This is a genomic window from Candidatus Marimicrobium litorale, from assembly GCF_026262645.1.
GTDB classification, from domain to species: Bacteria; Pseudomonadota; Gammaproteobacteria; order Pseudomonadales; family Halieaceae; genus Marimicrobium; species Marimicrobium litorale.
Window position 1 is genome coordinate 3626963 of sequence record NZ_SHNO01000001.1, and the last position, 57671, is coordinate 3684633.

Genomic DNA, 57671 nt, shown 5'->3' on the forward strand with positions numbered 1-57671 from the left:
TAACTTGAAAGAACATTTCATATGCAAGGTCTTTTGTCTTTGTATCGAGCTGAGCATGACATAGCAAGGCTGCCATGGCGATGCTGCCGGGGAAAGCTGTTTTTTCGAACAGTGTGCTCCAGAAGTGGAGCAATTTAGAATGTGGATACTGACAAGTTAACGGGCCCAAACTGATAGCATCGGTGGCTGCACACCTATGAGTGCCACCGATTCGGGCTCGCCGCCCCACCCGATATCATTGCCTGCACCGTCTGGCTCCACTATGGATTTAATCCCAGCCACCGGGATGTCGAAGGTCTCCTGGCCAAACGCGGGATTACAGTGAGAAGGTTTACCGAAACTCTGCCCGCTCTGCGCAGGCCTATCAAGATTCAAGATCATGAACCCCAAGGGGGTGCGGCGGGTTAATGTGGCCTTTGTATCCCAGAGGCCCGGTATAGGGTCGGTATTGTAAGAGTGTGGAAACATCCATTTCATCAGTCCTTGCAGTTGCTCTGTCTTTGGCAACGGCAAGGGTTCGACTAACCGATAAAAAGTCGGACGCTGTCTTCTATAGAAAGCCTAAAAGAATCAATAAGGTGGTGAGTCCAGAAGGACTCGAACGGCAGCGGCCGCCGAGTCGTCGGACCGCCGTCTTCGACCTGCCGATTATGAGTAGAGGGTACAGTCAGAACGTACGCCATTAAGCCGAAGACAAGTAACGAATTTTTTTGTGGGACAGGGCATCACTGCTGAAACCGAGCCTATGCCGAACCTGGAGTGGGCCGGCTGGCGGGATTGATTGAAGTAAGCTGAAGAGGGTTAAGCAATTTTCAAGACCGAACTTCCGAACCGGAGCCGACGGCTAACCCGTTGATCTAGCGAGTGAAATAGTAATTCGCCATCCACACCTAGAGATGCAAATTTCTTGGCTCTAGGAACGTTAACTTGCCAGAATCAAGACGAGAGTTATATTTTGACATAAATAGTGTCATAATATGACAGCAGCGCAAATTGACAGTGGGAAAACTGATCCAGAGGATGCCAATGTGAAGAAGTGGGTGTTACGAATTGCAATGACATTCGTCGTTCTGGTTATAGCCGGTTTTTGGCAGTTATTTTTTTCCTCGAGACCAGAGCTGATGACCGATCCGGCAGTTCTGGCCGGCGATGGCAGTTCCATCGACTACTGTGAATTGCCTGTGCTGGATGGTAGCCGCAAGACCGCGGTTGAAATTCCAAAGGCTAATACCCCGGGTTGTGCTTATGATCATTTCCCGCTCCCCATTTTGGCTCAATGTAGCGAGCCTCTGGCGGAGGGTGCGGTGGATATTCGAGGGCTCTGGAGGGCGATTGAAGGCAAGGGCGTCAACCCTAAGATTGGCCATGTAGAGCGCATTGAACAGTGTGGCGCCCGTACGGTAGTAACCAGTTCTGGTATTATTCATGACAAAGGGCCCAATAGTACGGCTGGTGTAAACTCTAACGATACCGAGGGAGCCGTGCTTTTTACCATTGGCGACAAGGAGTATTGCCCTCGTACTTCTGCGAATGTGTATTGGAATAACGGTGTACTGGATTTTCGCGTCTTTGGCTGGGGGCCAGTGGTTGTGAAACGCTACCTCCACGCGGGGCCGGACGGTGAGCAGTTGGTGTGGGAGTACGCCAATGGAAGTGTGACGTATATGGATCGCATTTGTACGCTTCCCGAGGAGAAGAAAATCCCTGAAAAGCGCGGCCTCCGCCTCAAACTTTTTTAGGGCCATCACGGGAGTTTTAAATGACCGGTTTGATTTTGGCGATAGCGTCGCTACTGTTTGTCCTGGCGACATGGAAAAGATGGCTGAAAACCGCGCTTCGCCAGGCGGTACCTGATCGTCTGGTGGGCTTTGCCCTGTCTATGACGGCTGGGCTAGGGTTGGCAATCGCTGCATTTTTTAGTGAGCCTGGTGTAATAGGCGGCTCACTCGCTGCTGTTGCAGCGTTCATGAGTCTGTTCTGGTTGTTGGCCACGGCAGCGGGGAAGCAAAAAACCGGGGCACCAAAAATTGTTGTAGGTCAGCCGTTGCCCGCCTATACCGCACTGAATGAAGATGGCTCCTCGTTCGATAGCCAGTCACTGGCCGGCGCTCCCTATTTACTCAAATTTTTTCGCGGCCACTGGTGACCCTACTGTGTAGCCGAGCTTAAACGCTGGCAAGAGCTTCGGTCGGAGCTCAAAACCCCACTACAAATGGTGACAGTTTGTGCTGACTCACCCGAAGAGCTACGCAAGGGTAAAAGCAAGCACGGGCTTGAAGCGATCATGCTGTCCGATAAGGCGTTGATTGCCACCGACGCCCTGGGTCTCCGTAACATTGGCGCAAAAAGCGCGCCCCGTCCGGTACCGGTGCCCACTTCAGTGCTCGTTGATGCGCTGGGGGTCGTGCTGTGGATTGATCAGTCAGAGCATTACACCGATCGCAGTGATCGAGAGTTTGTTCTGTCCGCGCTTAAGGAACACTTTGGCATCTAGAAGAAAGGCCCTGCGGGGTACTGACAAGTTAACTTAGATTCGCTCCAAATGTGGCAACCACACACCAAAATCTCGGGAAATTACAGGCCAATTTGGGGGCCAATGACATATTTCTGGTCAGTCTAGGCCCGATTGTGTAGCGCCAGCCCGTGACCTCGAGTTAACTTGTCAGTACCCTTTGCAGCTCACCGTGACGCAAACCCTGGTCAATAAAATTCGTCCCGAGAAATTTCAGGTTTCCTGGGAGCGTGCCTGGAGCTTTTACCCTTTCCGGGTTCACGCACAAGGAATCGCTGCCAACGGTCAGACCCGCAGCCAGCAGTGGGAGGTCCACGCGGAATCAGGATCAGGCTCGATCGCTCTGCTGCCTCTTGTACTGAAGCATGTTTACCTGTCAGACATCGAAGTCGAAAACGTCGACTATCGACAGCGCCCCCGACTCAAAGCCGAGCGCGACTACAGCAAACAGATTGCCTATTTCCCCCCCATCACAGGGCGAGACATTGTTCCGGTTGACACACAGCCCCTGAAAAAAAGCGCCCCTGGAAAATTCACCTCGCCAGTGAGTCTTTCACTCAATGAGGCCAAAGCAGACGACAGTCGTCGTGTGGCACGACGTACCGCGCGCAGAACCTCCAGGCGAAACTGATCCCGCTAGTATGTCCGGCTCTGTCGAGCGGGGCAGCTCTCATACGTTTTTCGGGTACTGCCAAGGTGGTACTGACAACTTAACTCGCCGAAATAGTCGATACCGTTAGTTCGTCAGTACCCTAATTTTATCTTCAGAGAGTGCGCTCACTGGGTAGTGGACGATATCTGGCAGAGCGCACAGACGCAGAGTTTCTGCAGCAATATTCTCCCCGCACAACGTCACTCAAATCTAGTGAATCGTTTATGCTGAGTCGGTACCCCGACCGTATTTTCGTCTATACTCAATGTTACCCTCTACAAAAAGAGAGACAACAGATGTTCCGATTGATCTGGCAAATTTACACGACCGGAATTGTGATATTTTTCTTGGTATTCTTGCTAGCTGAAGAGCAGCCCTTCGGCCCAGCCTTAATCAACGCGATTTTTTGGCCCGCCGGCGTCTACAATACCTATATTTCCGTCGGCTGAATCCTTTTTTGGGTGCTGACAAGTTAACTCGCCGGAATTGGTAGAATCTGGCGATTAATATCTACAAACGCCACCGATTCCGGCTAGGCGCCCCTACCTGATATCATCTTCTACGCCGTCTGGCTCTGCTACCGATTCAACCTAAGCCATCGTGACATCGAAGATCTCCTAGCTGAGCGTGGCATCATCGTCACGCGAGAAGCAGTCTGTCTCTGGTGCATCAAGTTCGGAGCCATTTATACACGTCCTTTGAAATGAAAGCACCGAGGCTACGGAGATACCTTTTATATTGATGAAGTCTTCGTCAAGTGCCTGATTACCCCGAACCCCGATCCGATGTATATCGATGATGATGGAGTGGGTGATCACTATGCGGCGATTGGCTGCTAGACGATTTGACCGGTACTGACCAGTTGACTCGCTGACTGAGTAGAAAATCGAGCGCGGGCTATCAGACCGCTGACCTGCTTCACGCATCAGGCGCTCTCACTTTCAGATTCCGCTTGTGTTGCGCACTGATCAAGTGGCGGCCCGAACTGAAAAGATAGCAGACCCACAGGGAACAGGAAGCCCTATCGGGCGCGAGCCGCTAGCGGCTGTATGTATTGATCCTTGCATTCGATCAACTTGCCCAGCTCAACTTATCAGTATCCGGTTTCTTGCCAAGCCTCCCATTTACATCGCTTAGACCTGCTATGTGCAATGTGTTCTGCGTCAAGATAATGGTGGGATCTGCTCGTTTTCGTTTCGCCGAGTCCGAATTCCAGCTTCTGGTACCGGCCTGATGCCAGCCACGTTCCGCACAATCTGTCCCATACTGACAGGCAGCTACCGAGGTTCTTGCCATGGTGTTGCGATAAAGCGCTGTGGTGGATCTGATGTTGTGCGGGGCTAATGAAAAGGCGCTCAAGGGTGCCAAAGCCCAGCCAGATCGGAGTGTGGCGCAGGTTTGCACCGAAAAAATTGAAAAGAAAACCGAGGCAATCGACGCCTAGAATATCGATACCGTTGAGGCGGCTCTTGAAGAGATAGAGGAAAACACCACTGACCAGGCTGAACACCAAAAAGCCACGAAAAAAATAGGCGCAGGATTCCAGCGGGTGAACCCGGTGCACTGTGAGTGGCGTCAGATTCGTTGCGCTGTGGTGTGTGCGATGAAAACGCCACAGAAAGGGAATACGATGAAAAGCAGCATGCAACGAGAAACGACTCAAGTCTTCCATCAAAAAGAAAATCACTGTGTACGCAATACCCACCACGAGGGTTGACCCCGGCAAAACGGGGGCATCACCCAATTGTGTTTGCAGCACCGAGCCAACAACAACGGCACCTGCCAGATGGCTGCCCAACAGTGGAACCAGTAGCAAAACATGCAAGGTGTGGTTGATCAGCAACAAGCTGACGTCGGTCGTATTGGAGCGATGTAACCAATAACGCCGAGAGAACAGTGAAGAGAGTTGTCGGCGCAACTCGAACTGCCCGCGGCGCCAGGTCACGGCGAGCGAGGCCATAAGAAGAGAGCTAAACAGGAACATCCAGAACAGGCGCTTGCTTGGATCAGTGGGCGCCTGCAGTGGTGTGAGTATCAGGTCTGTCAGCTCGAGCATAGCGGCGGGGCCAATGCCCTAGAAAGTGTACCTGATCCGGGCCCTGTAGACCCGCGGACTGGTGGGTCGCGCGCCAAAGGGTCGCCAGGAAACAATGGCTTTTTCGTCTGTGGCGTTATCAACGTTCAATTGCACTAGCCAGGTGTCGTTGGGCCGCCATAAAAGCGATAAATCCAGCGTTGTGTATTCATCTGTATGAACTGCGTCGTCAATGCTGCCCCGGCCCGCCCGATCTCGCATTTTGTCCTGATAGTTGACCGCCGCAAAAGCTTCCCATTGCGCAGCTTGAGCACCTACCTGCAGTCGTCCTACGTTTTCGGGCAGATAAGGCAGTTCGTCACCTTGTCTGACATTACCCCATTGGGAAAAACTGGATTCGAAGGAATTCTGAAAGGAGGATTCCGTGTAGGTATAGGTGAGATTGACAGGGAACTGAATTGCGCCTCCTGCGTTCGCAACGTATTGTCCATAAACCTCAACGCCGGCAACTTGTACCTCGCCACCGTTAAATTCCTCACCCACCTCGCAGCCACTTTCACTGGCCCGACAACGACCGATCAGGTTTTTGTAGTCACTGAAAAAACCAATCACCTCGACATTAATTTCCTCCTTGTTGAAGCGGAGACCGTATTCGTAGTTGATGGCCTCCTCGGGATCGACGTTACTATCGGCGGATGCTCCGGCCGGAGAGTAACCCTTGTTTACGCCCACGAGGAAGCCGAGGTGGTCGGTGTACTGCCAAAACGCACCAGCTCCGGGGGCAAAGTAATCTTGAGACTTGCTGGATTTACTCCCTGCAAGATCATCCTTGAAATCGCTGTCTATGAATTCGTACCGCAGCCCGGCGTTAAACTTCCAGTTCTTCCAGCTGACCGTATCGTGGATATACGTGGCTACAGCGTCGGTCTCGGCCTTGTTGAGAACCTTATTGCCGCGGTCGATTCCATCGCTAACTAATTCGACATCTTGCATTAAATAGCTGCGAGTAAAGTGGTCCCTGTTAATGGAGTCACGATGCAACCGCAAGCCCGCTTCCAGTTGGTGTTGTATCGCTCCCTGATCTATCAAGGAGTCAACAGAAAACTGAATACCCTCCGAGTCATAGTCCCGGTCATTATCGGTGACATCGAGAGTCTCGCTATCAGATGTATTAGAGTCGATCTCTCCCCGGATAATGCCTAATTGACGGGGGAACAACTGCGGCTGGGTGAGTATGTTTGATAACCCTGCACCAGCGATAAAACCATTCAATTTATTCCAGGAGCGCTCGTAGTGATTCCAGTAAATCTGAGTGCCTACCGTCAGTGCCTCCGACAAATAGAGCGTATGGTCAAAGTGTGCCTGAATATGCTCAGAGTCGAAATTGTCCAGCTGACTGGACGCATATCGCCGCAACGGATCTCTATCGAAGTCTTCATCAGTGAGGCCTAGGTAGGTCTCATCGGAATTTTCATCAGCGTAACCCAGTTTGAGTGTAAACCGCTGGTCAAACCCCAGCAGGTCCTGGGGAGCCCATTGCAGCTTCGCGTTGATGTCGTTGCGGGTAAAACCGGTATCACCGCCACCATCCAGATCCTTGAAACCGTCACTTCCGTAACGTAGTCCCTCGACCCAGTAACCGAAGTCACCGAGCCTGTCCCCAAAGAATGCATGATATTTCTCATAGCCGTCCGTGCCCACACCGAGATCGACAAAGCCAGTCCGCTCCTCTGGCACCGGTGGTGTCACCAGGTTGATGGCACCACCCACGTTATTTGGGCCAATCTTGATCGTTGCCGGACCCTTGACCACCTCGACTGCACGCATACGGCTGATGTTGGGTATGTAGTAGGCGGCGGGGGCAGAATAAGGCGCGGGGGTAATCAATACGCCGTCCTCCAGTAGCGTGATTTTCTGGCTGCGCTCACTGGTGACGCCACGCAAGCCAATGTTAGGGCGTAAACCGAAGCCATCCTCCTGACGGATATAAACCCCCGGTAGCGTTGAAAGCACCTTGTTGAGATCGGGGTAGTCGAATTCTTCTAGTTGGGCCTCGTCCAGTAGGTACGCGGACCCGGAAAGGGTGCGGATCGCGTCTTTACCGCCAGTGACCAACACCTCTTCCATAGGGGGAGAGGTGCTGTTTGCCGGGTTATCGGCTGCGGTGCTTGTCATACTGAGCAGGCTCAAAAGCCCACACACGGCAGGGTTTGCTAATTGTCTTTTCACGAGAAAATATCCCTTTAATCGTTATCGGTCTGTGCCCGGTCTGGCAGGTCAACATTGATCGCTGCAACAAAGCCCACCTTGAGGTCGTCAGTCAGCGCCTTTATGTGGCCTAAAAGGTTGCAGGCTGGAAATTCACCGACGAAGTCCGGGTTAGCAAACGCGTTGATACACTCTGTCTCCTGCGCTGAGGTATCCAATGCGGCTGCCTGGGTGACCAGCGAATCGTTGCTGTTATCGATGACGGCGACTGCGATTGCCGTATGGTCTGTGAATCGGCGGTTTAATTCAGGCATGCCCGCCGCGTCAATCAGATCGTCAAAACCAAGTCCGTCGGCACCAGTCATCAAAGTGCCGAATGCCAACAGGTTGGCTCGAATGCCCGCTAAAGAGTATTCCCGATAAGGCGACTCCACTGCATCAGGACACGAAATGCCAGGACAGCCATCGTTGATGCCTATGGGTACGCCAAGTTTCCGATCCTTTACGTCCAGATCAAGATAAAAGAGTGCGTCTGATAGCGCGGTCAGGCTATCACTTACGTTAGCCGGATCAACAAAACGGCTTCTGTAATCGCCGCTGGTGCTTGACCAGGCGTCATGAAGTGTCTCTGCGGCGTCGGCAATATCCTGTGCAATAGTGATCGCATAGTCGCAACGCAAACGTTTCTTTTCATCATCTGGCCGGGCATCCCAATCAGCTGTTTCAGCAATCTGGCTGGGGCAGTGATGATTGAGATCCTCGCTGAACAGCAGGTATTCAACAGCGCCAATACCCCGTTGCACGACGGTTTTGCTGCTAATACTGAACGATGAATCCTCGCTTGCCTGAACGAGCGCTTGGTCCACACCGCACAAACTGAGCTCGCCTGCCGCGCTTGAATTGAGTCGGTAGGTCAGTGAGCTGTTATTGTCCAGTGCCGGGCCAAAGAGGTGCATCTCTGTTGCTTGAACAGCATCCATAAGATTCTCCCATTGTGACCCCGCAGACTCCCGCGCAGCAGATTCCTCTGTGCTTGCGATACTTTCGCAGTAGCTCGCTATCGATCCGGATGAAGTGCCTAGCGGAGCGGCAAGTTCTGCGACGGCAGCATAATTTGGAAGAATAATATTGTCTGCGTAATTGACAAACATCGAAGTGAAATCGAAGTTATCTCCAGTTGCAGGTTGGCTATCCGACCCGCCGGTTCCGCTATCTACGCAGGCAGCGAGAGTAAGCGACAAGGCCAGTGGGATCACCGGTAGTCTCAGGTATTCAGGCATATCTCGTTTTTCACCTCTAGTAATGCAAAAAAGGCGCTGATGCGCCTTGCTGTTCGCTCTCTGTAAACTGTAATTACCAAACAAGAGCCGCCCTGTTTGAGCGGCCCTTGGAAAGTCAGTTACCAGTTAGCGACATTCTCACTGTCGAATGCATATGCTCTCTCGAGAATATCTCTGGCGGCGAGAAGGTCTGCTCGATAGGCGTCCTTCGCTTCGGAGGCTGACAAGGCGCCGCCGAAGAGGCTGCCGTTTTGTGTGCCATCGGCAAGCACGGGGGCTTCGCCCATTAAGCTCAGTACTTCCTTAAGGTCGTTCACGTTCGCGCCAACATCGGTGCCGTTTACCGCACCGGTGCGGAACGGCGAATAGGGGCTAAACTGTAAGCCCAGAGCAAATCCTTTCATTTCCGCCCAGTGCTTGGCCAGAGTGAGAAAATTGTCGAGATCGGAAAAATCCTCATTCACGAAATTGTCCATATCGCCCAATGTGTCATTGATGTAGTGCACGACGGTCGCAGCGATACACTTTTCCCAGGTCTGCGCCGCGATAACGATTTGTGCGTTCAAAGCTGCGGAAGCCTCGGCGCTGAGGCTGCCGGGAGATGACTCGGTAGCGCCGTTAGCGGCGTTTTGCAGGATTTCGCGGCCCAGGACGAACGCATTGAACACCTCTGTTGTATAGTCGGTGGGGTTACTATTTTCTGCTGTCCCCAAGTCGCGTTTCGCGCAGTTGGTTGAATTAGCGAAGTTGAATTCGCTGCGCAGGTCGATGGCCCCATCAGACACAACGCTGTCTTGATAGGCGGGGTCTTTGATAACAGCATCGCCCTGCTCGGTATAGTTTCGTGCAGCACCGAAGTAACCGAAGGCCTCGTCAAAGTCGTGAGCGCCCTCCGTGTAGCTCTTACCCTCTGCAAGGGTCAAGTTAGCGTCGGAGCCATAATCAATGCTCATATAGTCAGCGGTACCCTGCGAAAAAGTGAGTGCACCCAGGGTAAACTTCTGGATAAGCTGACGGAGGTCTAGCCCCTCTTCCGTGACGGTGGGCGTGCCAATATTGGCGGTGCCACCGGCAATCGCGATGGAATCAGTGGTGTCAGCCGTTTCCTCCGCTAAGATTCGTAAATATTCGTTCAACAGGTCTGCGGGCGTGGAAAAGCCTGTCCAGCCGAAAAACTCTCCCCCGAGTATGTGGTCTTCCTTATCGTTACCCGCAAACTTGCTAATGATGTCTTTTCCACTGGAGATCGCGCCGGGCACAATAGTCTCGCTAGGGGCATCGTCATCATTAACAATGATCGACTCACCGCCGGATAAAGCGAAATTAGGCGGATAGCTTGCATCGCGAATATCCGGGTCGAGCGAGATGTAAAAGTTCAGGTCTGTGACAACATCACTGGGCACTGTCGCAGCGTTGCGTTCAAGCCCAAGCATGGCACTCACCAGGTCGCTGACCAAAACCTGACGGGCACTTTGTCCGGTATAGGAGACGGTGCTTGCACCGCTGTCGTCTTCAAACGCGTATGTTGCAGGCAGGGCATCACAGGCGTCCCCCACACCGTCGACATCAGCATCGGCCTGGTCTTCATTGCTATCGTCAACGCAGTTATCGTTTTCATCCGCCACGCCATCACCATCGGTATCCGGCGCAGTAATATTGCTGCCAAGACCGCCGCCACCACCACCACCACCACCGCAGGCAGCCAGTGTCAGAGTGCCCAGTATTACTGTGAGAGCTAATAAGTATCTGAATAACATAATAAAATCCTGATATAGAATGTGTTAAGCGGGCTTCATCGGCACTTATCCGGGAATGGCACCGCACTAAGTAGCAATTACTGCAATCATAATCGTAATGATAATGATTATTATTCTAATTGTAGATTGTCGGAAAAGTCAACTGCATTCCGCCAAGTCGCGATCGGTGAGCTGGTGGTGCCCTTTGGCGTGATACCAGCTGAAGATAAAAACCCAGAGATAGGGGTGTCGGGGGGACGATACGCTCCCTATCGTCCCTTCTTCAGGGGCGAGAACCATTGATCGGGAGAGAGTTCCATGGCCTGTGAACTAGCGGGAAAAATCAGATTCATTCAGGAATCCAGCACCTTAGCGTTGAACTAGCCACTCGTGCCAGCGGCCTTTAGGGGGTCTGTTCCGCGAGACGCCCCTTATTGGCGTCGTCGGTACAACGGGGTACTGCAATGTATTTGGCGATAGCTGTCAGATCGAAACAAAGACCACACCACTCATACAAAGTGTTACCTTCAAGATTCCCTAGCCATCGAGGGAATGTCCGGGCTCAACCCCTTCCGGCAGCGACTGTTCCCCCGGTATTGTGCGGCAAATCCTGAAGCGACCTGTACTGTGATACCCAGTTACGCCTGCTGCGACCGGAGTGCGTGCAGCATACCGTGAGCCGAGCGGAATGGGATGGGGTTTGAGAAGGAACAGCATAAGCTGCTAATCGCCTCAGCCCTTTTATATTACGGTGCTATTACCGTCAGCGAGCGTCCATAGAAACGCAGTAAAAATGAGTAAAACAGTGTGCCCAGAAGGGCTCGAACGGCAGCAGTCGACCGTCAGTTTATTTTTCAATATCCGATTTAACAGTGATTTCGCGCAACGCACTATCAAGGTTAGGAATAAATGGCTGTTGAGTGTAACCCCTACTGCGAACGCTACGAATTACTCCGGATAGCGGATAAAAGCGCTTACTAAGAAGCGTTGAATAGAAGGTCAATCGCATGCAAAAACCACGCCTTTCTTATACACGCCTCCTGGCATATATCTTACTACTGGTCTTCGCCTTAAACGCGAACGTCGGTTTAGCCTCAGACCTACCCGAAACAGTAGCGCCAGCTCATGACTTCAAGTTAACTTATCAGTACCAACTCACCTGTTGCTGATCGGCCTGTCATGCGCCATGCTCACGTTTGAGATGATGGCGGTTGAGAGGAATGTAAAGTGCAGAAGCGCTCACTATGCCGGGTCTGTGTAGCCCTCTGTCCGGTCAAGGTCGAAATTGACGCCGCGGGGGTGCCCGTATCGGCCAAGGGAGATAAGGACAACAGTCATTCTGAGGGATTCTTCTGCGCCAAGGGGAAGTACTATCCCGCGATGCACCGTAGTGACACACGTTTCCTGCATTCTCAGAAACGCATGCCTGACGGTGAACTGGCCGCCATCTCCTCACAAGCTGCGATAGAGGAGGTCGCGGAAAAAATACAGGCCATCATCGATCAGCACGGTCCCCGGGCGGTGGCGATTTATTCGGGGACGTTACATTACCAGGCGTCATCGACAGCCGCGATGGCTTCGGCCTGGTGTAACGCGCTGGGCCTCAAGATGCTCTTCAGCAGCGGAACGATTGACCAACCTGGCAAGCAGGTGGCCGCCGCTGCGCACGGCCATTGGCTGGGTGGTTACTTCCCCTTCGATGAATGCGATGCCTGGCTGATGTTGGGCAGTAACCCGCTGGTGGCTATCTCCGGCGGGATTCCTCACGCCAATCCCGGACGACGCCTGAAACGTGCCCAGAAACACGGTTTGAAACTTGTCGTCGTCGATCCCCGGCGCACCGAGACTGCCAGGCAGGCTGCGCTGCATATCCAGCCACGGCCCGGGACAGACCCGGCCATTCTCGCTGGGATAATTCGCGAGATTGTTGACCGGGACCTGTGTGACCGTGAGTTCCTGGACCGACATGTCGATGGCTTTGAGCGCCTATGCGCATACGTGAAGCCCTATACCCCGGAGCGGGTAGCTGCAATTGCGGATATCCCGCCGCAGCAGGTAACCGAGGCGGCCCAGTTGTTCGCCGCTGCGGACAAGGCTGTTTGCACTGCAGCAACCGGCGCGAATATGTCCGGCTGGAGTAATATCAACGAGTACCTTGTGCTTTGTCTAAATACTGTTTGCGGCGTCTATCGGCAAGAGGGCGACAAGGTGAGCAACCATGGTGTACTGACGACTCGCAGGGAGTTCAAGGCCCAGGCAATACCCCCTTACCCCATCGCCGGTTACGGTAAGCCGCTGCGGATCCGGGATTACTCGCCGGCGGTTTGCGGCCTGCCCACCTCTGCGTTGGCGGACGAGATCCTGCTGCAAGGCGAAGGCCAGGTGAAGGCGCTGATTACTATTGGCGGTAATCCAATGACGGCCTGGCCGGACCAGGAAAAGACGTTTGCAGCATTGAGTTCGCTGGAGTTGCTGGTTGCTGTGGAACCGCGCCAGACACCCACAACCCAACTGGCGGATTATGTTCTCGCCCCCAAGCTGGCCTTCGAAAAACCGGAGACGACACTGTCCACGGAAAACTTACTCAGCGTTGGACCTGCATTCGGCTATACCGAACCCTACGGACAATATGTTCCTGCAATAGTTGATCCGCCCAAAGGATCAGACCTGTTGGAGGACTGGGAGTTTTTCTATGGTATGGCACAACAGATGGTTCTTCAGCTCACCGTGCGTGCCGGAATCTTTCCTATCGTGGGTGTACAAACGCCGGAGACGGAAGTGGACATGGTGAATAAGCCCGATAGCGAACAGGTCCTTGACTTGGTGACCAAGGGTTCCTGGGTGCCTTTGCAGGCGCTGCGCGACGATCCCGAAAAAATACTCTTCCCCGAAGACGTCACGGTAACGGCCGCAGATGCAGGATGGCAGGCACGGCTGGATGTCGGTAACGAGGAACTGCTTGAAGATCTTGAGTCGTTCGGGCGGGGCGACAAGTATGCCCGCGAAGGCTTTGACTACCGCTTAATCAGTCGACGTATACCCAATTCGTTCAATTCCTGCGGCACAGATACAGATGGCTTACGCGATCGTTACATGGGAAACCCCGCATTTATGCACCCGCAGGATATGTTAGATAAAGGCCTGGAGCGGGGCGATGTCGTAATCATTCAGTCGCCGCACAATGAGGTGGAAGCGGTCGCATGGCCCGATAAGGACCTCCGCCGGGGATTGGTGTCACTGAGCCATGGCTGGGGAGAAAACCCGGATGGCCAGGGAGACGTAAGGCGAGTAGGCGCTAATTCGGGACGGCTGATGAGCGTTGAGGTTGATTGCGACCGCTTCTCGGGCATCCCACTAATGAGTGCGCTGCCTGTGAAGATATTGCCCCGATAGAGAGGATCGCGCATAAGGCCGCGAGAGGCAGTACGCCCCCTTGAGGTTCAATAGTGATACGTAAGCAGGGAACAATAAAATCCTGGAATGACCAGAAGGCCTTTGGCTTCATTCGGCCGACTGATAGCGAAAAAGGCTACTGACAAGCTAACTTATTTTTTCTCGAAAAGTGGAGTTTTAGAATTCATTGCACGCAATATATAACCTTAAAGTGGCAGCTGGCGACTCGATTGCCAGCGCCAAGGGCCGAGTTGTGTCGGCTCAGCCCATGACCTTAAGTAAAATTGTCAGTATCGTGGCTTGAGACATTCCGACCCGACTCCTAAGGGTTCAAGCAATTAACTTGTCAGTGCCGAAAACAAGACACGATAGAAGCTGAAGGTTGCACTGGCGGCGAGTGACTTCGCCCCCAGCGCCCTGCAGCTTCTCGTCTGTTTTACTCGTGGCATTCACCCTTGTCGCAGTACTCGCAACTGGTTGTCCCGATGCAGCTGGCGCTAGGGTTCATTGGGCGGAGGCGGGGTTGGAGGCGAGGGAGTCGAACAGTCGCTCGATGGCAGGGGTACCTTGAAAGTATAGCTGGCTGTGATTGGGTTGGTGGTGGTTTCGATTGAACAACTGCAGCCAGAATCGTTGCACATCCCGGTTGGGCCATTTTCATCTGATCCGGGCGCGCTGAAGGGCCCAGGCCAGAGACGGCTCGTACTCGTGGCTAAGTCAACACTCCAGTTGACCGTAATAGGATAATGGGTGGCATTGCCGTAAATCCCAGGGTAGGTCCCATTTTCACCAACCACCCACTGCACGCTTTGCGCAACACCGGACATACTCCCAGAAGGCTTTTGTCCGTCTGACGGATCACCGACGTCATAGTCGACACATAACCCCTTCGTGTCGGTCATTTGAACGGTTGATATACAAGTTCCAGCCTTTTTTCCTGTGTCGTCGGTGCAATACGCGTAATCGGTGTACCTGCCCTCGTTGCCGGTAATGCCCGCTTTCACGAGCAGCGGCGGAACGGAAACCGTTGTCTTCTCGCTCCAGGTCACACCCACCTGCAACCCCGCGGCCGGCCCCTTTCCTGAAATATTGACGTTGCCGCCGAGACTGAAAGCGAAGCCCGTTGAATAACTTGACGCTGTGCCCTGGGTTGCTGAGGGCGCTGCATTAGCCTGGTCCGTCTTGATTCCTGCGGGCGGCACGAATGAGACGCTGTACTGCTTCGGGTAGTTCATATAGCGACAGAGACGCAGATCATATTTATTGAAAGGAACGTCTGAGGCTATTGCTATGCCGCCATCACAATAATCATCGGTATCTTTCCAGTCCTCTACAAGGCATTGCTCGCCGTCACAGTTGGCGAGGTATAGCTCGCCCTCTCTTGCGCTTGCAGACTGCCACTTGGCGTCTGAGGCTGTCCAATCCCCTGATGACGTGACCAGATACATATCGTATGGCTTCGGCATGCTCTGGTTGCTTTCGCAAATATGGGCCGCGTAAAAATTGACCGTGGTGCTGTAATTGCCAGACGTTGTCGACGTAAGGAACGTCGTCTGCAGGGAAACCTGGGCCAGGTCTGTATTTTGCTCACTCATAATTGGCGCCGATTCATTGTTTTGTAGAGGCGCCCGTTTCAAGTCCTCCACTAAAATGGTGTACGCCCGAGCGTATGCGCGCTCGTCCGCGCCTGCATCTTGTGCTGTACTTGGCGAGGCTCTGACATTCTGCAACACGCGAGAGACCGGATTACTCTTTTCCATGCGCGTTATGTACGCCATATGAATCGGATGAGTGGTCGATGTGTAGGCTGCACCTGCGCCCAATAGCTCATGCAAGGCTTCCACATCGATGGTACTCGGGCTGATGATGGCCAGGGTTTGTCCAGCCTCATAGGACGCTTTAATCGCGTCTTTTTCCTGCTCCGTGAGGGCGTCTACCGGGTCGAGCACCCCGGGCGCAATCATCATGGGTGTCAGTTGCGGATTATAGTCAGGCGAAAAGGGCACGACGACCAGGTCACTGCGCACCGCTTCTATGGTGGCGTTATTGTAGTTGCCGATGAGCTGAACGACCTCATACTCACCGGACTGGGACTGCGCACTGTCGCTGCAGCCGCTGGCAATGAAAGAAATGATTAATACGCCCAATAGGAGTGAAAATCGGTTCACAAGATAAGACATGAAAAACCTCTTTTTCTGGCGCCGAAATGTAGATTAGTAAAAATGAAAAAGCTGTCGTGACGAAATAAACTTATCAGCGTGCATCAAAGTATAGTTTAAATGAGCGGCTTGTCGACAGTAAATCTCATATGTGTGTCGGCTTCATAAACGAACTGGCCGAACTTGATGACCAAGGGACGAAATGGTGGTTGCACCAAAGGCAACCCGAATGAACATCCCTAGAGATAAATACTTCAAACTCCCGTTCGGTATAACGAAGCGCTTCTAATTGACAGTGTTACCGATGAACAGCAGGTCAGCGCGTCTCTCCGGTCGCTAGAGCGGCAGCTGGCACGGGCATGTTGGCTTGCAGATATGAAATTACATCCGCCTGCGGAACGTTTGGAAAGAACTCTGTCTCGCCTCCCGGAGGCCAGATCATCCTTTCGCTCCAACCCCAAACGGCGGTCCCAATAAAATAAGGATCATTTTCCATCCCGGCGGCCTTCATTTCTTCCACTGCGATTTGTACATACTCTAGCTGGCTGTGGCCACTGTCACCGATTTGCAGACCGATACCCAGATTGTCGTTGCCCTCAATACCCTCAAACTCGTGCGCCGAGGCGGCGGCCGGTATTGCGAACTGATAGTAAACCTGATGCCGGGAGGCCATTGTCATCGTTTCCTGAATCTTCTCTTGAACGAGAGTCCGGTATTCGGCCGGCGTATTGACTTGCCCGCCTTGCTTGCTTCCCAAATCGTAGCCTGATATGACGACATAGCCGTTGCCGTGGCTGTTAAGCACCGCGGCAAACGCGGCGCTCACGCGCTCTGGAAAAGTGAAAACCGACCAGGAAATTCCATGAGGCCGATTTTTGGTGACGCACTGGATTTGCTTACGCGTATCCTCATCCAGAGGATCTCCGGGATTGGTAACGTTGGCCCCGGCAAACGTTTTGGCAAGGCGCGTGTAGTAGTGAATCTGCCCGGGTTGCGTGAAGTCAAAGGGCTCCAGATCAAATTGCACACCGGCGATTTTGCCATCGGCGCAGTACATTTTGGCCACTTTGTCCGCAAGCTCGTAAGCCTCGTTTTGCGGGAGCCGGTTCAAAGCGTTGAGGTAGTCAATCGTGCCGTTATTCGCCGCATCGGAATCCAGACGGCCATCCACAATCGGGATGATCACCGACTCGGTACCCATCTGCTCGGCGGCGTTATCCATCTCCGCCTCCCAGCGCGCGGCGGACTCCATCCCGGTGGCACCGAAATCTGCGAGCGTATTGTTTTTGTCAAACGGTACGGGGCCGTACAAGACGACCGTGTTGGAATTGTCGCAGACGTCTCCCGGGGCAGATTCGCCCGATCCGCGGCAATAAAGCTCAGGCCCGCCGCCATAGGAAAAAATCTGATTTATTTTCTTGCGCGCATCCGCTTCGGTGTTCCAGGCAATCAGCTCGTCTGAGAAGAGCGCGGCCTGCGTGTAGGGCTCTCTGTTGGGGTCGCTCGAAGTCCACAGGGGGAATATCGCGTCATAAAGCCATGAGCCGTTGCCGATTTGAATCGGGGTGTCAGCAATCCACGTGTTGAGTGCTATTTCGCCGGCGGGCGGGGGCGGCGTTGCGCAATCATCAACGTTGGTCATACGGACCGAGGTGGCAAGCCCGTCATAAGCTGAGTCACCGGACGCAGAGCTCAGGTTTATGCTAAAAGTCCGGTCGCCATCGCAGACGCCGTCGTATTGCCCGGTTACCTCTACAACTTGTGCGATGTTCCAGTCGCTTGTGGTAAAACTCAGCGCTGAACCGCCTGTTATCGTGCCCTCTCCGCTGTCAGAGATGCCGGCGGTGATGGTCACACTCGAACTTGGCGCAGAGTTTAGCATCACGCTCACCTGTCCCAAGCCCCCGGCCTCCGAAGTGTCTGTGAGCTTGTCGGCGCTGATCGCGCCCGGTGCTCTGTCTGCGTCGCAGGTGAGGCAAATGCCGTTCAGAGTGAAATCTTTCACATAGGCAATGCTTCGCTGCTGCTTCCAAAAAGATCCGTAAAGCTCCGCCGTGTCCGAACTCGGGGTGAAGGTGAAGCCGATTTCGGTCCAGTCCGTGAAGGCTCCTCCGTTTTCGCCATAGCCGTTCGCGCCGATATAAACATGCATATTGCTGTCATCAGATTTTATTTTGGCGGTGATGGTGTTGAGTTGTCCTGCGTTGACGGACACACTTCGCAGCTCTGCGCGGTTGACATCAACGCCGGAGCCGTCCCCTAAAGCAATTTGGTTGCCTTCTCCGACGATGTTGACCACACCTTTAGTCATAGTCCAGGAATAAAGCTGTTCGGCGTAAGCCGCGCCAGACAAAAAGAAACAGCACACGACACGGGTCGCGCTCATCGTGAAAGCGTGTGCGGATAGTTGAAGCATAAATATTCTCCAATTTGGGGCGGAGGTTCACTTACGCTTCAGACTAGTATCAGATTCAATAGTTCAATGAGTCGCCGATAAAGAATGGTGCTAAGCATAGGACAAATAAACGGCCTGCTGGGAGTGGATTTCCTCACTGATACTGCCAACTGAACTGTAGAACTTCTCGAAATATCCGCCTATGGGCCTGAGAGTACTGACAAGTTAACTTAGATTCGCTCCAAATGTGGAAACCACAAACTAAAATCTCGTGAAATTACAGCCCAATGTGGGAGCCAATGACATATTTCTGGTCAGTCTAGGCTCGATTGTGTAGCGCCAGCCCGTGACCTCGAGTTAACTTGTCAGTATCAATTTCACTCCCGAAATAGCAATTTGCAGGTGGTGACCAGCTTATCGTTTTGACGGAAATGACAATATCGTGGGTTTTCCCGACAATGACTTCCCTTCAGGTTTGTGGGAAATTAAATCGACACTAATAGAATCTGGTCGAATCTAAAGTATGAAAAACAAACTGCTGAAACCTCTCCTTTACTTGATGACCATCGCGCTCCCCTTTTTCGTTGTCGGGCAGGCTTATGCCCAGAACGTGGCCTGGGATTACACAGATATCGCTTACGGCACGGATGATCCCGCCAGACAGTTTTTGAATATTTACCTTGCGGATACGGTTGATCCTGCCCCGGTGTATTTCTTCTCCCACCCCAATGGCAAAACTGCCTACGACGTTTCGCAGGGTTTTGCCGATACCCTGTACGAGGAGGGCTACACCCTAATTAGCTGGGAGTCGGTTCCGAACCTGGGTCAACCGGAGGAAGTTCTGACGGCCTGGTCGGACGCGCAGTTGGCCTTCGATTGGGTCCGGGCGAACGCCGACACCTACAATATCGACCCCGATCGCATTGTGATTGCCGGCAGGTCTCGCGGCTCCGTCGCCAGCTGGCCCCTGGCCCACAGCGGCGATGCAGCCATCCAGGGTATTTATGTATACAACGCGCTGCCCAACCCGGTCTGGGCACAGCCCGAGGAATGGTCACCCGTGGATAATGTGAACACTGACAGCCCGCCCATCTACATGGCGTATGGGCCCACGCCGGGTGACGGTGACAGCCACGCACCCGAGAATGCCTACCCGATTCGCGACGCCTATATCAGTTTCGGTATCGGTGACACCTTTACCACTTATGACAGCATGCAAGCCGATGGTTTCTCGAATGCCAACTATTACTTCCCCGAGTTTTTGGCATCGATTGCAACTCCCGGACTGCCGGCGGATATGGTCGACAACTTTGACGGAGGCAATACTACCTATTCCTGGAGCGAGAATGGCACCTGGTACATCAGCGGCGGCACCTACAACCAGGATGACAACACCGGGAACACGTCAGCTTATGCCGGTAATTCAGCCTGGACCAACTACACTTTCAAGGCGGATATGGTAACAATCAACAGTGCCAATCCATCGACTGGCTGGATGGCCAGCTCCCTCGCGTTCCGGGTGACAGATACCGATAACCTGTATTTTGTACGGTTGCACAATAATGGCGATTTGCGGTTGTTTTCTATCGTTGATGGCACGAACTCGCTGATAACATCAGTCCCGACAGCCTATGCCCCCACTACATGGCATACCTACACGATTGTTGTGTCCGGTAACTCCATAAAGATCTCTATCAATGAGGAGATGCTTATCGATGTTACTGACACCGATCATGGGGCAGGGTATATCGGTGTCCGTGCTAACCAGAATAGCGTTTCTGTCGATAATGTTGCGGTCACCCAGCCGTCGGGGTGTTGACGTCTTTGATCTGGTTTCCAGATCGAACTTCCGAACCGAGGCTGAACAGTTGAGTTCCTGACCTATTCACCGAACTACTAAAATCAGGGTAGCGTGATCATGTCTGGTGCATAGTCAGCCGCTCGGTAAGCCTCGCAAAACGCAGCCTCGTTTCCGGCATACCCGGGGTCATGCTCGACTAATGCCGGGCGGATCATATCCCAGGGCCCGGGCCCTTCGCCCGCAGAGTTTCTTGCTACGAGAACAAGATCCAGTCCGCGATGCCCCTCAATTACCTGTCCGCCCAAACCTAGCGCAGAGAATACACCTACATCGTAGGTTTGGACGCACGCCTGTGGATCGTCGTAGTTACAATCGATGGATTCACTGAGAGTATGAGGAAATTCTCGCCAGATTGACGGAGGTGAGCAATGCCGCAGTGATACCCCCACGTTGGGGTCAATGTCGGGCAAGGCGCTGGGCGTTGACGTCATCCAGGTCAGATAGCCATAGGACAGGTTGGTATCTTCGAAGGCCGGGTGCGTCATTCTGTACACCCACTCCTCGTCGATCAATCGCTGTTGGTTCCAGACACCGCCATGCACCAGAAGTACGCCAAGACGTGCCATGTCGCGCAGATTCGAATCCCAGGAGAAGCCAAAATTGTCTCCCTGCCAGACACTGGCACTCATCCCTAGCTTGTCGAAGAGCTCCCGTTGGGCGAATTCTCCGGTGGTGGTGGCGCCATTGAAGCGCACTGAGTCCTGTGCAATGACAGCTTCGACGACATCGCTCAATCGATTAATTTCGCGCGCTCCCACCAAATCGTACTCCCAGTCGCGTTCTCCAAAAGCAAGGCTCTCATTGAAGCCAATCATAGCCAGTACATGTCCGACCTGAGCATCCTGATTGAAGGAGATATCGTCCACCCAGGAATCCATGCGGTCGGAATCCTGCAAAGGCATTGGCAGATCCGCACTCATAAAGGCCGCTCGCCCTACGATAGTGGCCCCAAGTGTCTTGGTAGCAGACCAATTGGGGGCGTTTTCGAACTGTCCCGGCATGTCCGGTGGGTAGAACTCGTGGCAGAGTTTTCCATAGCGGACAATCGCGTAAGAGTAAGGTGCGCTCTCATCGACAGTCGCGAGAATATCTGGATCAAGGCCGCACTCGGCTATCAGCGCATCCGGTGCAACCGGTTCCCATGGGGCGGTTCCCGGATCATTGAATACGGCCAACGTTGTGTCGATGGCGGCTTGGTCACTGCCGTCGGAACAGGCGGGTAGCACGATAATACCCAGCAAAATCATGAGGGCCAGTGAACCCTTGCGTAGTTTGGTCTTGGAATTATTCATTGCGCCCTAATTTTGATTTTCGCGTATCGCGAATAGATGGCTCGAAGTATGTCCGTTTTAAGGGCTCTGACTCTGAGCTATCGAAGAAAGCTAAGCATTTTCCCGGACGGAACTTCCGATCCAGTACCGAACCGCTGTCGCCATCAATTCAAGCCTGAAGCCGCAAATCCACGCGCATCTTGCTGAGGACTTTTGCGGCTTATACTAAGGGCATTAGTTGGCTTCGGTCAAATACATCTCGGCGAAGGCCCTTCCCACCATGCGTATTCCCTCTGGCGATTGATGGCTTCCATCTTCACCGAGTGGAATATTTCGCTCGATCACAGGATAAATAGCGGGTCGTTCAAACTGTACCATCCATTGCTGATGGATGACGTGCAAATACTTAACTTGCCAATACCCTAATTTCTCCTACTTGACCCCTTATCACCCTCACTCTTATCGTCTGCCGATAAACTAAATCCGCCGCTAAAACCCGTTTGGCTAAAGTTGTTTTTGGCCTCAGCGGTTTCAACATTGCCATTCATATCAACGCCACCTTGCTCGCCATGCAACTCAGCCTCTTGATCGACGATATTAGTAGCATTAATGGTAATACCTTGAGCAGAATCGATATTAGTAGTGGTTGAGGTCACCTCAGCGGCACTCGCAAAGCCACCCTTGGCATTGAGCTTTCCTTTACTGAGATTAATGTTAGCGGAGACATCAACAGAACTTTGACTGCGATCCGATTCAGCGGCATTCAAAGCGATATCACCTCCGCTGGTCAATCCAGTCGCTCCCGCTGACTGCAATTGAGTGCCTTCTGAGGTCATATCACCCCCAGCGGATAACTGGGTGCCTCCTTGCCGGCTGTTAATCGCCACAACCTGCACTGTGTCGCTGGCGCTGTTACTGTTGTCGTAACCGCCACCCAGTTTAAGTGACGAACTACCACTGCCCGCCTCTATGTTTAAATTGGCCTTGGCTTTATCACTATTGGTCGAAGCGGTGTCTCGGGCCGCGGTAAAATCCAGTTTACCGCCACTGTCGATGGCCACCTGCTCACCTGCTAAGTTAGTACCTTCAAATGAAGCATCATCATCGGTTTGAATATTCAGGTTGCCGCCCGCATTGATGCCACCAGTACGAGCGGTGGTGCTATGATTGTTACTGCCTTCATAACCATAATCGACATCCACTTTTACACCGGTTTCGCCTTTAATTTTAATTTTAATATCAAGATTGGCTTCGTGCTCGGTTGAATGACTCACTTGGGAATCCTCTGCCGCTTGATAATCCAGCGAGCCGGCTTTAATGGTGGTGTCGCCACCGGATTCAAAATTAGTACCCACTAGGGTGGTGGCCGCTTTTGAGCTGGAATTAATGTCGCCACCGGCCCGAAAGCCGCTGGTGACAGCTGTTTTTTCTTCGCTAGACGCCTCGCTATTAGCATGTTGATAATTAATTTTAATGCCCAGCGATGCGCCGGCTTTAGCATCAGCTTCAGCGGAGCCCGCTTGCGCATTCGCCTCGCCACTGGCTTTAGCATAAGCACCAGCGTAAGCGCCAACTTTGGCGTCATTGCTCATACTTCTGGAATCAATCGTCACGCTATCATGCACGGCTTGATCAGTAATCACGCGAGCACTTTGGGTAATATCACCACCGGCATTCACTTGCGTGGCTTGATCGATAATCTCATTATCGGCACGGCGACTGAAATCACCACCGGCGTTAAACTGGTTGCCCTGGTGAGTGACGGTATTCTCGTTAGAAGCACTTTCCTCATGCTTATAACGGACACCGATACTGGCCTCAGCGTCGGCGTTGGCCTTACCCTTGGCAGTTGCATTCATGTCACCGGTACCGGCCTGGGCATTGCCGCTGGCACTGGCGCCAGCCTTACCCTCGATGTAAATACCCGCGGTGTGGCTTGTACTGGTAGTCCCGCGATAACTTTCATCTTTTGCGGCCAGATTGCGAATATCGGTAGCATTAATGTCAATATTCTCAGCCGCGGTTACGTTGGCGCCTTCAAAGGTCGCTGTGTCATTGGCATCCAAATTGACACTGCCGCCGGTACTGGTGATGGAGCCACCACGGTGTTGGGTGGACTCTTCAGATTCCCAATCGGTGCTGTGTTTAGCGCCGAGGGTGATCACTGAGCCGGTATTGGCGGAAGCCTCACCACTTGCACCAGTTTGGGCCGATACGCCGATGGCCGAGGCCTCAGCATCTGCTTGGGACTTTGCACCGGCGCCACTTTCCTCCACTATGCCCACCATGGTGCGCTCAGTGTCGGTGGTGCTCCAGCGGGTATTTTCTCCACTGAGCACCTCAATGTTATTGGCCTCGATTACTACATCACCAGCAATCGCCACATCTGAGCCCTTCAGCGTAAAGGTATCGTCAGCCTTAGTCCGTAGCGAACCGCCAATATTCAATTGCGATGCCACACTGGCACTGCTGCCGGAAGTAGTCGTGGTGTTGATGGTTTCTGACAGCATTAACTCATGATTAGATTCCGCCTTCGCAACCGCCCCAGCATCGGCACCGGCGCTGTTCAAGCCCATACCGCCAGCACTGCTGCTACTGCCAGCTTCACTGTCTTGTGCGCCCGTGCGTGTATTGCCCTCGCTTTGGCTACTGGCCGTAGCATCGGCACTGGCTGTGGCACTGTGGCCGCCCGCGGCGGTGTTAGCATTGGCATTAGCCTCAGCAGATTCGCTGCCACCAACTTTGAAGAAGGTTTGCGTTTCGCGCACCACGGTAGTTCGAGTTTCATCCAGGCCATCGAGAATTTGAATATTCTCAGCGTCAAAATTGCCATCGCCGGCAATGTTTATGTTTGAGCCCTGCAACACAAAATCATTATCACTGCTGGTCACTGCACTGCCGCCTACATCTAAGTTGCTGGCTTGGTTTTTGCCTTCAAAATCATCGGTATCAATGGTTTCAGTGCCAATAGCACCGCCACCCACACCGTGGCCGGTTGTCATTTCGTGGCTTACAACCGTGATTTTATCTTGTGTCGACAGCACCTTAAAATCGCCATCGGTAGTGACATCAAGATCACCGTCTATACTTATAGCGCTACCAATAAGCGCAGTGTCTTGGCCACTGTCTGTGGTCAGCGAACCGCCCACTTGTAAACGTGAGCCAATGTTGGTTTCGGTGGTAGTGGTGGTGGTTTTTTCATTGCGCCACTTCCAGTCCCCCGAATATTCATGTTCAGTATCGGTTTGTTTGTCAACAATCGTTTCAAAAGTGATGTCGTTACCGGCTGTAAGGCTGGCATCACCGCCGGCGCTAACCTCAGCACCCACTACTTGAATATTTTTCTCCGCATTCATCGCCATCGTGCCTGTGGAGGCAATGGATGCAGAATTACCGGTCACCGAACGATAAAACTCATCACTGCCGCTACCGGAGATTTGAGTTTGATTGATAATGCTGCCGCCGGTGGAAGTCAACGAAACATCGCCACCACTGATGGTGCCACTGGTATTGGTAATATTGGCTACTGTTGTAATACTGAGGTCATCCGTTGCTGTAATCACACCCCCAGTATTTTCCATCGCTTTTAGGCTGAGATCGATGTTAGTTCCGGCTATCACGGCCCCGGTTTCAATTGCGTCTCTGGTGGCTTGTGCAAGGTATACTTTTGGCGCTAATACTGTCTGGCCCATCACTTCAACTTCCAGCATCCACACGATATCCTGTTGCAGTGCCGTTAGCTGTGCCGCAGTTGGGGCCTCGCCCCATGTCATGCCAAGCCGAATGGCCTCATCGGCACCTTGCACTGTCAAGCTACGTAATAAATTTACCTGACTTGAATAACCCGCCAGCAAATTATTACCGGTTTTGGCAATCAACTGTTGCCGAATTAGATACGCCTCATAATTTGCATCACCTAAACGTTTTATTAACACTTCAGAGTCATAACCAATGCGGTCAGCCAAATAGTTTGAAACACCAAAGGTAGTTTCAACACTGTTATTGATATTAGCGCCACCTTGCTCAGTATCCAGCTCGGTATCCAGCACAGCCTCTTGGTCGACGGTGTTACCTTCATCCATGAGAAACAGCGCATTGGTTTCAATTAAATAATCAGAGGTAGGGTTCTGACTGGCCACAAAATAGCCGTTAGGGTTAGATGGCAAGGCAATATTTAAATCGGCGTACGAGAGTCGCCCCGACAATGACATAGATGGCGCTACCGCTAGCGGCGCACCAGCATCACTGTTGGAGGTTGAGTTCACCGTGTTACCGACATTGGCGTTTTCTGCAGAGCCAGCCAATACACTGCCAGGCTCTACAGGGCCCGATTCTGAATAAAGAAAACCATTATTGGTCAAGGCTGTGCCAGTTATTGTCAGGTTACCGCCGTTGGCAAAAATACCGGCGCCCATACCGCCGATTTTATCGACACTGTCTAGCACCGTGCCAGACGAACCGCGGTGGTAAGGCAGAAACTGTTGGTGAGGGGGAGCCCCCTGTGGCACAGGAGTACCAAACAGAGGGTTAGGGATTTGAGGTGGCGGCGCGTAGTCACCCAGTGGTGAGGTGACTCCCACATAGGCAGTGGCATCATCGTAATACCTAAGCCCGCCTGCCGCAATATAACGTACTTCATGTCGGTAGGTTTCTGCGTAATTCTCACGGCTCAAGGCCAGCTCATCGTTAACAAAGGTAGCGCCGCCGACACCGGTTAACACCACGTTGTTTCCTGAAATTAAACCGCCGTAATTGCGGCCATAAGCAAAATCCCTAATCTGAACGGTACCACCACCAACAATTTGCGGCTTAGGAGCAACCACACTGTAGTGCTGACTGCGTGACCAGGTATCCTGATAATTCCCCCATGAAAATTGATCGTAGCAGACACCATCAAACGGATTATTACAAGTATAACCTTGCTCTCGGGAACTAGTTAAGGTTTTCACCACTGGAGTATTGGGGCCCCATACTCGGGTATCGCCGCCAGTGGTTTCGTTTCTGAATTCGCCCGCACTGATACTAATATTTTGCAGTGCATTCAAGTAATTATTATTTATAAAGCGTGCTGCAGAGATCGTGATGTTATTACCAGAGTCCATGGTGCCGGTAGCATCATTGTGTAACGTACCAGTGCTGGATAAGTTCATCATTGTGCCACTAAACAGCGCACCACTATTGATAAAATCACCGCCGGTTGCAGTGGCTGTCAGGTTAGCCATAGCCGATATGCCAGCCGTTGAGGTGTTACCAATAGTCCGTGCCGTTAAAACCAGGTCACCACCCGAATGAACCACACCGCGGTTGGTAAACCCATCGTTACCGGCAACCGTAACCGTACTGGTACCGCTGAGGTTAATCATTTTTGCGTTAGAGCCACCAGAGGTTAATGTATCTACTTCAATAGTGGCGCCGTCAGCACTCAGCAGTTGTGAGGCATCCTCCAGTGTTAAGGCGCTGGCAACGATGTCGATGGCATTGCCGCGCAAACTGCCTGAGGCACGGTTATCTATAGTGGTAGCCTTGGTGCCACCGAACCCTTGTAGGTTAAGGGTGCCCGCCGCATGCATTAGGCCGGAATTATCAATTGTGTAGGCGGTATTGTTGATCCCGCGCACCAAAATATCGTTTGTGAGTGCGGATAGCGTCAAGATTTCGCCGGTATCGCCATTACTTAACGATGAACCCACGTTTACATTTAAGTTACTGACAGCCTGAATCGTCCCTGCGTTATCGATCGTATCCGCAGAAATCCTCACCGGGCCGGTATCAAAAATCAATGCTGCGCCGTCATTACTAGTTAAGGTACTGGCAATATTCAGGTCGGCACCACCCGCACCTTGCACTGTGCCAGAATTATTTAAGCTGTCGACATCCAGATCCAGCTGGTCAGCCGCGACTATGCTATCGCTTTGATTATCCAATGTGGCATGGGTAGACCCCCCCTGGCCAGACAGCGAAAAACTGGCGCCCGCTTGTAACACACCACCAGTGTGGTTGATTACCGCCAAGGTGCGACCCGCTGCACTACCGCGCACCGATAAAACCTCGCCTGCCAACACCGTGCCCGAATTATCGAGGCTTTTTTGAATGATCAAATCAAGGCTTTGCGCAGACTGCAGTGTGCCGCTGTTGGTCAGTACTAGCGTATTAATCGTGCTAGATTGGCCGTCGAGATTTAAGGTCGTTAACTCGCCGCTGTTATTCAGAGTGGTGGCGTTAATCGTTGTTATTGTCGCTCCTTGAATGATCGATGTATTGGTGCCCGTCTTGGCATCAATAGTGAGCGCCCCATCAGAAAATATGGTGCCACTGTTAAACACATCTGTTCTCCCAGCAGCATTGTTACCACTGATTGAGACGCTGGTTTGCCCATACAATGTGCCGCTGTTGGTAATTCCGTTATCTGCCATCAGTCCCACACTGCCTTCATAGGCCGAGATAGTTCCGGTGTTTCTCACGCCAGTGTCAGCACTAACCGTTACCGCGCCCGAATCACTGTAGATATGGCTAGCGGCTGAAGTGAATGCGATATTGTTAGCGGCAATAGCAACATTATTTTCTGCCCCATAGGCAACATCACCGATAGTTATCGTACCGGTTATATTTAGAGCCACATTATCGTCTGAAAAACGCTTGTTGTTATCAGTTTTTGCAGACGTAGAAACCGCGCCTGTAGACCCAGTGTCAGACAAACCACCGGCGTTATAAGTAAGCTGGTTATTGGCTTTCAGCACGCCCCCCACAAGCGTGATACCGCGGGTGTTGGCATCGAGTGTTAAATTTTTACCTGCGGTTAAGGTGCTGTCTGTCAATGCAATCGCAGTAGCCTCGTTAGTCGTTGAAGTGAGGGCGATATTCGTCTGTGCCGATATTTGGTTGCTGAGTTCAATTTTTCCATTCGCAGTAATGCTAAAATCAGCCGCGGTCGCAGCAACATCACCGGCCATCCGCACTCCGACCCCGGCTTCAGTGGCGATCAAATGAATTTTACCGGCATACATGCCACCCACTAGGGTGGAATCAATGGCAGTTTGACCATTACTGGTTGAGTCGGCCGCCAGCGCTGCCGCACTGCGTGAACCATAGTCATAGTTAGTTCGCCCAGCCACAACGAGCAAATCATTGGCATTAATTTGACCATCAACGCTGACACTGCGCGCCACTACGTTGAACATTTCTTGGGCGCTTAAATTGGCACCGCTGCCATTAATCAGTACATCACCACCTTCAACAGTAAAACCCTGTAGAGCACCGCTATTAATATTTGGCGTGCCGGTGGTTAAAGTGACATGGTCGGTATTAATGAAACCACAGCCACCACACGTAATGCCCCAGGGGTTAGCCACCACCACATCGGCTTTGCTGCCGGCTACTTCGGTAAAGCCTTGCAAGGCTGAACGATTGGCGGCAACCACTTCATTAAGAATCACTTGGGCTGCTGCGTTTAGATTAGAATTGGGCATCACACTACCGGCCAACTGTGATGTGACTGAGTTAGAAGTTCCCGCGGGGGCATTGTTATTCAGCACCAAACCTGAAGGGTCAACGTCATACCGGGTGAGTTTATTGTGCGACAAGCCTCTACTGTTAGCCTGTTCAATGTTCAACACTTCAACCCCGTTATCCGCGCGATAGGCCTCAGCACGTCCAGAGGCAACTTCCACATCAGCCATACTGTGGCCAGCGGCAAGCATGAAGCCACTCGAAAGCAGGCTAGCCAGTGCATAACCCTGCGATTGGTTGGCGGCTTTTCTACCGCGCCGGGCCGTTTCTGCAGCGACTGTGTAACAACCCTTGCTGAGGTTCCAAACCAATTGATAAGCTCTATTCATATTTTGTACGTCATTCTTAATTGGTACTCATGTTATTTTTCCGGTTAAAACGTGTAACCGACTCGAAACGACACTAATATGCCTTCACCGTTGAAACTGCCGGGTTTTGAAATAGCCCGGGCGGCAAACACATCGGCATTGAAGCCCCGTGAGGCCAGCGTGACCCCGGCTGCTGCACCGCTTATGTCACCCTTCGGAGCGACGCTATTCCGGCCTTTCACTCGTCCGTAATCCAAACCCACGTAAGGCTTGATAAGCAGCGGCCAGTCATTGCTCACCGACAAGGTCATCGGCATTGATAAATCGTTGCGCAGATAGTAGCCATTATCGCCAGACAGCGAATTTTCAGAAAAGCCTCGCACGGTATATAAGCCACCGATGAGCAACATCTCCGAACCATATAACACGTCATTGGCGTATTGCCCCATGAGTTGACTGGAAACCGCAATCACCCGAGTACCGAAGGCAAAACTCCTCGAATAGCTCGCTCCAAACCGCCATTTGGAAAACTGAGCGTGGGGCGCAAACCCGGGCAACCCGGAAGGGTCATCCAGGGCACCCAATGCATCTAAACCCTTGCTGTAACCGAGGTTGACGCTGGCGGCACCCCCGGCAACCAAAAACCGGTAAGTACTGTCAATATCCAATACAGTTAGACGCCGGCTACTGACCTCTATCAACTGCTTTTCTAAATAACTTTTGCTTTGTCTACCGGTAAGTGTGGCGGCCAAATCCCAGCGTGAATCGCGGTCACGAAACGCCGTATGATCAAACCGCAATGATGCATTGTTACTTTCTCCCGACGATTGCTGGCGCAGGCCGCTGGGTAGTTTCAGAGGGCTGTAATACTTTGAGTCAGCAGCATTAAAAGAAAGCCGGCTATAGCCAAACGGCACAGAATAAGACAATGACAATAGTCGAGAACCAATATCATTACGGTCATAGGGGGTGGTTTGCCGGGCGGTAAAGCTTAAAAAATCATTCCAGAGAAACGGGCTATCAGCACTGACGGTGAGGCCGGCTTGCTCTTCGCCGGTGGATTTTACCCCAGAATTATCGTAACTCAGGCTGGCACGCCAGGCGCGGCTGGCTTGATTATGAAAAGTCACTACACTGCCGCCCACCGCTTCACCAGGGGCAACGGTCATGGTGGCATTATTCGATTGTAACCGGTTCATATTTTCCAGGGCTTGTTCAATATCCCGCAAATTTAACGGGGCGCCGGCTTTACCGGGGAATACGTTGTAAAGCGCGACGGAGCCCGGCCGGACTTCATCAACTTGAACCCCCTCTAAATAACCTTCCAACACCAGTAATTGCAACACACCACTACTGAGGTCTTGTGCGGCCAAGTAAACCCGCGTGGTGAGGTAACCCGCCAACAAATACTTCGCCGTCACTTCGGTCATCACATTTTGAATGTCATTCACCCCCAAGCAACGGCCCTCGTAAGGGTTGATAATCTTCAAAATTGCTGCTTCGCTGAATAGTGTGACGCCTTCCACGGTAATGCTTTCCACCTGCTGGCAGGCCTCGCCCTCAACCAACGGTATGGTTTCCGGAATAGCCAGCTCCATGCGTGGGGCCGGTTTGGCACTTTTTAGATCACTCTCAAATTGCTGCTGCTGACGTTGCTGTTGCTCTTGCTGAATACGGCGCAATTGCTCAGCCGCAGAAGTCGCATCATTCGCATAAACTCCGATCGACAATGACAGCAGCAATGCAAATAGACCGAGACTAACTTTCAATATACAGCCCGCCATTATTGTTCTCTCTACTTCAAAAAATAGTTATTTACTGTTAAATCAGGCGGCTTGCTCTGCAAGTAACGCCAAAATTTTTGGCCGAAATAATGCAAAAAAATTTAATCATTCTTGACGGTGCAGCAACATAGCCAACCGGCTCAATCAGTTGACAATTTGGCCCAAAATAGCCCTATAAACTGAGTGGTGAATGCGGCCTGATTGGCGGAGTGAAGCATCATTATTTCGGACAATCGCTGCGGGCAAAGCCGGCCCAGAATTTAAATGCTCTAGAAAAAGCATTGGAACTGGAGAAGCCCAACACGACTGAAATTTCACAAATAGACAATGCATGAGCCAGAGGTATGTTTTTCGGCTAGGCCTGCCCTGTCTTCCTGAGACGGTTCCAGGCGATTAACACCTTGCTCTTTCAACCGGCGTTTGAGGGTAATCAGACTCATATACCGCTCAGCGGCATTCTGGCTCGCATGCTGCAAACCACCACTGATGTACTACTGCAAACAGCGTTCTATGTGAAAGGCGAGGGTCTTCGTCATCGGGGCCGATCTGGCTGACGCTGACTTGAATTTGGCCTTATTCAGCGATACCAACTGCCCTGAGCGCCGCAACGATGACAGCAATCCCCTCTGTGGTTTCCGGCGAGCAGGCGGCATGCTGAGGCGCGGGTCGTGACAGCACAGGCCCGTTGCGCTAAAATTTGACGATGCATGAAGTATCGAAGAAATCTGGGACTGCCGCCGCCCCCGATCGTACACCCACTATCTCACGCTTGGCTTACCGCCCGCTGTTCCACGCGTTGAAGCTCGTCGGCACCAACCCGCAGGCGTTTACCGACGCCACCGGCATCAGCCATGACCTCACCTCCAACTTTGACGAGCTGGTGTCCGCCGTAGACTACTATGCTGCCTGGCATGCAGCTATTGAACTGACGGGCCAACCGCTGCTGGGGTTGATTTGTGGTGCTAACATGCACCCGGGCAACATGGGCGCACTGGGCTATTGTATGATGAACAGCCCATTGACCGGCGACGCGCTGCGCCTGCTGTTTCGCTACCGCCACATGGACAACCGCAGCATCGACGCCTCCCTCGACGAGGACGGGGACGACGTGGTAGTGAGCCTGAAAAGCCCGCTGATGGACCCCGCCACAGTAGCACCGTTCATGGAGATGATGGCGAGCGGCTACGGGCGCATGTTCAACCAGCTGACCGATTTTCAGGTATTGCATAAATACCAGTACCGCGCCGTGCATTTTGCCCACACACCTCGCGCCGAGGTCGCCGTCTACGAAAAGCTGCTGCGCTGCCCGGTGCACTTTGAGCAGGACGCCTGCCGTGTAATACTGGACAGCGGCACCCTGTATGAGAAAGTGCATCAGGCCGACCCAAGCGTGTTCGACACACTCATTCACACTATTAGCGAGGCGACCCAGTTTCGCCCGGGGCAGACCACTGTTGCCCCGGGAACCGATCTGATTGGTGCCGTCCATGGCTATTTGCACCAGCACATCAGTGCCGGACTGCCTGAGTCACGCGCAGTGGCGGCGGCGCTGGCCATGAGCCTTAGCACTTTCAAACGCCGCCTGCAGGCGCACGGTTTGACCTACCGCGAGCTGTGCCGGCAATTTCGCATACGGCAGGCGCAGCGCTTGATAAACGCCAACGCACTGTCCGTCTCGGAGGTGGCCTTTATGCTGGGTTTTTCCAGCGCGTCGGCCTTTTCCCGCGCCTTCAAGCAGTGGACGGGGCAGGCGCCCACTGATTACCTCAGTGGTGAGCTAAAGACAGGTTAAGTAGAGGTGATGGACCAAGTATAAGCGCGGGATAAACGCTACCCTTGCTACTAATCTATTACAAACAGCGGACTGCAGACAACCACCTATTGCGGTCCAGGCTATGTCGATACCGCAGTAACATCAACGATAGTCGCGCGCGGCGGGCACCGCGCACAGTGATTGAGTTGATCAGTTGCCCACCAGTTGGGGCGAAGGAACTTCCCAGCTGCCATCAAAGTACTCGGCCTGTGGCGAGTAAATGCGGAACGTCGCGTTCCAGCCCTCGTAGATCTCGAGGTAGTTCTCCTGATCGGGTGAGCCACCAAAGCGCACAATCGTCTCTCCCTCGTCGTTCTCAGTAGCAAAAGTGCTGTTCAGACTAAAGTGCTCGCCCTGGGGGTAGCCGTCTTTGTCGTACACCGTAATCGACCAGAACGCGTTATTGGCCATGGGCACATCCTTCACCGTAAGGGTTTGGGGGTCGCTCGGTTCGTTATCGATAAACAGGTAGATCGCGCCTTCCTTATTGAATACGCGCTTGAGTCGCTGGGCCCAGGTCATGGCCGCATGACGCTGGATCGGTGAGACGACGTCACTATCGGCAGGGCGCATTGCACCTTTGCCTCGTTTTGCCAGCGTGACCAGTCCGCGCCAGCGGTGATTAGGGGCAAGAACGCCGTGGTAGCGAGTGAGATTGACCCTGGTCTTGGGAACCAGTGCCGCCAATCGTACAATGAAATCCACCGGCTCGAATGCCATTTGCGTGGTGCCATCCCGGTAGGGCGTCTTCAGGGTATAGAGCACCTTGCCGGTGGAGCTCAGTGAAAGGCGGGGAACTGCAACCGCTGGCCTGGCTATGTACCTGCACAGCCGCTCAGCTTGTCCTTTTGGTGTCCTTCGCAGCACTCGCACGTGAAATGGATACTTGGTTGAGCCGATTGAGAGGAGCAGGGTTTTTTGGGCGCTTATACTGCTGCTTCAAATTTATTCAACCTTGGAAGGCAGTCGGTCAGATCAGAGCGCTACCTATGGAAGTCTCAGAGTGGGTGCGTTCAAAAAGTGGGCTAGGGCGGGGGACTGATTAGAGGGCGCTGATTGCAGTAGCCTGCTGAAGCTAATTTCTCAGCACCGTTCTGCAAGGTAAATGAATGGGTCAGCACTTTGGTAACAGGCTAAAGCACGAACAGCGGTCTATTCCAGAAAAAAGCTGAACCCCATGCGCCGGAAGTACATCTGGCGCTGCTCATCCTCCAGAGAATTCCATTGACGAATGGGATCGCGGGTTACATCTGCCTTTGCACCAGGTGGCGCCGTCTCTCCTGCATATTCGTAGTGACAGGCGTATTGACTGCGAAAGGCAAGCGTTTGCAATCGGGTATAGGCGATCTTGAGATTACTACCGGTCAGAGCGGTGTAAAAAAGCCTGTCACAGATGGGGGACAGCATCGATGGCATCATGGCCCATAGTGGACAAAGGTTAAATGCATCTCGGGTCAGGAACAGGCAGCTGGTGTCGATGTGGCGAATACCGTCGAACGGCTCGCTAACCGGGAGTAAGCTACCGTCCGCACGGTGTAAGGAACGTTCACTGGCGCATACCGGAGCCGCTTGCTCGTGGTGTGCCTTCACCAAACTGGCAATATGGTTGGGTTGATACCAGTTGTCGGCATCGAGGTAGGCAATGGCATCAAAGCCCTGATTAATAGCGAAGAGTGAGCCGATGGTTCGAGGTGTATTGCCGTTGTCATTGTGGCTCAGGGGCAGCGTGCTGTGATGGCATTGCCAGCCATTGATAGCGGCTATTGGGTGGCCATCAGCCACCATGATGTGTTCGCAGGGGTGCCCCTGTGTTAGCACACTGTTATGGCACTGCCAGAGAGTCGATTCATCTTCCTGATAGTATGGGGTGACTACGGCAACTCTCACAGTATCTCTAGTGCACTTAGTTCGGTATTGAAGAGTAACGACTCTTATGATCGATGTCACCCAAGTATAAGACGGATAAAAGGCCTATGTGGGAAATTTTTCTCCCAGTATCCCGTTGCTTTTCGTGCATTGAATCAGGCGATCGGCATCGAACGTGCTGAAAGCGATCTCGCATTGGTTCACTTGCAAATCTTTTGTGGTCGTTTCCAGGTTGTAGCTCACAGAAGTCCATGCCGACCCAGTGTTCAGTGGCGTCCGGGCTGATTGGGGCGGTTGCCTGATACGGGTAGCGAGATTGCTCAGGTCTCTGGTAGTTAACTTGTCAGAACCTTCTAAACTGCTAGGGTGCGAATGTTCTTTTCCAAAGCTTTGTGGATTTCATGCCACTCCTGTTCGTATCCTGACACTTTTGCAGCGGTCGAAATTTGAGGCGTAATCACTGAGAGCTTTTCAAATAGTACCTCGGGATCGCTAATGGGTGTGGCCTCATCCGGGTAGCGGTTATAATCGACCTGGAAAAGGACTCTGCCATCAAAAAATAAATCCGCCAAATATTGATTATCGTCAGAAAACTTTAGATCAAACTCAATGGCTTCCTGTTTAGCAGGCCACTTTCTGTCACCCGTCGGTAGTTTGGCTATAGTGTTCGTGATTTTCTGTTTTAGTTTTTTTGGATAATCTAACTGCTCTTTGTTTACCAGTTTATTTAGTAAAAGAAGTAGGTCTAAAGAACCTGCGTCAAACGATTGATTTTCTCGCCGATCAAGGTTTGGAAAGTTTAAGGATTTTATTCCTACCAGGTCTGAAAAATCTTCAGTTACGTTCTCTATACCATTGGGACTATCATCTAGAATTCTTATCTTGATGTTCTCTTTGCCAAAGTTATCAATCCATTGCCTTAATGCGTTGCTGTAGTTATAAAAATGAGCGATATATTTTTCATTAAAAAAATCATCTTCGTCTCTTTTTGCTTTTATCTGGGTGCTGTAGCGGCTTACACATAGTGTAGATTGTGGCTTTAGGTAAATGATTATCGTGAATTCGTTGAAGCATGTTTTCAGTAAATGTTTAAGTTCTGTTGCATTCGTTCTTCGTGCGCTGAGGTGCTCAGAAGAGAGAATACAGGTGTGGATATCCTTTTTTTGTAGAATGAGCTTCCGGAAATAGGATCGAAAATTATTTTTCCAGGCTGTCTTTTCTGCATTTGGCAATCCGCCGATTGGGTGTTCCTTTATCCAATTTCCCTCACTACTATAAATCGCTAAAGATAGATGTGATGGGCCAGTTGCAAATTTTTGATTGAACACGGGGTAGAGATAACCATGCCTCTTTAATGCTTCATGATTACTACAAAAAAACCTTTGTATAGACGTGGATCCGGTTTTAGCGGTTCCAATATGTAGAATGCACTTCATTTACAGAAACTGGTTCTAGTTGATTAGGCAGTTACTTACTTTAGCAGGTACTGACGAGATAAGGGATTGAAATTGCCATACTCAGCCAATGAGCAGTCGCTGTTCTTGGCGAGGGGTACTGACAAGTCAACGGGCCGAAATTGGTAGACTTGGCTCATGAATACATACAAGGGTACCGAAGTATAAGACGGATAAAAGGCCTATGTGGGAAATTTTTCTCCCAGTATCCCGTTGCTTTTCGTGCATTGAATCAGGCGATCGGCATCGAACGTGCTGAAAGCGATCTCGCATTGGTTCACTTGCAAATCTTTTGTGGTCGTTTCCAGGTTGTAGCTCACAGAAGGGTACTGACAAGTTAACCCGGCCAAATTGCTAGAATTGGCGGATGAATACCTAAAAACGTCATAATTTCCACCAGATATCATCGCCTACGCCGTCTGGCTCTACTATCGCTTCAACCTTAGTCACCGGGATATTGAAGATCTTCTCGCAGAGCGAGGCATCATTGTCACTCGGGAATCGATCCGCCTTTGGTGCATCAAGTTTGGCGCCATATACACTCGGAGATTGAAGCGGAAGCATCGGGGATACGGTGACACTTTCTTCATCGATAAAGGTTTCGTGAAGATCAACGGCAAACAGCGCTATCTGTGGCGGGCCTTAGACCAGGATGGCGAAGTAGTGGATGTATACCTGCAGGCTAAACGGAATGGAGCTGCTGCCAAGCGCTTCTTCAGGCGGTTGTTACGTAGTCATGGCGGCGAACCCAGGAGGATTGTGACTGACAAGTTGCGGAGCTATGGGGTCTCTCACCGGGAACTGATGTCTGAGACAATACACAGTACTAGTCAGTATGAGAACAATCGGGCAGAGCAATCCCATGAGGCGACCAGGGTGAGGGAGCGTGGAATGCGTCGCTTTAAATCGATGAGGCAGGCCCAGAGGTTCGTTACTGCACATGCCGCTGTTCAGAATCTATTCAATCTAGGAAGGCACTTGGTCAGAGCTCAGCACTACCGGAATCTGAGGGTAAGTGCGTTCAATGAATGGAGTAGGGCGGTTGCTTGAGATTGGTTGGCTGATTCCTTTAACTCCGGGGAGTTAACTTGTCAGAACCCCATTTTTGAATAAAACCTTTCACAACTGCCTTTTTTGGCCAAAGCTTAATAATTGATTTAGCACGATGGCAAGCACGCCCGTAAAACTAAGCGCAGAACTAAAAATTGGCCTCAACCAAGTAGGCATCAGCGCATACAGTTCTGGCATTGCCTGTAAACTCAAACCAAAAGTCAATGAAACGCCAACCACAAACACACAAATTGCGTCTGGCTTCGAATCAATAATAATTTGTATGCCTGCCATAATCATAAAGCTCACGACAAAAATTAAGATCGCGCCCATGACAGGCATTGGCATAATTGCCAATATGCCACTCAATTTTGGCGAGAACCCCAACAGAATAAACAGCAAGCCAGCAACAAATCCGATAATACGACTTGTAGCACCAGAAGCCTTACTTAGGGAAACATTACTGGCAGAGGTGTCTGTCGCCATGCCACCCAATAAACCAGCTGCAGTGATAGAGCATGCATCCGCCATCAAACCGCCACCCATACGCTTGACATTGGGCCGCTGCCAATTTTTATCATTGATGCTTTCAGCCATAGCCAAATTTCCATAGGTCTTTAGGGCTCCGCAAATGGAAACGATAATAAATGCTGGCAGTAGAGACCAACTAAAGGAAATATCCATCATGGAGCCAAAAGAAGGCAAGCCAAACCAAGCGGCCTCCTTTACTTGATCAAAAGCATCGATGGATGTTGCGCCGGTTATAAACGACAATACATAACCGAAAGGCAAACCTAGCAACACACTATAGAGTTTTAATTTACCTCCTTTTATCACATTGGCTCCAATCATCACCAACAAGGTCAAGACAGCAATGGACAGATTGAGTGTATCGATATATTCATTACTGTAATTAACACCAAAAAATTTTGATACACCGAGAGGTATGATGCTAATAGCAACCATTAACACCACAACACCTGTTATTTCTGGTGGAAATAGAAAAGCCAATCGGTGAAAAAACCGAGCTAATAGCATTTCCACGAATCCTGCTGCTATAGTCATCCCTCGCATCAAAGGCAACCCACCTAACCAAGCGGCCTCCATAGATACGGCAAAGAAATTAGGACCACAAAGGTTGGGACACAATAAGCCCGACCCAATACCAGGACCTCGTGTAGCCTGAATAATAGTTCCTAATCCAGCGGCTACCATCGTCATCGCAACAACTATTCTCACATCATCCATTGTGCCGCCTATCTCTAGCACTAATACAACAGGCAGTACTAAAGTACTCGACATTAGAAAGATATGTTGAATCGAAAGTAAGAAAAGAATCGGTGTCGGGGGCTTATCATCTAAGCCATAAAGAAGTTCATCAGGTCTATTGGCCAATATAAACTCCTATTACATCCAGATCGGGGTTGCTAGAAAGTAGTCTGAGCCAACAATTAAGGTTTGATCCCCCACTTTAACTTTTTTGGCATAAATAGACTTACGAGTCATTTCAAATACGCCCGGATTTCGCCAAAGATACTGCAAACGTGCCTGATCCTTATGTTCCAGTTCTTTTAATAGTTTTTTGACCGGAAATTTCCCAATAGCATCTTGAAAAGGTAAAACACTACGTCCTTCCAAGGTAGGATAAGCCGGATCAAATATTGTACGGCCCTGCAAGTCAACTACAAACACATATGCATCGAGGAAAGAATATGGGGTTGCGCTGCTACGAAACTGTTTAAAAGCATAATTTTTTCCCTTCGCTTCCAAAAGCTCTGCTGCCATTTGAACACGATGCTCAACCACTGAACGCTCCGTCTTTAAGTTGTATGCCCCACTACCAACAAAATAAACCTTTCCATCTGGCCCGGCCACTTTACGTATATAGGCGCCTTTCCAATGGGGAAGCAACTCATCTTTGTCAGGCCATTTATAAAAAACCCAATCGCTTGCCTTCCCTGAAGATTGCTCTCCCACATTCGTTATTAGCTCGACAACAGGCTTACCATTTATATCACGAAAATCTTTCATATCTTTTCCCACCAGATCAGGCTGCACAGGATGAAAAAGACAAATACTTTCAGGACTGTAAACAAAGAGATAATACTGCCCATAATACCAACGAGAACCTTCTTTAGAAAAATCTTCGAAGGCCGCCTCACCCATCGTTGACAATAATTCAGCAGCAGCATTAACCAATTTTACAAGGCGCTGTGTATCACTATATTGATATACAATTTCTTCATGAAATTCTTCTGCAATGCTTTCAACATCTAGCATCATGGCGGATATAAGCACTAGCCAAAAAGTCTTGAGGAATACTGTTTTTGGGAGGGAAAGACCTAGAAACATCGTACCGCAGCCCCAAGAAGATTTTGAGTAAAGGTATAAGCAAGATAAACGCTACTTTCGAAACTAATGTAGTACAAACAACGGACTGCAGGCAACCACCTATTGCGGTCCAGGCTATGTCGATACCGCAGCAACATCAACGATAGTCGCGCGCGGCGGGCACCGCGCACAGTGATTGAGTTGATCAGTTGCCCACCAGTTGGGGCGAAGGAACTTCCCAGCTGCCATCAAAGTACTCGGCCTGTGGCGAGTAAATGCGGAACGTCGCGTTCCAGCCCTCGTAGATCTCGAGGTAGTTCTCCTGATCGGGTGAGCCACCAAAGCGCACAATCGTCTCTCCCTCGTCGTTCTCAGTAGCAAAAGTGCTGTTCAGACTAAAGTGCTCGCCTTGGGGGTAGCCGTCTTTGTCGTACACCGTAATCGACCAGAACGCGTTATTGGCCATGGGCACATCCTTCACCGTAAGGGTTTGGGGGTCGCTCGGTTCGTTATCGATAAACAGGTAGATCGCGCCTTCCTTGGTCAGGCCACCCCAGCCGACGGCGGGGCCAAAGTTGTGCATATCGTGAGTGATCTCGCCGCGAGCGCTGGCCATCTCTTCCGAGGGCACTTTATCGCGCACCGCGCGGGTCTGGTAGGCTTTGCGCATGGTCAGGATTTCGTCCATATCCCAGGCGTCGCTGGCGACGTAGCTCCCCGGTGCGTCTTGTTCCACCTGGATCTGATCCTGCAGCTCATGCACGGCTTTCAAGTCTTCCTCATCACCCATGGCCACCTGAGTGCGAAAGATCACAATCGCGTACTGCCCGCCCACGTTCTCCTGAGTGAGTTCATAGGTGCCGGGCTGCTGAAAAATAAACGGAATGTAGTGCTCTTCGTCCAATACCTCGGCGCTTTGATAGCGGCCGTTGGTCTCGGGCAGGGTGATGATCGCCGGCGTGGTGAGGTCCAGAATCAAAAACGAATAGATGGTGTCAAAGTTGATGCGCAAAATGGTGCGATCAGTGGGGTCGGGAGTATTGCGCAGGTGCATGAGTTGGCCCACGCCGCCGCCGCAGGTGGCAGCGGCGATCTTGCGCACGTAGTCGGCAAAAATGACCTGGCTCTCGGCCAGCGAGTAGTTCTGCTCATCCACTCTGGTAATGGGGCTTTCTTTAACCGAGAGCGCTGGGGCAGGACATTGGTCGTCAGCCAGTGTGATCTGCTGAGCGACCATAAGCGCGCCCCCTAGAGCCAGTATTGTGCCGGAGCGAATGCAGCGTTGTAGAAGAGTGTTACGGATGAGTACGGACATTCAAATCTCCTTGGCCCATAGTGGACGCTGTATACTCTGGGAAACTAATACAATTGCAGTGTGGTGTCTAAGTATAAGCGGGGTAAACGCTACCCTTGCTACTAATCTATTACAAACAACGGACTGCAGACAACCACCTATTGCGGTCCAAGCTATTAACTAGTGTTATCAATGAACCCAATGGATATAAAACACGTCATTAACGTCGTGTCTTTTGCTAGAGAATATCTTCTAAACGATATACGGCCCTGCCAGCCTCTTCCTTGAGCAGCATAATTCGTCACATTCCCTGTAATTTTTAGTAGTCGAAGAGACGTGCTTGAGACGGAGCCCGAGGTTCCGGTAGCTGATTTGCTGAGGCTGGAGCCGGCAATTTGGGGTACTGACAAGTTAACTTAGATTCGCTCCAAATGTGGAAACCACAAACCAAAATCTCAGGAAGTTACAGCCCAATGTGGGGGCCGATGACATATTTCTGGTCAGTCTAGGCTCGATTGTGTAGCGCTAGCCCGTGACCTCGAGTTAACTTGTCAGTGCCGATAAGAGATATCACTCAAAGGGAATTTTCTATGACACAACGCCATGTTGCGATTCTCGGGGCTGGTGCCACCGGCTGTTGCGCAGCACTGGAAGTTGCCGCCCGCGGTCACAGGGTCACACTGTACGAACGACAGGAACAGCCAGTGCGAGAGGCCAGCTATGCCAACGAGGGCAAGATTCATCTAGGCTATATCTACGCCAAGGATACCAGCCATCGAACAGCTCGTACCATGATCGACGGTTCGTTGGTGTTCGAGAGCTACCTGCAACGCTGGCTCGATTATCGCGCCGAAGACAGCCTGTCGACCCCCTTCTATTACGGCATTCACAGGGGGTCACTACAAAATGTCGATCAATTACTGGCCCATTACCAGTTATGCACCGACTACTGTAACGAACGATCGCGTGCACTCGGGCTAAACTACCTGGGCCAGGGGGGCACTTATCACCGCCGAGTCGCCGAGCGTAATTTCCCCAAAGACATAAACCCCGAGTATATTCCGCACCTTATCGAGACCGGTGAGTACGCGGTGGACCCCAGGGTGGTGGCGGAAAAATTGCGGGCGGCTATCGAAGAACACCCGCGCATTGATTTTCGCTCGGATCATGAAGTGTTGGCTGTCGAGGCTCGGCGGCAAGGCGACTTCAGGATTGAATTGAAGCACGCCGGTGCCGTGACCGACGAGTGGTTTAAACAGGTGGTCAATACAACCTGGTATCGACGCCTGCCGCTGGACCGCCCACTGGGCATCACCCCACCAGCAAAATGGTCACACCGCTACAAGTTTGCAAATCGCATCACTATTCCCCTTGCAGCGGCAGATCTGCCGTCACTCACCTGCGTACAGGGCCCTTTCGGTGACCTGGTCAATTTCGGTGACCGCGGCTTTTTTCTGTCCTGGTATCCCACTGGCCGCACCGGTATGTCTACCGAAGAGACGCCCCCGGAGTGGGACCGAGACTATAGTGATGAGCAACGCCGGGAAGTTTTCCAGCGCAGCTATGACGCTTGGGCGCTGCGCTGCCCGGCGCTGGACAAACTGGACTTCGGTAGGTCAGATATCGACCCGGTGGGCGGCGTGATCTATGCCTTGGGGACTACTGATGTGGACGAGCAGAGCAGTAAGCTACATGACCGCTTCGAAATTGGCATCCAGAGCCAGGGCCATTATCACAGTGTCGATACGGGCAAGTACACCCTGGCGCCGCACTGGGGCGTTGCCATCGCCGACAGGGTCGAGGGGCTGGCATGATGGAGCAGCCGCTGGTGTCGATCATCCTGGCCACCTATAACTGCAGCCATATCCTCAGATACGCCATCGACAGCGTCCGCGGCAATGCCTTTCAGGACTGGGAGTTAGTCATTGTCGGCGATCACTGCACCGACGATTCCGCTGAGTGCGTAGCAGCCTACAACGATCCGCGCCTGCAGTTTTACAATCTCGCACAAAACAGCGGCCAGCAAGCTACCCCCAACAATTTTGGACTTACCAAGGTGCGCGGTGACTACTTGGCTTACCTAAACCATGATGATCTGTACATGCCCTGGCACCTGGAAAGGATGCTGGCTTCGTCACAGGCGCACCCCGACAGTATTATCCTGACGGGCCTCGTCAATATCGTGGTGAATGATGGGGAAGAAACCGGTGATAATCTAACCTATCGGGAAGGCGGCGCCACTGCGCGCAGACCGCACTTTACACCCAGTCGCTGGCACGTAGCCTCGGGCTGGTTCATGCCCACGGCCCTGGCTCGCCGCGCGGGCCCGTGGCAGATGGAGTGTGAAACAGTGGTGACGCCTTCCCAGGACTGGCTGTTCCGGGCCTGGCGCTCGGGCATCCCCGTACACTGTGAAACCGACGTATCAATCATCACAATCGCCACTGGCAAGCGCGCCAATTTCTATCGCAAGCGCCGCGACGCTGAGCACCGCTACGTCTACGAGCAGTTTGTCATATCCTCGAGGCGGCACCAGGAACTACTCGATCGGGCCCGACAGAAATCCGTCGACGAAGAGCAGTACTGGCGTCGACGACTGCGCCGGCTCTATGAGCACATCGTGGGCAGAGCACTTAGTGCTTTGGGCATACATCCGAACACACTTGAGTTGCGACTCCGTTATGGGGGCCCAGGCGCTATGATTCGCCAATGGCAACGGCGCACCGGGAATAGCGTCTAGCACCCCTTGAACAGGTATTGCCAAGTTAACGTGCCGAAATTGGTAAAATCGCCCCGTGAATAGAATAACTATAAACGACACCGATTCCGGCTAGGCGCCCCTCACCTGATATTATTTGGGTACTGCCAAGTTAACGAGCCGATATTGATAGAATCGCCAGATGAATACCTACAAACGGCACAGATTCCGACCCGATATCATCAGCTACGCAGTTTGGCTCTACTGTCGTTTAAACCTAAGCCACCGAGACATCGAAGATCTACGCTCTGAACGAGGCATCACTGTCAGCCCCCCCCCGGCTGCACCCATGACCCTAGCCATACTCCGCCCGGGGTTTGCCGAAAAGTGACCAGTCTGGAGCGCTGTCAAATTGCCGGTACGTTGACGTAACCTGCCAGAAAGATCAACAGAATGCTCGGTGCAAATCCTCCTCAAAAAAAGCCACCTGCTGGATGGCTTTTTTGCAATGACTTCCTTGCTAAAGAGCTACTCGATCGCGAGTACCACTTGATTAATGGTGCCGGTAAAGCGCGTTTCTTCCGGACCTACACCAATGTCATCCGCCACCGGTGTCTGGTTATCGAGACCCACATCTGCTGTCTCGTCCGCCGAAAAGATCAGCGGCTGAGTTCGGCCAATTCTGCCGGAGGCCACCTTCTTACCATTTACTGTGATTGTCGCATCGCCGCCCTTACCCAAGCCGTCGCCGTCGTAGTCAAAGTCCATGACGATCGTTGCAGGGCCGGGCGGAATAGGCTCCTCCGCTGCCACAGTAAACCGCTCAAGGCCGAGGAAGTTGTAGGTGTAAATCGGTCGACCGTCCTTCATGTAAAGCGACCAACCGCCAAAACGGCCACCTTGGGTCAGGATCACCCCTGTTGCACCTTCGTCGACCTCTACATCGGCCGTAATACGCTTCGATGTGTTCTTGGAGTTCAAGAACGTATTCTCCAATATGCCATTCATGCCACCGTAAAGCGTCAGTGATTTGCGGCCGCCCAACAAATCAGGGCGTCCTGCGATAGCTGGATTCATGCGTTCTACGGTACGATCGTCGATCGGCAGCACGTTGTACTTCTCGGCCTCTTCCATAAAAGTGGCTTCCATCGCCGCCACACGCTCAGGGTACTGATCCGCCAGATTATTCACCAAGCTGAAGTCTTCCTTCGTGTTGTAGAGCTCCCAAACGTCATCCTCAAGCGGCTTTTGCTTGCCAGTCTGCCAAGGTGCGCGATGCAAGACGCGGGCGAACCAGCCATCCTGGTACAAGGCACGGTTACCGAACATTTCAAAGTATTGAAGCGTGTGCTGCTCAGGAGCATCAGCATCATTCAAGCTGAACATGAGGCTGGTGCCGGCCATGGGTTCCTGAACCGTTCCATTCACGCTTGTGGGCTCCGGCAGATTGGCAGCTTCGAGAATGGTGGGCGCAATATCGATCACATGAGAAAACTGGCTACGAATCTCGCCCTGACTTTCGATACCGTCAGGCCAGTGAACGATCATGCCGTTGCGGGTGCCGCCAAAGTCCGAAGCAACCTGTTTGGTCCACTTGAACGGCGCATCAAAAGCCACTGCCCAGCCCGCTGACATGTGAGGGAAAGTGTATTCGCCACCCCATTCATCGAGCCGCGGCAGAAGATCTTCGACCTTCTCCTCCACTTGATTGAAGTAAGTCATCTCGTTGTATACACCAATGAAGCCGCCCTCAGCGCTGGTGCCATTGTCCCCGGCGATATAAATAATCAGAGTGTTGTCGAGTTCACCGATATCCTCTACGGCATTAATCAATCGGCCCACGTTGACATCGGTGTGCTCCATAAAGCCAGCAAACACCTCAGCTTGACGTGCAAAGAGCTTGCGATGATCTTCAGGAAGATCTGCCCAGGCGCTGAGGTCTTCAGGTCTATCTGCCAACTGAGTCGTCTCGGGGATAATCCCCATCTTTTTTTGCGTTGCCACGGTGTCGACCCGAACCTGATCCCAGCCTTTGTCAAATTTACCCTTGTACTTGTCTGCCCATTCTTTGGGGACGTGGTGTGGTGCGTGCACGGCACCGGTCGCAAAGTAGATAAAAAAGGGCTTGTCAGGAGTCATCGAATGCTGCGCCTTCATCCAGCCAATCGCTTGATCGGTCATGTCATCGGTGAAATGGTAGCCTTCGACATGCGGCGGATTGACTCGAGTGACGCCATCGTAAACCAGCGGATACCATTGGTCGGTTTCACCACCGATGAAGCCGTAGAATTTGTCAAAGCCCGAGTGAGTTGGCCAACGGTCAAACGGACCCGAGATGCTGGTTTCCCAGGCGGCTGTCTCGTGCCACTTGCCGAACGCGCCCGTACTATATCCGTTGAGCCGTAACATCTCTGCCACCGGCGCAACTCGATTAGGAATTTTTCCGGTATTGCCCGGAAACGCTGTGGCGCTCTCCATGATCGAGCCGGTGTTGGCGGTGTGGTGGTTACGACCCGTCTTCAATGCATTACGCGTAGGAGAGCACAGTGCGGTCGTGTGAAAGTTGTTGTAGCGCAAGCCGCCCTCTGCCAGACGATCCATCGTTGGAGTATTGATTGGTCCACCAAATGGTGTGGTTGCGCCAAAGCCCACGTCATCGATTAGAATAATTATGACATTGGGCGCCTCCTCGGGAGCCTCGACCTTGAAGAGTGGCGGAGTCTCAACGTTACGTACATCGAGCTCCTTGAATTTGGGCGGGTCAGGTTCGGCGATAGGGAGATGGGTGCGGTCTACCTCATAGGCGTAGGAGCCAGTGGTCGCGGTCAGTAGAGCCACTGCCAGCCCGAACCCACGAGCGAGCTTTAGATTCCGATTATTGTGCATACTAATTCTCCTGAAGTAATTAGGGATTCACCCTGTAGTCAGGTGGCGCGAGCTTCCCCAATAACGATCTGATTGACGCTCTGAAGCCATCGCGAATTAATTGAGATTAAAGACTCGAATGGTCGATTAGTCAACACTATGTCGGTATAATCTGACGCTATGTCAGAAAATAGATCGAAAGCCAGTCTCGTGATAAACCCGCAGCCAAGCGGCAAAGTGGGTCGTACAGAACGTGCTCGTGCCGAGATTCAGAATGCGGCTATCCAGTTTCTATGGTCACGACCTTTCAGAGACTTGACCGTAGACAGGCTGATGCAGCAAACGGCTTTTAGCCGAGCTGCTTTTTATTACCATTTTACTGATCTCCATGAATTGATGGAGACACTATTAAGTAGTCTGGAAGCCAAGATAATGGAAGGCGGTAGCCCGTGGCTGTACGATGACGGAGACCCCGTTGCACTGCTGTGCGATAGCCTCGCTGCTGAAGTGCAGCTTTGCTTTAAGCATGGCCCGATGCTGAAAGCCATAAGTGATGCAGCCGGAGCGGACGAGCGCTTGGAGCGGGCCTGGTATGGCATGCTTGGGCGATTTGATGCTGCCGTCAGCAAGCGCATTCGCGATGACCAGGCACTTGGCCTGGTTGATGCTTTCGACCCCGAGCTATTGGCCATCTCACTAAACCAGTCCAATACGGCACTATACGTTCGAGCTTTTGGCCAAAAGCCTCGCCGCCAACCGGGGCCAGTGCTGGAGGTGGTTTTGCGCGTTTGGATATCATCTATTTATGGTGACAACTGGGTTACTAAACGAGCATCGACGCTGCATCGCAAAGCAGACAGGGCTAACCACGGTATTGCCAAGTTAAATCGCCGATATTGATAGAATCCGCGAATGAATACTTATAAGCGACATCGATTCCGGCTAGGCGCCCCCACCTGATATCATTTCTTACGCCGTCTGGCTCTGCTATCTATTCAATCTCAGCCACCGCGACATCGAAGATCTTCTAGCCGAGCGGGGCATCGCTGTATCCCGAGAAGCGATCCGTCTATGGTGTATCAAATTCGGCGCCATTTATACTCGCCGATTGAAGCGCAAGCACCGAGGATATGGTGATACCTTCTACATCGATGAGGTATTCGCCGGTGTGCCGGACCATTCAGATCAACGGCAAACAGCATTATCTGTGGCGAGCAGTTGATCAGGATGGAGAAGTCGTTGATGTATTCCTCCAGGCCAGACGCGACGGGGCATCTGCGAAGCGGTTTTTCCGGCGTCTATTGCGATCCCATAAAGGCGAGCCTAGGAAAGTCGTGACTGACAAGCTGCGCAGCTATGGTGTCGCGCATCGTGAACTGATTCCTGAGACGATCCACAGTACTCAGCAGTATGAGAATAACAGGGCTGAACAATCCCATGAGGCGACTAGGGTAAGAGAACGGGGGATGAGGCGGTTTAAGTCAGTGAGGCAAGCCCAGAGATTTGTGACTGCCCATGCAGCGGTTTCCAATTTGTTCAATCTGGGAAGGCATCTGGTCAAGGCGCAGCATTATCGAAATCTTAAGGTAGCTGCGTTTGCAGAATGGAGTAGGGCAGTGGCCTGAGACCAGGAGCATGGTTTCTCTGATCTCAAGAAGTTAGGTTGCCAGAACCATCACACGAGGCGACCGGAGTTAGAGAGCGAGGGATGCGGAAGTTCAAGTCGGTTGGGCAGGCACAGGGATTCGTGACTGCTCATGCCGCTGTTAGCAATCTGCTCAATCTTGGCCGTCACCTGGTTAGGGCGCCACACTGCCGGGATTTGAGGGCAGGTGCGTTTACAGATTGGAGCAGAGCGGTTGCATAACTATCACGCATCGGATTACTCTGGTCTCAATGAGTTAACTTGTCAGAACCTAAATCTGCAGTGTCGGAGAATAGTCTTTCAGCATTTTTCTGACTTCCAGCGCATGCTGCTCTTCGGCACTGATCTTGCCCCGCGCATATTCTTCTAACATCACGCTGGCGTCACTCACCTCATTCAAAAGTGACTGATAAAGGGTGACTGCATGCTGCTCGTGATCGAGGCTTTCTGCCAAAATTTGAGTCACAGAGTGATCGTTGGACTCCTCTATCTCGGCTATTTTCTGGCTGGGATGCCCATCTAAGCCAGTTATTAGCTCCCCCGCCTCAAGCGCATGCTGCAGACTTTCCGTGGCTTGCTCCTGCAAGAACTGCACGATGGGTTGCCTGTATGGGCCGATCACCATCAACGAGCTATGAGCGTATCTCACTACACCTGCCATCTCGTACTCGATGATCGTATTGAGAATTCGGCAAACCTTTTCCGTGTCCAGACTTTTCATAAGCTTTCTCTCAATTGTTTTGGTCGCGGTATCGATTGTTCTACGAGTGCCAACGCGTTTAGGTTTGCAAAGCCACTTCTTTTTCGTGCTCAAACGCCCACACTTTTTACACTGGTGCGATATCGGCTTTGAACTTTTCTGTAAATGGCTTCTCTCGCGAACTTTTTTTGATTTACAAAGCGTTTTTTTCATAGCTAAGGTCTAAACAACCGCAGAGATATCATGTTGAAGTAACAAAACATAGAAAACCAAGGTATCGAGGCGCAACAAGTATAGGACAAATAGACGGCCTGCTGTGAGTAGATTTCCTCACTGATCGTGCTAACTGATCTGTAGAAATTCTCGAAATACCCTCCTATGAGCCTGAGACGTTGTTGGCTACGGTGATCTCGCAATTCATATCCGTCCATTCCTGAACGAGAGCCCGCAGTAGCCCGTGCCGTGGGTCTTTCAGTGGCGTCTTTGTTGATATGGGTTTGGGAGGTACTGACAAGTTAACTCAGACTCGCTCCAAATGTGGAAAACACAAACCAAAATCTCGTGAAATTACAGCCCAATGTGGGGGCCAATGACATATTTCTGGTCAGTCTAGGCTCGATTGTGTAGCGCCAGCCCGTGACCTCGAGTTAACTTGCCAATACCGGCTAAGTTGCTCAGGCCTCGAAAAGTTAAGTTGTCAAAACAGTGGGTTGAGCTAATTTTGCTTCTGCAACACCCCCAGTGTAACTATGGCATCTGTATCCCCTGATTGATAGAAGAGATAGCGCATCGATCCGTCTGGCCGTAAAGCTCCCTTAAGAACGCCACTCTCTTGCGATTCTACTAGGGTTAATTCACAAGTTGCGTGATCAAACATTCCAAGAATAACTTCGGTTTGATTGGTGGTACTCGTACCCTCTGCATCGAACCCGCTGTGGGCCTCGGCGGAGCGCCATAACTTGGTCCCTCTCACGCGCCCATCGACAGTAAAGGTCAAGTTCAAAATAATATCCGTATTGCCCTCTGTCGTTTCCCGGATACTAGGTAAGTCAAATCCTTTCCAGATGCCTGATAACTCGGTGACATTTCCGATGGATGCGCAAGCTCCGCTAGCGGGGCTTGACTCCGCCGCCGCGACGACTCCTGTACAAGCGACGCAAGCGGATGCAGCCAGTGCGAGCGCATTCCTCATAGCAAAAAATATTTTTTTCATCTGCAATACTCTATAAGTCGTACGGAGCGTTTGGCGCAGGTAAAAACTATCATTGTTGATCTGCGATTTAAATAGCACCAGAGTCTTTCTTTTACTAGTGTAATGCCATGCTGCTGCTGCAGAGGTCCTCCGTCCCGCGATTTTCATAGTGTCTACCTTTGGGATGCCGCCGAAGATTTTACGTCGTGTAGTGGATGGTTAACGCGCCAGATGAGGCTTGTGCAGCCGGCGCCTAATAGGTCTGCGGTTATCGATCACCGTGTGTGCATACAGTGTTCGAGGTAGCATCTCGTTTTCAGGTAATTGATGACTTATATCAAGCATGTCTAACATGGTCTGTGCATTGGCACCCATCTTCGACATACCTGTTCCCCCTTCTCCAAAGCGAACGACAGCATTGTCAGCGAGGCGCACCAGCTGGCCATTGTTGGACGCATTAACGCCTCTTATTCCCGGCCAAGCACAGATGACGTCAACGAACACTATCCCGCACCCAGGAGGCCATACTCGGGAAAAATTTGCCAAAGCGCTAATCCCATAACTTCGACTATACCAGGGAAGCCCAATGTTGCCGCCGGCGGTCAGCTTAAACAGGATATAGGGTCCATGACGAGCTATTTCCACAATATGTGTTTGTTTAAGGCCTGTATGGGGTAAGTGCTCAAGCCAATCTCCAGCTTGTTCGTCAACTCGGCACAATATCTGGGCGCTACAGCCCGTAGCAATAGTTTGATGGGGTACGGGCTGTTTTATCTTTATACGGTCACATAATTTTTCCCAGGGTGTATTCGCTTTGGAAAATTCATATGTTGCAGTTGGTCCGAGTGTCAAGCCGAGATAGCTTAAAGGCAGAAAATACACTTCTTTGGTAATGATATCTTGGCATCTCAATCCGACACAGTTTGATCGACCCTTCGAGTGGCTGAAAAAAAGTTCTTTGATTATCGTTCGATCTAGTACTCGAATATCTCTTTTGATCATTGCCTTTCTACAAATGGCATCAAAGCCATGGTCGATACAGTTATTCTCGCTAAATATATCTGCTGAAACGATGTTTTTAAGATTCCCATCGCCATAAAAATGTCTAATCGTATCTTCTGATACTTTTTCTGGCAGTAGTTGTACAAACTTGGAAAGTACCTTTCTTTCCTTGATGGATCTCGTATGTTCGGTTTCTGATAAGTATAGAAAGAAAGCTCGTGACGGACGCTTGACCAATCGTAAGGATATACCTAGATCTCGCTCGATAAAATCGAGAATTTTTGTAGAATACTTGCTCGCCAACCGGCTTTTATCATGTTCATTCATTTTTCCGAAAAGAGATCTGAGTTTTTGAGTCCAGCCGTGGACCTCGTTCACGACGTAAATAGGCAGGTCTCGCATATGAACACCTGCTGGCCAAAGGTCAACTTTGCGATAATTTAAGTGTAGTGCCGCATCTGGATTTCTTTCTGCGAAAAATGCACGGCGGAGTGCGCTGATGAGTATTCCCAAGCCCGTGTTGTCATGCTCAGCATTCAGTGCATTGGCATGGTTTACATGCTCATAACTTGCCGAAGCACTTTCATTTGATTGTTCAGTCCCATCAGATATAAAAAAAAGGTCGCACGCGGTTGCTGTTTCACTTTTTTTCGCAGCTAGCAGGCTAGCTATTTTTGCAGCTGGTCCGCCGGCAAAAACTATGGCAGGAGCAATTTTTTTTGACGCAGTTTCTTGGAGGTACTGATTGTAAAGCGCCTGATATTCTTTGGGCGCATCGCTGAGATTGCTAATCAGGACAGGGTTGTCGCCTTGTACACGTACAGAATCTTTGTTGAAAAAATCGCCATAAGGACTTTGAGATTGAAGAGTCGGATCACTTTCAATAATTGCCCTATAAGTGGCTGATATATCTGGGTCCGAGTTGACCCAGATTCCCTTTCCAGAAAAATAGTCGTCCTGTAACAAATAGTTTAGAAACGCATCACCGTCCGGCTTGCTCGATTTGAGAAAGCGCCTCAGATCATCCATGTCCAGAGTCGGATCAGATGGGTTGAGATTGATGTAAGAGTCTTTGTGGATGTATTGTCTCAAGCGGCCCTTACGCTCCTGATATTCGATAAAATAACAAATCTTTCTTCACAGCAGGTCATGTGCCTATTCTACCAATTTGGCCAGTTAAGCTGTCAGTGCGGTACTGACAAGTTAACGTAGATTCGCTCCAAATGTGGAAACCACAAACCAAAATCTCGGGAAATTACAGCCCAATGTGGGGGGCAATGACATATTTCTGGTCAGTCTAGGCTCGATTGTATAGCGCCAGCCCGTGACCTCGAGTTAACTGATCAGTACCTATGGATGTATCCAATTGTCCGAGGCTACATCCGCAAGCGTGTGTGGTGCGTTGCTCAACGGGTTGTCTTCGTCATCAAACGGCGCTCGACAGCATCTTTAAACAGAAAGGCGCCACAAAAAAATCGTAACGCCTCCCGTTAAACAGCTAATCGATACAGCTACTGCGCCAGGCCATTGTCGCCCGTGGCCTGCTGTTCTATCTCAGTCTCATTCGACAAGGCCGCTCCCCGCGGCGGAAACTTTTTCAAGGTACGGAGGTGTTGTACCACCAGATTTTTGGCCGGGCCAAATGCCCACATTTTCTTGCCCATCCATTTAGTGTACATACCGGATTCGTCAGCGGCTTTTTCGTAGGGGTCTCTGCGCAGGTTGAATAACAGCGGCGCATTCAACTCATCTTTTGGGCCTCCCCAGCCATGATTCTGAACCACGAAATGAGCCTTCCAGTCGCGATAGCGCACGGCCTGCAGCGTTGCGCCCGCGTAATAGAAAATCTCGTCGCGGTTACTTTCTGATTCACCCTCGAGGAACGACAGCTGATTGTAGCCATCTAGATGTACCTTATAACCTTCATAGCCGGTCAACAGTTTCGCGGGTAAATCCTGTGGACCACCGGCGGCGGCAACCAGTGTCGGCATCCAGTCCATACCATCAAATATGCCGTTGAAGACCTTGCCTGCGGGAAAGTGTCCCGGCCATCTGGCAATAGCAGGGACTCGAAACCCACCTTCCCAGGTAGTGCCTTTTTCACCATGGAAGGGCGTTGTGCCACCATCCGGCCAGGTCATGGTTTCCGGCCCATTGTCTGAGGTGAAGACGACGATGGTATTGTCCGCAATTCCGAGCTTGTCGAGTTCGGCCAGCACCTTGCCCACATTGTCATCAAGCTCTTTCATGATGATGTCCTGCAGACCTTTGCCATTGCCCAGTTGCGCTTTGTATTCGGGCGACAAATAGGTCCAGACATGCGCCCGGGCCGGAGCCATCCAAACGAAGAAAGGTTTTTCCTTGTCTACCGCACGATTAATAAAATCGAGTGTATGTGCAGTTACTTCATCATCCAGGGTTTCCTGACGTGAGGGTGGTGCCGGACCATCGTCTTCGATTCGTTGTTTGCCAGCCGGCCCGAAGCGCTTGTCCACTACATTCTGATCCGTATCGGTCGCATAGGAATGAATAATATTTCGCGGACCATACTTATTGTTGAAAGCTTCGTCCTGCGGCCAGTCCGGATCAACCGTATATTCCATGGCGTTCAGGTGATAAAGCCATCCCCAGTATTCGTCAAAGCCGCGATTTGTGGGGAGGACCTCGTTGCGATCACCAAGATGATTCTTGCCAAACTGGCCCGTGGTATAACCCAGCTTCTTGAGCAGTCCGGGTATGGTCGGGTCATCCTCATGCAGGCCGGCAGACTCTCCTGGTAAACCTACCGTGTGCATGCCATTTCTGACCGGGAGCTGACCGGTCAAAAAAGCCGCCCGCCCAGCGGTGCAGGATGGTTGTGCGTAATAATCGGTAAGCCGAACCCCCTGGCTCGCAAGCTTATCCAGATTCGGAGTCTCAATGCTCTTGAGGCCCTGGTGATAGCTGCCGAGGCTGGCCCAGCCGACATCGTCAGCCATGATGACAACAATATTTGGTTTTGTAGCGGAATTTGCGACCGTGCTGCAGACCAAAAATGTTGCCAGCATTGTTAACCTGATCGCTGCAGAGGCTTTTGATTTCTTCATAACGAGGTTGTCCCAGCTATAAGTAGGATGAGACGACAGATTTTACAACAAACAGTAAGTTGTTAGCACTCGATTCCGGCCAGGCGCCCCCACCTGGCATCATCAGCTATGCCGTCTGGCTCTACCACAGATTTAACCTGAGTCACCGAGATATCGAAGATCTGCTGGCCAAACGCAGGATTACGGTTAGAAGGTTCGCCGAGCTTCTGCCCGCTCCGCGCAGGCCTATCAAGATTCAAGATAATCAAACCCAACGGGGGGAGTGGGTAGCTACCCCCTGAAACAGATTAACACCCGACAAACCTGACGTACCCGACGCCAATGTAATTGCTGCAAGCTCATGGACTCTATGGAGACGCGTCGGATTAATTTGGCATGTGTATCCCAGAGGCCCGGTATAGGGTCGGCATTGTAAGAGTGTGGAAACATCCCAGTCATCAGTCCTTGCAGCTGCTCTGTTTGTGGCAACGGCAAGGGTTCGACTATCCGACTAAGAATCGGATGCTCTCTTCTATAGAAAGACGATAAGAATCAATAAGATGGTGGGCCCAGAAGGACTCGAACGGCAGCGGCCGCCGAGTCGTCGGACCGCCGTCTTCGACCTGCCGATTATGAGTAGAGGGTACAGTCGAAACGCACTCCAGTAAGCCGAAGAAAAGTAACGAGTTGCCTCAGCGGGGCAGGACATCATTGCTGCAACCGAGCCTATGCCGAACCTGGAGTGGGCTGGCTGGCGGGGTTCATTGACGTAAGCTGAAGAGCGGTAAGCAATTTTCCAGACCGAACTTCCGAACCGAGGCCGAGCAATCACACGAGGCAACCAGGGTTAGGGAGCGGGGGATGCGGAAGTTCAAATCAGTGAGGCAGGTGCAGAGAATCGTGACTGCTCATGCCGCCGTGTCCAATCTGTTCAATCTTGGCAGGCACCTGGTCAGGGCTCAACACTATCGGGATCTGAGGGTGAGTGCGTTCGGAGAACGAGATAGGCTGGCTGCTCGTTACTCCCAGCCTGAATTGCTGCAGATTCCATGACTTAACTTGTCAGTTACGAAAACAAGACACGATAGAAGCTGAAGGTTGCACTGGCGGCGAGGGACTTCGCCCCCAGCGCCCTGCAGCTTCTACGTCTGGTTTACTCGTGGCATTCACTCTGGTCGCAGTATTCGCAACTGGGTGTCGCGGTGCAGCTGGCGCCAGGGTTCGCGGCACAAAACGCTGCGGAGCAGTCGCTGCCGGGAGTAGGCGGCGGGGTGGGAGGCGAGGGAGCCGAACAGGACGACGGCAAGGGTACCTTGAAGGTAAAGCTTGTAGCGACTGTTTGGGTTGTCTCGGAACTGATTGAGCAACTGCAGCCGAATGAGTTGCATGACCCGGTAGGGCCGATCCCACTCCATGGCCCCGTGTTTTCCATCGCACCACCCCAGAGTCTGGCGGTACTTGTTGCTAACACAGTATTCCAGGTGACCTTAAGGTCGTAGTAGCTTGTGCCGGCGCTATAGCTATTCGAATCGACCTGCCAAGCCGCGGCCTGAAGAGTACTGGACAAGCGACCTTTGGGTGTTTGCCCGTTTTGCGGCTGTCCCACGATGTAGTCTTGACATACGTTGCTCCCAGGTGCCATTTGGATTTTCGATACGCAATTCTCAGCAGAGTCGCCCTCGGTGCAATACTCGTATTTGGTGTACGCGCCAAGGTCGGAAACAATGTCGCCCGCTTCTACGACCAGCGCCGGAACCGTTGTCGACACCGATTTGCTCCACGAGGCGCCGGCCTGAAGCCCTGCTTGCGGGCCGTCTCCGGAGACATTGACGTCAACGCCGAGGTTGAAGCTGAAACTATTGGTATATTGCGTACTGCGGCCCTGGTTACCTGAGGGGGACGCACTGACCTGCGTTGGTTTCGGGCTTACAGGGGGGTTGAACGCAACGTAGTAATTAAGTGGATAATTCATATAACGACACATACGTGAATCGAAACCGCCACCAAAAGGATTTTTCCAAACCTGTGTACCGCCGGAGCAGTATTCTTCTGAATCTTGCCAGTCAATAGTCAAATCGCGGTTGTCATTAGTTAGCGAGATTTGATTTTTCAAGAAGCTTGCAGACTGCCATTTGGCTTCCGTTGGGTCCCAGTCGCCGTTTGAAGTAATCACGTAGAAATCTGTCGCTTGATTGCAAATACGACCGGCATGAACGTTCACAGGCATGCTGTAGATGCCACCGGTTGTTGTCTTGAGCACAGTGCTCTGAATGTAATTCTTGGATAAATCGATGGGGCCGCCGGTCAAATCTGACGTGGGCTCACTGCTGGGCAGAGGCGACCGTGACAAATCGTCCACCACGATGTCGTACGCCCGCGCGTATGCGCGCGCATCCGCTCCGGGGTCTTCCGCTGTATCCGGCGTGGGCCTGATCCTAAACAGCGCGGTTGCAGTCGGCATGCCATCTTCACGGCGCATGATATACGCCAGCAGAACGGGATCAGTGGTTGATTCGAAGGCTGCACCTACGCCCAATAGCCCATGAAAGGCTTTCACATCGATGGTACTCGGGGCGATGAGGGCCAGGGTTTGTCCAGCCGCATAGGACGCTTTAATCGCGTCTTTTTCCTGCTGCGTGAGGGCGTCTACCGGGTCGAGCACCCCGGGCGCAATCATGATGGGTGTCACTTGCGGATTATAGTCAGGCGAAAAGGGCACGACGACCAGGTCACTGCGCACCGCTTCTATCGTGGCGTTATTGTAGTTGCCGATGAGCTGAACGACCTCATACTCACCGGACTGTGACTGCGCACTGTCGCTGCAGCCGCTGGTAATCAGCGCGACACATGAGGAAAGAAATAGTGCAGTAACCAACCTTACGTGGTTTGGCATGAGGTATTCCTCGGAATGATGTACAACTAGTAGACAAGTTAACGATTGAAAAATTCCGAGTCAAGTTAACTCAGATTCGCTCCAAGTGTGGGAACCACAAACCAAAATCTCGTGAAATTACAGCCCAATGTGGGGGCCAATGACATATTTCTGGTCAGTCTAGGCTCGATTGTGTAGCGCCAGCCCGTGACCTCGAGTTAACTTGTCAGTACCGCAGGGCGCATTGCACCTTTGCCTCGTTTTGCCGGCGTGACCAGTCCGCGCCAGCAGTGATTAGGGGCAACAACGCCATGGAATCGCGTGAGATTGACCCTGGGCTTGGGGATCAGTGCCGCCAATCTCTCCAGGCCGGTGAAATCCAGCTCCTAGTCTCGAGCAACCAGCCTATTCCATTCACTGTGCGCTCTCGCTCCTGGGTTGCCTCATGGGATTGCTCTGCTCGATCATTCTCATACTGTTCAGTACCGTGGATGGTCTCAGGCATTAGCTCGCGATGAGCCACACCGTAACTGCGCAGCTTATCCGTCACGATCTTTCTGGGCTCTGGGCCATGACTGCGCAATAGCCGCCTAAAGAAGCGCTTTGCTGAAGCCCCATCTCGCTTAGCCTGTAGCAAAAAATCCACCACCTCACCACCCTGGTCTACAGTACGCCACAAATAATGAAGACGTAAATATTCTTCGATCTCTTCCAGTGACAACTA

At 51.9% G+C, this 57671-nt stretch carries 33 protein-coding genes and 8 pseudogenes (1 of these 41 cut by a window edge); 16 read left to right on the forward strand and 25 right to left on the reverse strand.

The window, feature by feature from the left end:
* Positions 1–57 carry the beginning of an alpha/beta hydrolase gene (locus EYC82_RS16200; RefSeq protein ID WP_341475065.1) on the reverse strand. The gene continues 1014 nt to the left of window position 1, outside the view, so only the first 57 of its 1071 coding nucleotides appear in the window; the start codon lies at positions 55–57; the stop codon falls past the left edge of the window.
* Between the two features lie 920 nt (positions 58–977).
* On the opposite strand from EYC82_RS16200, the gene EYC82_RS16210 reads away from it, so the two are divergent.
* From EYC82_RS16210 to EYC82_RS18215, 5 genes and pseudogenes are all read left to right on the forward strand, one after another.
* Positions 978–1739, forward strand: coding sequence for a hypothetical protein (locus EYC82_RS16210; protein ID WP_279250586.1), 762 nt, complete (start codon positions 978–980; stop codon positions 1737–1739).
* Positions 1740–1759: 20 nt separating this feature from the next.
* Entirely contained in the window at positions 1760–2146 is a 387-nt protein-coding gene (locus EYC82_RS16215) for a hypothetical protein (protein WP_279250587.1), read from the forward strand.
* A gap of 12 nt (positions 2147–2158) precedes the next feature.
* Positions 2159–2494, forward strand: a pseudogene (locus EYC82_RS16220) (peroxiredoxin family protein); the annotation flags it as partial.
* A 190-nt stretch (positions 2495–2684) separates the two neighbouring features.
* A complete protein-coding gene (locus EYC82_RS16225) occupies positions 2685–3143 on the forward strand; it encodes a hypothetical protein (protein ID WP_279250588.1) in 459 nt (152 codons plus the stop codon).
* A 523-nt stretch (positions 3144–3666) separates the two neighbouring features.
* Positions 3667–3868: pseudogene (locus EYC82_RS18215) on the forward strand (IS6 family transposase); the annotation flags it as partial.
* 389 nt (positions 3869–4257) lie between these two features.
* On the opposite strand, the gene EYC82_RS16230 reads toward EYC82_RS18215, so the two are convergent.
* The 4 genes from EYC82_RS16230 to EYC82_RS16245 all read right to left on the reverse strand — a co-directional run bounded on the left by EYC82_RS16230 (position 4258) and on the right by EYC82_RS16245 (position 10444).
* Positions 4258–5220, reverse strand: a complete 963-nt coding sequence (locus tag EYC82_RS16230) for a sterol desaturase family protein (protein WP_279250589.1) — start codon at positions 5218–5220, stop codon at positions 4258–4260.
* 18 nt (positions 5221–5238) lie between these two features.
* Positions 5239–7428, reverse strand: a complete 2190-nt coding sequence (locus EYC82_RS16235) for a TonB-dependent receptor family protein (protein WP_279250590.1) — start codon at positions 7426–7428, stop codon at positions 5239–5241.
* A gap of 14 nt (positions 7429–7442) precedes the next feature.
* Positions 7443–8687: an imelysin family protein gene (locus EYC82_RS16240; RefSeq protein ID WP_279250591.1), complete on the reverse strand. Its 1245-nt coding sequence runs from the start codon at positions 8685–8687 to the stop codon at positions 7443–7445.
* A gap of 119 nt (positions 8688–8806) precedes the next feature.
* Positions 8807–10444, reverse strand: a complete 1638-nt coding sequence (locus EYC82_RS16245; protein WP_279250592.1) for a DUF4856 domain-containing protein — start codon at positions 10442–10444, stop codon at positions 8807–8809.
* A gap of 1206 nt (positions 10445–11650) precedes the next feature.
* Between EYC82_RS16245 and EYC82_RS16250 the strand changes: the two genes are divergently transcribed.
* Positions 11651–13816, forward strand: coding sequence for a molybdopterin-containing oxidoreductase family protein (locus EYC82_RS16250; protein ID WP_279250593.1), 2166 nt, complete (start codon positions 11651–11653; stop codon positions 13814–13816).
* A gap of 497 nt (positions 13817–14313) precedes the next feature.
* Here the strand turns inward: EYC82_RS16250 and EYC82_RS16255 are convergent, their stop codons facing one another.
* Together EYC82_RS16255 and EYC82_RS16260 are read right to left on the reverse strand one after the other, a co-directional pair.
* Positions 14314–15996 carry a hypothetical protein gene (locus EYC82_RS16255; RefSeq protein ID WP_279250594.1) on the reverse strand — a complete coding sequence of 561 codons (1683 nt, stop codon included), beginning with the start codon at positions 15994–15996 and terminating at the stop codon, positions 14314–14316.
* 295 nt (positions 15997–16291) lie between these two features.
* Positions 16292–18391: a hypothetical protein gene (locus EYC82_RS16260; protein ID WP_279250595.1), complete on the reverse strand. Its 2100-nt coding sequence runs from the start codon at positions 18389–18391 to the stop codon at positions 16292–16294.
* Between the two features lie 502 nt (positions 18392–18893).
* Here EYC82_RS16260 and EYC82_RS16265 point away from each other — a divergent pair.
* The gene (locus EYC82_RS16265; RefSeq protein WP_279250596.1) at positions 18894–20189 is read left to right on the forward strand and encodes a 3-keto-alpha-glucoside-1,2-lyase-like domain-containing protein; all 1296 of its coding nucleotides are present in this window, start codon (positions 18894–18896) and stop codon (positions 20187–20189) included.
* Between the two features lie 83 nt (positions 20190–20272).
* Here EYC82_RS16265 and EYC82_RS16270 read toward each other — a convergent pair whose 3' ends face one another.
* From EYC82_RS16270 to EYC82_RS16285, 4 genes are all read right to left on the reverse strand, one after another.
* Positions 20273–21523: a serine hydrolase domain-containing protein gene (locus tag EYC82_RS16270; protein WP_279250597.1), complete on the reverse strand. Its 1251-nt coding sequence runs from the start codon at positions 21521–21523 to the stop codon at positions 20273–20275.
* Between the two features lie 213 nt (positions 21524–21736).
* Positions 21737–21904, reverse strand: a complete 168-nt coding sequence (locus EYC82_RS16275; protein WP_279250598.1) for a hypothetical protein — start codon at positions 21902–21904, stop codon at positions 21737–21739.
* Positions 21905–21924: 20 nt separating this feature from the next.
* A complete protein-coding gene (locus EYC82_RS16280) occupies positions 21925–29337 on the reverse strand; it encodes a two-partner secretion domain-containing protein (protein ID WP_341475066.1) in 7413 nt (2470 codons plus the stop codon).
* 44 nt (positions 29338–29381) lie between these two features.
* Complete coding sequence (locus EYC82_RS16285; protein ID WP_279250600.1) at positions 29382–31100, reverse strand: ShlB/FhaC/HecB family hemolysin secretion/activation protein; 1719 nt, start codon at positions 31098–31100, stop codon at positions 29382–29384.
* Between the two features lie 703 nt (positions 31101–31803).
* Here EYC82_RS16285 and EYC82_RS16290 point away from each other — a divergent pair.
* On the forward strand, positions 31804–32892 hold the full coding sequence (locus EYC82_RS16290; RefSeq protein ID WP_279250601.1) for an AraC family transcriptional regulator: 1089 nt from the start codon (positions 31804–31806) through the stop codon (positions 32890–32892).
* Positions 32893–33063: 171 nt separating this feature from the next.
* Here EYC82_RS16290 and EYC82_RS16295 read toward each other — a convergent pair whose 3' ends face one another.
* From EYC82_RS16295 to EYC82_RS16310, 4 genes and pseudogenes are all read right to left on the reverse strand, one after another.
* Positions 33064–33339: a DUF1214 domain-containing protein gene (locus EYC82_RS16295; RefSeq protein WP_279250711.1), complete on the reverse strand. Its 276-nt coding sequence runs from the start codon at positions 33337–33339 to the stop codon at positions 33064–33066.
* A 60-nt stretch (positions 33340–33399) separates the two neighbouring features.
* Positions 33400–33843 (reverse strand): annotated as a pseudogene (locus EYC82_RS16300) (transposase); the annotation flags it as partial.
* Positions 33844–34065: 222 nt separating this feature from the next.
* The gene (locus tag EYC82_RS16305; RefSeq protein WP_279250602.1) at positions 34066–34800 is read right to left on the reverse strand and encodes a glycosyltransferase; all 735 of its coding nucleotides are present in this window, start codon (positions 34798–34800) and stop codon (positions 34066–34068) included.
* A 332-nt stretch (positions 34801–35132) separates the two neighbouring features.
* Positions 35133–36107 (reverse strand): hypothetical protein, encoded by a 975-nt coding sequence (locus EYC82_RS16310; RefSeq protein ID WP_279250603.1) that lies wholly within the window; start codon positions 36105–36107, stop codon positions 35133–35135.
* Positions 36108–36635: 528 nt separating this feature from the next.
* On the opposite strand from EYC82_RS16310, the gene EYC82_RS16315 reads away from it, so the two are divergent.
* Entirely contained in the window at positions 36636–37283 is a 648-nt protein-coding gene (locus tag EYC82_RS16315) for an IS6 family transposase (RefSeq protein WP_279250712.1), read from the forward strand.
* 69 nt (positions 37284–37352) lie between these two features.
* Here EYC82_RS16315 and EYC82_RS16320 read toward each other — a convergent pair whose 3' ends face one another.
* The 3 genes from EYC82_RS16320 to EYC82_RS16330 form a co-directional block, all read right to left on the reverse strand.
* Positions 37353–38678, reverse strand: coding sequence for a uracil-xanthine permease family protein (locus tag EYC82_RS16320; protein WP_279250604.1), 1326 nt, complete (start codon positions 38676–38678; stop codon positions 37353–37355).
* Between the two features lie 12 nt (positions 38679–38690).
* On the reverse strand, positions 38691–39635 hold the full coding sequence (locus tag EYC82_RS16325; protein WP_279250605.1) for a cache domain-containing protein: 945 nt from the start codon (positions 39633–39635) through the stop codon (positions 38691–38693).
* Between the two features lie 184 nt (positions 39636–39819).
* On the reverse strand, positions 39820–40929 hold the full coding sequence (locus tag EYC82_RS16330) for a DUF1254 domain-containing protein (protein ID WP_279250606.1): 1110 nt from the start codon (positions 40927–40929) through the stop codon (positions 39820–39822).
* A gap of 569 nt (positions 40930–41498) precedes the next feature.
* Between EYC82_RS16330 and EYC82_RS16335 the strand changes: the two genes are divergently transcribed.
* The 3 genes and pseudogenes from EYC82_RS16335 to EYC82_RS16345 form a co-directional block, all read left to right on the forward strand.
* Positions 41499–42722, forward strand: coding sequence for an FAD-dependent oxidoreductase (locus tag EYC82_RS16335; protein WP_279250607.1), 1224 nt, complete (start codon positions 41499–41501; stop codon positions 42720–42722).
* Complete coding sequence (locus EYC82_RS16340) at positions 42719–43648, forward strand: glycosyltransferase family 2 protein (protein WP_279250608.1); 930 nt, start codon at positions 42719–42721, stop codon at positions 43646–43648. The genes EYC82_RS16335 and EYC82_RS16340 overlap by 4 nt, the downstream gene beginning before the upstream one ends.
* Before the next feature lie 160 nt (positions 43649–43808).
* Positions 43809–43937, forward strand: a pseudogene (locus EYC82_RS16345) (IS6 family transposase); the annotation flags it as partial.
* Positions 43938–44134: 197 nt separating this feature from the next.
* Here the strand turns inward: EYC82_RS16345 and EYC82_RS16350 are convergent.
* Positions 44135–46492, reverse strand: coding sequence for an arylsulfatase (locus EYC82_RS16350; RefSeq protein WP_279250609.1), 2358 nt, complete (start codon positions 46490–46492; stop codon positions 44135–44137).
* A gap of 159 nt (positions 46493–46651) precedes the next feature.
* Here EYC82_RS16350 and EYC82_RS16355 point away from each other — a divergent pair, with 159 nt between their 5' ends.
* The 3 genes and pseudogenes from EYC82_RS16355 to EYC82_RS18220 all read left to right on the forward strand — a co-directional run.
* Positions 46652–47371 carry a TetR/AcrR family transcriptional regulator gene (locus EYC82_RS16355; RefSeq protein ID WP_279250610.1) on the forward strand — a complete coding sequence of 240 codons (720 nt, stop codon included), beginning with the start codon at positions 46652–46654 and terminating at the stop codon, positions 47369–47371.
* Between the two features lie 12 nt (positions 47372–47383).
* Positions 47384–48096, forward strand: a pseudogene (locus EYC82_RS16360) (IS6 family transposase).
* A 44-nt stretch (positions 48097–48140) separates the two neighbouring features.
* Positions 48141–48338: pseudogene (locus EYC82_RS18220) on the forward strand (IS6 family transposase); the annotation flags it as partial.
* Positions 48339–48387: 49 nt separating this feature from the next.
* Here the strand turns inward: EYC82_RS18220 and EYC82_RS16365 are convergent.
* From EYC82_RS16365 to EYC82_RS16380, 4 genes are all read right to left on the reverse strand, one after another.
* Positions 48388–48837: a ferritin-like domain-containing protein gene (locus EYC82_RS16365; protein WP_279250611.1), complete on the reverse strand. Its 450-nt coding sequence runs from the start codon at positions 48835–48837 to the stop codon at positions 48388–48390.
* 694 nt (positions 48838–49531) lie between these two features.
* Positions 49532–50176 carry a hypothetical protein gene (locus EYC82_RS16370; RefSeq protein ID WP_279250612.1) on the reverse strand — a complete coding sequence of 215 codons (645 nt, stop codon included), beginning with the start codon at positions 50174–50176 and terminating at the stop codon, positions 49532–49534.
* Between the two features lie 51 nt (positions 50177–50227).
* Positions 50228–52102 (reverse strand): hypothetical protein, encoded by a 1875-nt coding sequence (locus EYC82_RS16375; RefSeq protein ID WP_279250613.1) that lies wholly within the window; start codon positions 52100–52102, stop codon positions 50228–50230.
* A gap of 419 nt (positions 52103–52521) precedes the next feature.
* Complete coding sequence (locus EYC82_RS16380; protein WP_279250614.1) at positions 52522–54096, reverse strand: arylsulfatase; 1575 nt, start codon at positions 54094–54096, stop codon at positions 52522–52524.
* A 798-nt stretch (positions 54097–54894) separates the two neighbouring features.
* Between EYC82_RS16380 and EYC82_RS18225 the strand changes: the two are divergent.
* Positions 54895–55128 (forward strand): annotated as a pseudogene (locus EYC82_RS18225) (hypothetical protein); the annotation flags it as partial.
* A 100-nt stretch (positions 55129–55228) separates the two neighbouring features.
* On the opposite strand, the gene EYC82_RS16385 reads toward EYC82_RS18225, so the two are convergent.
* Together EYC82_RS16385 and EYC82_RS16395 are read right to left on the reverse strand one after the other, a co-directional pair.
* On the reverse strand, positions 55229–56968 hold the full coding sequence (locus EYC82_RS16385) for a hypothetical protein (protein WP_279250615.1): 1740 nt from the start codon (positions 56966–56968) through the stop codon (positions 55229–55231).
* A 352-nt stretch (positions 56969–57320) separates the two neighbouring features.
* Positions 57321–57632, reverse strand: a pseudogene (locus EYC82_RS16395) (DDE-type integrase/transposase/recombinase); the annotation flags it as partial.
* Positions 57633–57671: the final 39 nt, after the last annotated feature.

Coding starts and splice junctions, on each gene's coding strand:
- EYC82_RS16290 (WP_279250601.1), top strand. CDS start 31,804: ATGCATGAAGTATCGAAGAAATCTGGGACTGCCGCCGCCCCCGATCGT.
- EYC82_RS16280 (WP_341475066.1), bottom strand. CDS start 29,337: ATGAATAGAGCTTATCAATTGGTTTGGAACCTCAGCAAGGGTTGTTAC.
- EYC82_RS16270 (WP_279250597.1), bottom strand. CDS start 21,523: ATGAATAATTCCAAGACCAAACTACGCAAGGGTTCACTGGCCCTCATG.
- EYC82_RS16260 (WP_279250595.1), bottom strand. CDS start 18,391: ATGCTTCAACTATCCGCACACGCTTTCACGATGAGCGCGACCCGTGTC.
- EYC82_RS16210 (WP_279250586.1), top strand. CDS start 978: ATGACAGCAGCGCAAATTGACAGTGGGAAAACTGATCCAGAGGATGCC.
- EYC82_RS16350 (WP_279250609.1), bottom strand. CDS start 46,492: ATGCACAATAATCGGAATCTAAAGCTCGCTCGTGGGTTCGGGCTGGCA.
- EYC82_RS16255 (WP_279250594.1), bottom strand. CDS start 15,996: ATGTCTTATCTTGTGAACCGATTTTCACTCCTATTGGGCGTATTAATC.
- EYC82_RS16340 (WP_279250608.1), top strand. CDS start 42,719: ATGATGGAGCAGCCGCTGGTGTCGATCATCCTGGCCACCTATAACTGC.
- EYC82_RS16330 (WP_279250606.1), bottom strand. CDS start 40,929: ATGTCCGTACTCATCCGTAACACTCTTCTACAACGCTGCATTCGCTCC.
- EYC82_RS16285 (WP_279250600.1), bottom strand. CDS start 31,100: ATGGCGGGCTGTATATTGAAAGTTAGTCTCGGTCTATTTGCATTGCTG.
- EYC82_RS16215 (WP_279250587.1), top strand. CDS start 1,760: ATGACCGGTTTGATTTTGGCGATAGCGTCGCTACTGTTTGTCCTGGCG.
- EYC82_RS16265 (WP_279250596.1), top strand. CDS start 18,894: ATGAAAAACAAACTGCTGAAACCTCTCCTTTACTTGATGACCATCGCG.
- EYC82_RS16365 (WP_279250611.1), bottom strand. CDS start 48,837: ATGAAAAGTCTGGACACGGAAAAGGTTTGCCGAATTCTCAATACGATC.
- EYC82_RS16380 (WP_279250614.1), bottom strand. CDS start 54,096: ATGAAGAAATCAAAAGCCTCTGCAGCGATCAGGTTAACAATGCTGGCA.
- EYC82_RS16245 (WP_279250592.1), bottom strand. CDS start 10,444: ATGTTATTCAGATACTTATTAGCTCTCACAGTAATACTGGGCACTCTG.
- EYC82_RS16335 (WP_279250607.1), top strand. CDS start 41,499: ATGACACAACGCCATGTTGCGATTCTCGGGGCTGGTGCCACCGGCTGT.
- EYC82_RS16240 (WP_279250591.1), bottom strand. CDS start 8,687: ATGCCTGAATACCTGAGACTACCGGTGATCCCACTGGCCTTGTCGCTT.
- EYC82_RS16385 (WP_279250615.1), bottom strand. CDS start 56,968: ATGCCAAACCACGTAAGGTTGGTTACTGCACTATTTCTTTCCTCATGT.
- EYC82_RS16370 (WP_279250612.1), bottom strand. CDS start 50,176: ATGAAAATCGCGGGACGGAGGACCTCTGCAGCAGCAGCATGGCATTAC.
- EYC82_RS16355 (WP_279250610.1), top strand. CDS start 46,652: ATGTCAGAAAATAGATCGAAAGCCAGTCTCGTGATAAACCCGCAGCCA.
- EYC82_RS16230 (WP_279250589.1), bottom strand. CDS start 5,220: ATGCTCGAGCTGACAGACCTGATACTCACACCACTGCAGGCGCCCACT.
- EYC82_RS16325 (WP_279250605.1), bottom strand. CDS start 39,635: ATGTTTCTAGGTCTTTCCCTCCCAAAAACAGTATTCCTCAAGACTTTT.